A 53,164-nucleotide genomic window follows, 5' to 3' on the forward strand; every position below is an offset into this window, starting at 1 on the left:
ACTTCGGGATGATCCGCACGTCGCGCGGATGACCGCCCTTGAACCCGCAGTCGCGATTGCCCGGCGGAGGCGGCTGCCACGGTTCGACCGGCGTAATCCGCGGCCCGTGCTTCTGCGGCAGCGGGTTGTTGCAGTGGTCTGCGCGCGCCAGTGCCGGGCTCAGTGTCTCGTCGGACAGGGCGAGCAGCGCCGCGCTCGCGTCGGTCAGGTGCGCGGCGATCACGTGGATCACCTCGTCGTCGTACTCGACCCGGCCGCGCACCTCCATCAGCCGCGAGCCCATCACCACCTTCCGCTGCTTCTCCTTGAGGTCGGGCCAGACCACCAGATTGATCACCCCGGTCTCGTCCTCAAGGGTGATGAAGCACACCCCCTTGGCCGAACCCGGCTGCTGGCGGATCAGCACCACGCCCGCGACCTGGACCATCGAGCGGAACTTGCGGCTGCGCAGGTCGCAGGCGCGGACGAACCCGCGTTCGGCCAGCGACGGGCGCAGGAACGCCATCGGATGGGCCTTCAGCGAGAGCCGCTGGGTCTGGTAGTCGGCCACCACCTCCTCGGACAGGGCCATCACCGGAAGCGCGGTTTTCCGCCGTTCCTCGCCTTCATCGCGTGACGTCATGGCCGCAAACAGCGGCAGGTCGGCGCCAGCGATCAGGCTGCGCGCATCCCACAGCGCCTGCCGCCGGGCGAGGCCAAGCGAGCCGAACGCGTCCGCCGCCGCGAGCCGCTCGACCACTGCGGGGGAAAGACCGGCGCGGCGCTTGAGATCGGCGAGATCGGCAAACGCCCCGCCCTCGCTGCGCGCCGCGACGATGCGCGCGGCGAGGTGCTCGGCAAGCCCATCGACCTGGCGCAGGCCCAGGCGCAGGGCGTGATCCTCCCCCAACGGGGGAGGGGGACCATGCGAAGCATGGTGGAGGGGCACGCGCGGTGAACGGAAGTTCGCTGAGAGACTTGGGTTCACGGACAGTGCCCCTCCACCACCCTGCGGGTGGTCCCCCTCCCCTTGCAGGGGAGGATCTGCCTCCAGCGTACAATCCCAGTCGCTGTGGTTCACATCCACCGCCAGCACCCGCACCCCGTGTTCGGCAGCATCGCGGACGATCTGGGCCGGGGCATAGAACCCCATCGGCTGCGAATTGAGCAGCGCGCAGGCGAACGCTGCGGGATAGTGGCACTTCAGCCAGCTCGAGACATAGACGAGGTGGGCGAAGCTCGCCGCGTGGCTTTCGGGAAAGCCGTATTCGCCGAAGCCGCGGATCTGGTTGAAGCAGCGCTGGGCGAAGTCCCGGTCATAGCCGCGCCCGACCATGCGCTCGACCATCATGTCCTGCAGTTCGTCGACCATCCCCCGGCTGCGGAACGTCGCCATCGCCTTGCGCAGGCGGTTGGCCTCGAGGCTGGAGAACCTGGCCGCATCGAGCGCGATCTTCATCGCCTGTTCCTGGAAGATCGGCACCCCCAGCGTCCGCCCGAGAATCGAGGAGAGTTCGTCCGGCGGCCCGTGCTCAGGCCCCGGCGCGGGAATAGCGACCTTCTCCTCGCCGCGGCGGCGCTTGAGATAGGGATGGACCATGTCGCCCTGGATCGGGCCCGGCCGAACGATCGCCACCTGGATGACGAGATCGTAGAATTCGCGCGGGCGCAGGCGCGGCAGCATGTTCATCTGGGCCCGGCTCTCGACCTGGAACACGCCGAGCGAATCACCTTTGCGGAGCATCGCGTAAACCTCTGGGTCCTCGCGCGGGACGGTTGCCAGCGTCAGCGATCTTTGATGATGGTTTTCAAGCAGATCGAGGCATTTCCTGATGCAGGTCAGCATGCCCAGCGCGAGCACGTCGACCTTGAGGATGCCAAGCGCGTCGATGTCGTCCTTGTCCCACTCGATGAAGCTGCGCTCGGGCATCGCCCCGTTGCCGATCGGCACGGTTTCCGTGAGCGGCCCCTGGGTCAGGATGAAGCCGCCGACGTGCTGCGACAGATGCCTCGGCATTCCGATCATCTGCTCGGTCAACTTCAGAACCCGTCTGAGGTGTGGGTCGGATGTGTCCATCCCGGTTTCGGCAACATGCGCCTCGCCGATCTCGCGCCCCCACCCGCCCCATACGGTGCGGGCAAGCGCGCTGGTGACGTCCTCCGACAGGCCCATCGCCTTGCCGACCTCGCGGATCGCCATGCGCGGGCGGTAATGGATCACCGTGGCGCAGAGGCCCGCGCGCTGGCGGCCATAGCGGCGGTAGATGTACTGGATGACCTCCTCGCGCCGCTCGTGCTCGAAATCGACGTCGATGTCCGGCGGCTCCTTGCGCTCCTCGGAGATGAAGCGGTCGAACAGCAGGGCATGCTTGGCCGGATCGACCGCAGTAATGCCGAGGCAATAGCAGACTGCCGAATTGGCCGCCGATCCGCGCCCTTGGCACAGGATCGGGGGATCCTGGTTCCGTGCAAAATCAACGATATCCTTGATGGTCAGGAAGTAGGTTGCGAGGTTCAGCTTGCCGATCAGCGCCAGTTCCCGGGCGAGCGTGTCGCGCACCGTTTCGGGCAGGCCCGCGGGATAGCGTCCCTCCGCTCCCTCCCAGGTCAGCTGCTCCAGCCAGTCCTGCGGCTCGAGCCCCTCGGGGCAGATTTCCTCGGGATATTCGTAGCGCAGTTCGTCGAGGCTGAAACGGCAGGCGTCGGCCACCGCGCGGGCGGCGGCAATGGCGTGGGGCCAGCGTTCGAACAGGCGGACCATCTGGTCCGGGGACTTGAGATGCCGCTCTGCATTGGGCGCGAGCAACAGCCCGGCCCGGTCGATCGTGGTCTTGTGGCGGATCGCCGTCATCACGTCTTGCAGCGGGCGGCGCTCGGGCACATGGTAGAGCACGTCGTTGGTCGCCAGCAGGCCCAGCCCATGCTCCCGCGCCATGGCGTCGAGCCGCTCGATCCGGGCGATGTCGTCGCCGCTGTGGAGATAGCTCGCAGCGAGATGGCGCAGCGTCGGCAGGCGGCGGACGAGATGGGGGAGGATGGCGGGGAACGGGGCGGTGAGCGGATTCCCCTCCCGCTCCGCCGCGTCCCCGCGCAGGCGGGGACCTCCTGCCGCATGCGGTCCGCCCGATGGAGGGAGGCCCCCGCCTGCGCGGGGGCGCAGCGGGACGACGTTGCTTTCCACTCCGATTGTAAACTCGCCGTCCAGCTCTGCCGGGGGAAGCAGGACCAGTTGCACCCCCTCGGCATGGTCCGCGAGCAGCGCGAGGTCGATCTCGCACACCCCCTTGGCCTGCCATTCGCCATCCAGCGTCGCCATCCGCCCCGCCGAGATCAGCGCGCAGAGCCGGCCATAAGCCGCGCGGTCGGTGGGATAGGCGAGGAAAGCCAGGCCTTCGACCGTCTCGATCCGGCAACCGATCACCGGGCGCAGACGCAGCGTCGTCGCCTCGGTATGGAGCCGGACCACCCCGGCGAGCGAATTGACGTCGGCAATCCCCAACGCGTCATAGCCCAGCGCGCGCGCGGTCAGGACGAGGTCGACCGCGTCCGACGCGCCGCGCAGGAACGAGAAGCAGCTGGCGAGCCCCAGCTCGACGAACGGCGCACGCTCGGGCGGTGCGACGTCGTCCGGATCGAGCTGCAGTGTCCGCTTGTCGGGGGTCAGCGGGCCTTCGGGCACTCCGGGTGCCCCTAGGTGCCGTTCAAGACCGCCAACCGCGCTGCCACGGCGGCAAGGTCGGCGGCGAAGCGGGCTTCCTCGGTGGCGCGGCCACCGTCCTCAAGACGCAGGAGGTAACTGGGGTGCGTGGTGATCCACAGCTCGGCCTCGCCCAGCGCGTGGGCACGGCCGCGCTCCTTCTGGACCGAGACGGTCTTGCCCAGCACCCCGCGCGCCGCGCTGGCGCCGAGCGCGAGGACCAAGCGCGGGCGGACGAGACCCTGCTCGCCTTCCAGCCACCACCGGCAAGTGTCGATTTCCTTCGCGGTGGGCGACTGGTGAAGCCGCCGCTTGCCGCGCTGCACGAACTTGAAGTGCTTGACCGCGTTGGAAACATATGACGTCGCGGCGTCAATTCCGGCCTGTTCGAGATGGCTGCGCAGGAGCCGCCCGGCGGGGCCGACGAAGGGTTGTCCCTGCTGCTCCTCGACGTCGCCGGGCTGCTCGCCGACGATCATCAGGTCGGCCTGCTTCGGCCCTTCGCCCCTGACGGCCCTGGTGCCGTTGCAGCCGATCGGACAACGCCGGCATGCCTGGATCGCCTCGCCGATGGCCTCCAGCGAGGCCGGTCGCTCGCCCATGTCCAGCGTTCCCGCATCGACCATCGCCGCCTCGCGCGCCTGCGCCCCGGCGATCAGCTCGGGAATGAGCGCCGCCTCGGGCATGTTCTTCCAGTACTTGCGGGGCATCTCCTTGAGCATCGCCCCGACCTTCAAACGCGCGGGATTGAAGATCGACGCGTAGTAGCGCCGCCAGAGATCCTCCGCGACGTCTCCACCAGGGGCATCCTCGCGGCTTGCCGGAGGACCTTCATGCAGTTTCTCAAGATCCCAGTGGAGCGATCCGCGCGGGGTGAGGATCGACCAGCGCATGGTGGTGAAGCGATTGACGAAGAATGCGGCGTTGGCGCGCAGGATATGGTGCTCGGGCTCGAACCAGGCGACGTAGTGCTCCGCCCCCGTCTCGTCCTCGACGCAGCGGAAACGCACGAAGGCGCGCATCTTGTGGATGTCGCGGCGCACGGTGCGGGCGAGTTCGCTCAGGCGGCGAACGTCGCGGTCGGCCGCGTCGTCCATCAGCCGGGGATTGCCCTGAAGCCGCCAGAGCAGGCGATAGAGTAGGGAAAACCGTGTCGGATCAATATGCAGGATGGCACTTTGTGCGAGCTGCATGAACATGCGCGGGGCACGCGGCTGCGGGGCGTCGGCGCGCGGGACGGGCAGGCGCCGCTCGCCGTGCGCAAACAGGTCGCCGCCGGCCTCACCGGGAACGTCCCAGGCCACGCGGTCGGGCGGCACGTCGGCCTGGATCAGGCGGCGGGCATTGGCGCGCCAGCCCTCGAAATCGTCGGGCGCGGCCAGGGTGACGAGGCAGGCATGGGCCAGGCGCATGTCGCGAAACGGCTTCATGCCGCAAACAGCTCCAGTTGCTCGGACTTCTTCGGCGCCACCAGCGCCCGCAGGTCGGCCCGGTCGGTGAGCAGCACCGGTCGCCAGTCCGCCGCGACGATGAACGGGCGGATCTTGGCGATGGATACCGTCAGCCGTCCCAAGTCCTCGAGCCGCAGCCGCCGCTGCCGCCGCGCCCGGATCACCGCATCGACCGCACGTACTCCCAGCCCCGGCACCCGCAGCAGCATCTCGCGCGGGGCGCGATTGACGTCGACCGGGAAGCGCTCGCGGAAGCGCAGCGCCCAGGCGAGCTTGGGATCGATGTCGAGCGGCAGCATGCCCGAAGGATCGGCCGCCTGCTGGACCTCCTCGGTGCCGTAGCCATAGAACCGCATCAACCAGTCCGACTGGTAGAGCCGGTGCTCCCGGATCAGCGGCGGCCGCTTGAGCGGCAGGACCGCGCTGGCGTCGGGGATCGGGCTGAACGCCGAATAATAGACGCGGCGCAACCCGAAGCGGCCGTAAAGCGTGCTCGCCTTGCCAACGATATCGACGTCGCTCGCCGCATCGGCGCCGACGATCATCTGGGTCGACTGGCCGGCCGGCGCGAACCTCGGAGCCGACCTGAACTTGCGGCGGGCGTCCTTGCTTTCGACGATCTCGGCCTTGATCCGCTTCATCGCGCCCTCGATCACCGGCGCGGACTTGTCGGGCGCAAGGCGGGTCAGGCCGGCTTCGGTCGGCAGCTCGACGTTGATCGAGACGCGATCGGCGTAGAGCCCGGCGCGGGCGACCAGATCGGCATCGGCTTCGGGAATCGTCTTGAGGTGGATGTAACCGCGAAAGTCGTGCTCTTCCCGCAGGATACGGGCGACTTCTATCAGCTGCTCCATGGTATGGGTGGAGCTCTTGGCGATGCCGGAAGAGAGGAACAGCCCCTCGATGTAGTTGCGCCGGTAGAACGCCAGGGTCAGGTCGACCACCTCCTGCGGCGTGAACCGGGCGCGGGCGACGTTCGAGCTCTTGCGGTTGATGCAATAGTGGCAGTCGAACACGCAGTGATTTGTCAGCAGGATCTTGAGCAGCGAGATGCAGCGCCCGTCCGGCGCATAGGCGTGGCAGATGCCCATCCCCTCGGTCGAGCCGATGCCCTTGCCACCCTTGCTGTTGCGCTTGGCCGTCCCCGACGAGGCGCACGAGGCATCGTACTTGGCGGCGTCGGCCAGGATGGCGAGTCGGTCCATGAGCGGGGGTTGAGGCATACGTTCTATATATGTTCTTTTCCAACACTATACCAGCACCATGCAGTGTCTTTGTGGCAGGACGTGCGGAACGGGTTGGCGGGCCGCGGGGTTGACCCAGTGGACGGGAGCAAACGGAGCAATTCATGCACATGATCGAAGCCCGCGACGGTACCCATCTCTACGCGAAGTCCTGGGGCGATGGGCCGCCGGTCATTCTCATCCACGGCTGGCCCCTGTCCGCGGACTCGTGGGACCCGGTAATGAACGCGCTGGCCGATGCGGGCTTTCGCGCCATCGCCTATGACCGGCGCGGCTTCGGACGGTCGCAGCAACCCTCGGGCGGTTATAATTACGACACGTTCGCCGACGATCTGGCTGACGTCATGGCGGCCCATAATGCGACGCAAGACGTTGCGCTGGTTGGCTTTTCCATGGGCGGCGGGGAGATCGCCCGATATCTTTCGCGTCATGGCGGACAGGGAGTTTCGCGGGTCGCGCTGGTCTCTTCGGTCGTGCCCTACATGCTCAAGACCGAGGACAACCCGAACGGCGTGCCGCAGGAAACCTTCGACCAGATGACCGAAGGCATGCTTCAGGACCGGGCCAAGTTCTTCACCTCCTTCTTCAAGGACTTCTACGGCGTGGGCTGGGTGACGCAGCCGGTGAGCGACGAGATGCTGGACCTGTCGTGGGCCACCGCGATGCAGGCGGGGCTGCGGCCTACGCTGCAGGCGGCCAAGGCGTTCGCCACCACGGACTTCAGACCGGATCTGAAGAGCTTCACCGTGCCGACGCTGCTGATCCACGGCACGTCGGACAAGACCGTGCCGATCGACGCGACCGCGCGCGAGGTGGTGAAATCGGTGCCGCACGCCCAGCTCATCGAATACGACGGCGAGGCACACGGCGTGTTCGCGACGCAGACCCAGCGGCTGATCGACGACCTGCTCGGCTTTCTTCAGGGCCGCGCGCCGGAAGACCGGCAGGAAGTCATCGACGCGCTGACCGCCGAGGCCGTGGTGGCACCGCCGCTGCTGTAATCACGCGCAGAGCCCCTGGATGAACCATTCAGGGGCTCCCCCGCGCCCGTCCCCGGCGAGGCCGTGGCGATAGATCCAGTAGCGCCGCCCTTCCCCATCCTCGATCCGGTAATAATCGCGCAGCCGCACGGTAGAGCGTTCGCGCCACCATTCGGGCGCAATCCGCTCCGGCCCCTCGGCCCGGGCGATCTCGTGGACCCGGCCGCGCCAGCGGAAGCGGCGGGGGAGCCCGTCCGGGGTGGCGTAGAGAACCGCGATCAGCTCGGGTTTATCGAGCATCTTCAGCGGCCTGGAATGAAAAGCCAATTCCCCTTGTGAAACCGGTAGCGGTGACATCGGCGGTTGCCAGCGCTGGGCACGCTCGGGAATGTGGCTGGCGTGTGGGACCGGACGGCGCACCGCCTTCTCGCCAAGACGCACGCTCAGCCGGTCGATGCAGGCGGCGAGGCTGGTGCCGTGACCTTCGGCGGCTGCCTCGAAATCCCCCTGCGACAGGCTGAGCGGCTCTGTCCACCCGGCGCGCAGGCGGACAAGCTCGATCCCGAACCCGGCATCGATGTCGTCGAGCCGGGCGGCGAACAAGCGGACGATGTGCGCAGGATCGCGCGAGGGCGCGGAGAGTTCGAGGCGGCGAACGAGCACCTCGCCGTCGACTTTCCACATCCCCAGTTCGAGCCGGCGCGCGCCCTGCCCCGCGCCTTCCAGGGCGCGCGCCATGTCGGCGGCAAGGTCGTCCACCACCTTGTCGAGCAGGCTGCGGTGGCGGATCGGCTCCATCAGCCGGCGCTGGACCAGCGGGGCGGGCACCTCCATCACCGGCAGCAGCGGTTCGGGCACGAGACCGAGCAGCTGGTCCATCCGGATGAGCGGATTGGCCGCGGCCGAACGGCGGTTGCGGAAGCGGCGGACGAGCGCGGTCCGTTCGACGCCATGAAGTTCGCCGAGCCGCTTCAGCCCGAGCCGCCTGAGCAGGAGCAGGACGTCGTCGTCGAGCCGCAGCGCCGCGACCGGCAGTCCGGCGAGGCGGTGGGCGGCATCTTCCTCGGCGCCAAGGATCGCGCCCGGCGGGCCGTGATGAGCGAGCGCCCAGGCCGCGCCGGCGGTTGGTGCGATGGCCAGGCGGACGGCAAGACGGCGACGGGCAAAGGCCTGCGCGGCGTCGGCCAGCAGCGCCGCTTCCCCGCCGAACAGGTGGGCGACTCCGGTGACGTCGACGATCAGCCCGTCGGGCGGGTCGAGCGCGCTCCAAGGCCCCCACCGCTGCGCCCACAGCGCTAGGCTTTCGAGAAAGGCGAGGTCGCCGGCGGGATCGGACGGGCGCACCACCAGCGCGGGACACAGGGTCCGCGCATCGGCGAGGCGCATCCCCCCTTGCGCCCCGGCAGCCTGGGCGGCGCGGTTGGCGGCATCGATCCGGGGTCCGTGCGCGGTTTCGGTGACGAGCACCAGCGGCTCCGCATCCGCCCCCTCGCCGTCCGCGCAGCCTTCAGCCAGCCGCCAGCGGTCGAGTGCCAGCCGGGCGCACCAGATCGCGAGGATGCGGCGGGGCGGCAGGGGGGCGGACAGCAGGGACTTCGGCGGTGAGGACGAGCCCGTCATCGCGCAGGATCCATTCTCCGGGTTGATATGTGTGGGCGCGGAACAGGCCGGCGGCCCAGCCGGGATGACCGGGCGCCTGCGGGTTCCAGCGCGGTGGGCGAGAGGGCGCAGCACGGACGTCCCAGCGCATTCGCGCGGACCCCAGATCGTGCCTGGCATCAAGCCGGACCAGCCACAGCGGCACCCCGTGCTTCTCCGCCGCGAGGCTCAAGCGGCGCGAGGCGGTGAAATCGAGCGCCCGGGGATTGCCCGCGATCTCCCCGATGACGAAGGCAAGGTCGCGGCAGCGCAGCCCTTCCTCCAGCGCGAACAGCGCGTCCTCCGGCTTGTCGGCGGCGACGTGGACCAGGCGGTGACGCAACGACAGCGGCAGGCCCGGGCGATAGGGCCGCCCGGACAGGCGCAGCGCCGCCTTGTCCTGCACCCACAGCCAGGCGCGCTCATCCGGCGTGTCGGCTGCGGGATCGGGCGCAGCGGCGCGGATCGCATCGAGCGCGAGTGAAAGCGCCAGACCCGCCCCGCTCGCCTCTCCGGCAGAGGCGAAGATTTCACCGTGCCGGCAATCCATGACCAGCCCGGGACGCCAGCGGGTGGCCCGCACCGAACCCGCCAGTCCGCGCTGCAGCCCATCGGGCAAACCTTGCGGCGCGCCCGGTGACAGGGGTGCCGCGGTATCGGGTGAAGTTGGCTCATTCATGACGACTCGACTCAGATGTTCTTATTATGTTCCATGATCCGTTCCTGTCGAGAGGGAACCGCGAGCTATCCACTGCCGTTCAACCGCCGAACGGGAAAACGAAAGGCACACCAATGAAATACGACCAGGGCGATCCGAAGGAACTGAAGCAGAAGTTCTGGAAGGCGATCGAAGATTCCCGCTACGTCATGCTCCAGCTCGATGCCGATCCGGATTCGGCCGCGCCGATGACCGCGCAGCTCGACAAGGACGCCAACCACGCGATCTGGTTCTTCACGTCGAAGGACAACCGCTTTGCCGCCAAGGGCGCGGCCACCGCAACCTTCATCTCCAAGGGCCAGGATGTCTTTGCCCGCTTTGCCGGCAACCTCGTCGAGGAAACCAGCCGCGAGCGGCTCGACAAGCAGTGGAACAACTTCGTCGAAGCCTGGTTTCCCGGCGGCAAGGACGACCCCAACCTGCTGATGCTGCGCATGGACCTAGGCGACGCCTCGATCTGGTCGGGCGAGACCGGCGTGCTGAACACGGTAAAGATGGCGCTGGGCATGGACGTGACCGACACGATCAAGGGCGGGTTCGCCGAAACCACGCTCTGATCCAGACCCTCTGGACAAAAGAAAGGGCCGCTTGCCGGATTGGCGAGCGGCCCTTTTCAGTGCTCAGGAACTTATCAGGCGTCCTGGCCGCCCGGGGTGTGAGCACCCGGCAGCGGCGGAACCGGCTGCGGCGGGATACCGGCATCGTCCTCGTGAACATCGATGATGCCGCGGCCGACGTGGCTGTGCTTCCTGCTGTAGAGGAAATACACGATCAGGCCCAGGACGGCCCAGCCTGCGAACAGTCCCAGCGTGTACCACGACAGGCTGAAGAACAGGTAGAGACAGCCCAGCACCGCGATCGGCGCAACGATCGTCACCGCCGGAGTGCGGAAAGGCCGGACCCGGTTGGCGTCGGTCTTGCGCAGGATCAGCACCGCGATCGCCACCATGGCGAAGGCGAACAGCGTGCCCGAGTTCGAAATGTCGGCCAGCGCCCCCACCGGGAACAACGCCGCGAACAGGGCCACGAACACGCCGGTGATGATCGTCACCACGTAAGGCGTGTTGTAGCGCGGGTGGACCTTGCTGAGCGCCTCCGGAAGCAGGCCGTCGCGGCTCATCACGAAGAAGATGCGGGTCTGCCCGAACATCATCATCAGCACGACCGACGGCAGGGCCAGGCCGGCCGCGAGGCCGATCAGGTTGCCGATCTGCCGCCAGCCGATCTCGCGCATGGTCCAGGCCAGCGCTTCCTTCGAACAGACCACCGCCTGGTTCTGGATCGAGGTGCAGGCCGCGACGAGTTCCGTGCTACCCGGCGCGATACCCTTGCCGGCCGCGTCCATGAGCGGCTGACCGCCGACGGACCCGATCACCCCGGCAGCGACGAGGATATAGAACACGGTGCAGATCGCGAGGCTGCCGATCAGGCCGATCGGCATGTTTCGCTGCGGATTCTTGGTCTCTTCCGCCGCCGTCGAAACCGCATCGAAACCGACATAGGCGAAGAAGATGGAAGCCGCCGCCGCGGAGATGCCGCCGAAGCCGAGAGGGGCGAAAGGCTCGAAATTCTCCGACCTCATGACCGGAAGGGCCAGGATCACGAACACCGTCAGCGCCGTGATCTTCACCATCACAAGGATCGCGTTGATGAAGGCGCTTTCCTTGGTGCCGATCACGAGCAGCCAGGTGACCAGCAGGGCGATGATCGCCGCGGGGAGGTTGATATAGCCTCCGGTCGCCATGGCAGTGTTGATCGCCTCCGTGCGCTCTGCGCCGAACATGACCTGGATGTGCGCGATCAGGGCTTCCGCGTTGACCACGCCGGACGGCATGGAAACGCCCAGGTATTCCCTGAGCAAACCGACGAAATATCCGGACCAGCCCACCGATACGGCGCCGGCGGCAACGGCATATTCCAGCACCAGCGCCCAGCCGACCATCCACGCCAGCAGCTCGCCCATCACGGCATAGCTGTAGGTGTAGGCCGAACCGGAAACGGGGACCATGGAAGCCATTTCGGCGTAGCACAGGGCTGCCACCGCGCAGACGAACCCGGCGATGATGAAGCTGATCATCATCCCCGGCCCTGCCTTCTGGGCAGCTTCCGCCGTCAGTACGAAGATGCCGGTGCCGATGATCGCACCGACCCCCAACATCGTCAGCTGGAACGCACCGAGCGATCGATGCAGCGATTTCTTTTCCGCTGTCGCCAGAATGGCATCAAGCGGTTTGACGCGACCAAACATTCAATTCTCCCGCCTGCCCGGACGCTCACCTTCCCCATGAGGTTTCGCCCGTAACCAGTGATCGCACGAAGCTAGCGGCGCGAACGGGCGTGGCAAGGGCTTTTTCCCCAATCTTGCTGGCTTCTTGCGCACACGGTGCGAGCGGCTAGAACGGCGCGCATGTCCACGACCTTCCAGCTCGACACCGCGACCAGCCGCGCCAATCCCACGCCAGCGCCGATGAAGCGCCTGACCGTACCCGGCATCCGCCGGCGCAAGCAGGACGGGGTTACGGCCGAGCCGATCGTGATGCTCACCGCCTACACCGCTCGCCAGGCGCAGTTGCTCGACGCGCACTGCGACCTGTTGCTGGTCGGGGATTCGCTGGGCCAGGTGATCTATGGCCTGCCCTCGAGCGTCCCGGTCACGCTCGACATGATGGCCGCCCACGGCGCCGCGGTCGTGCGCGGCAGCTATCACAGCGTGGTGATCGTCGACATGCCGTTCGGCAGCTATGAAGCTTCGCCCCAGCAGGCGTTCGAAAGCGCCTCCCGCCTCCTCAAGGAAACCGGCTGCGCGGGCGTGAAACTCGAAGGGGGCGAGGCGATGGCGGAGACTGTCGCGTTCCTGACCAAGCGCGGGATTCCCGTGATGGGCCACGTCGGCCTCACCCCGCAGGCGGTCAACGTGCTCGGTGGCTACAACGCCCGCGGGCGGAGCGAGGCAGAGGCCGCCAAGATCGTCGGGGATGCCCGGGCCCTCGCCGATGCCGGCGCGTTCGCCATCGTCATCGAGGGCGTGGTCGAACCGATCGCGGTTCAGATCACCAGGGCGGTCCCCTGCCCCACCATCGGCATCGGTGCTTCGGCGCAATGCGACGGACAGGTGCTGGTGACTGAAGACATGCTCGGCATGTTCGAGCGCGTCCCCCGCTTCGTGAAGATCTACGACCGGATTTCCGAGGTCATTTCCGGCGCGGCGGCGAAATATGCGGAAGAAGTGCGCTCGCGCGCCTTCCCGGGGATTGAGCAGACGTATCAGCCGAAGTAGCGGGAGCCGGAACGCGCCTGCCGCGTTTGCGCGGGAACGCCTTCGCCAACAGGGACCACCAGCTTGCTTCGTTTCTACAAGGGCTCGATCCTCTTCACTCTCGTCTGCCTTGCGCTGGCGGTCGCCTATGGCTGGTTCCAGACCGGAACCGTGGCCGGCACCGCCTCGCTGGTGTGGATCGTGTTCGTCCTCTCGATCCTCGAGGTATCGCTGAGTTTCGACAACGCGGTGGTCAACGCCGCGGTTCTGCAGGACATGGACGAGGTCTGGCAGAAGCGCTTCCTGACCTGGGGCATGGTCATCGCGGTGTTCGGGATGCGGATCGTGTTCCCGCTGGCGATCGTCGCGATTGCCGCGGGCCTTGGCCCGGTCGAAGCGGTCAGGCTTTCGCTGAACAACCCCGCTGAATACGAGGAAATCGTCTCCAGCGCCCACGTCGGCATCGCGGGCTTCGGCGGCGCATTCCTCGCGATGGTCGGACTGTCGTTTTTCTTCGACGGCGACAAGGAAATCCACTGGATCGACTGGATCGAGGAGAAGCTCAGCCTCGTCTCCAACATCAAGGCGGCGGAGATCGGCTTCCTGCTGCTCGGGCTCTACCTCATCTCGCTGCTTCTCACGCCTGAGGAAGCGCTGACCTTCATGGTCGCTGGCACGCTCGGGATCGTCGCGTTCATCGCGGTCGAGGCCATCAGCACGATCCTCGAGATGCGTGACGAGGCCCAGAAGGCGGCAGGCGTTGTCGTGCGTTCGGGCCTTGGCGGGTTCCTTTACCTCAACGTGCTCGACGCCTCGTTCAGCTTCGACGGGGTGATCGGCGCATTTGCGCTCTCGAACAACATGGTGATCATTGCGCTGGGCCTGTCGATCGGCGCGATGTTCGTGCGCTCCATGACGATCATGCTGGTCCAGAAGGGCACGCTGGCAGAGTACCGCTATCTCGAGCACGGTGCATTCTGGGCGATCATCGCCCTTGGCGCGATCATGCTGCTCTCGGCGAAGTTCCACATTCCTGAGACCGTCACCGGCCTGATCGGCGCGGTGATGATCGGGCTGTCGCTGTGGTGGTCGATCCGCCACAAGCGCAAGTATCCCGATGCCGAGATCGACGAGGCCGTCCGCGCCGACTGAAGGGCGGCGCAGACGACCTGCGCCGGCTTCAGTCCATCGACGAACCTGCCAGCGTCGGCATTCCCGCCGGCGTCCCGCTGAAACGCGGCGCGGGCGCGGGCATGACCATCCCGTCGATCTCCACGAAGGTGCCGCGCTCGACATTATGCGGATGCTTTGGCGCTTCGGTCAGGCTCAGCACCGGCGCGAAGCAGATGTCGGTCCCGTCCATGATGGCGCACCACTCGTCGCGGGTCTTCGTCTTGAACAGCGCGGTCAGCCGCTCCTTGAGCGCGGGCCACTGGCCGGCGTCCATCTGCTTCTGGAAGTCCGCATCGCCCTCCAGCCCGGTTGCCTTCATCAGCAATGCATAGAACTGCGGCTCGATCGAGCCGAGCGAGATGAACTTGCCGTCGCTGGTCTCGTAGGTATCATAGAAGTGCGCACCGGTGTCGAGCATGTTGACCCCACGCTCGTCCTTCCACTGGCCGTTGCCGAAGAAGGTGTACGTCATCGCCGAAAGGATCGCCGCGCCGTCGACCATCGCGCAGTCGACGACCTGGCCCTTGCCGGTGCGCTGGGCTGAGAGGATCGCGGCCAGCACGCCGAACGCCATCATCATCCCACCGCCGCCAAAATCACCGACCGCGTTTACCGGTGGAACCGGCTTCGACCCGGCGTTGCCGTAGGTGTGGAGCGCGCCCGACAGCGCGATGTAGTTGATGTCGTGCCCGGCCAGCGGGGCCATCGGACCGTCCTGACCCCAGCCGGTCATGCGCCCGAACACCAGCTTCGGGTTGTCGGCAAGGAGAACGTCGGGACCAAGGCCCAGACGCTCCATCACGCCGGGGCGAAAACCCTCGATGATCGCGTCGGCCTGCTTCACCATGTCGCGGATCCGGGCGATCGACGCCGGGTCCTTCATGTCCAGCGCGACGCGGGTGCGGTTGCGGTTGAGAATGTCGCGGTTGGCATTGTCGCCGAAGCGGCCCGACAATCCCGGACGTTCGATGCGGATGACCTTTGCGCCGTGGTCGGCCAGCATCATGCAGGCAAACGGTCCCGGTCCGATGCCGGCAAACTCGAGTACGGTGATTCCTTCCAGTGCGCCGGCCATTCGTCCAATCCTTCCCGATTTAATCGCGCGATTGAATTTCTTCCTAGCCTTGCGGCCGCGCGCGTGTCGAGACGGAAATCAGCGGCTGGCGGACGCGGACAATAGGCGCTTGGCCAGCAGGCTCTGGGGATGCTGGTTGAGGAATGCCGTGGCCAGCTTGTCAGCCATGGCGGGGTCACCGGACATCCGCAGGCCGGTCGCGAGCCGCTGGAGCAGCGGTGCCGTCAGCCGGATCCGTGCCGCCTCGCGCCAGTCCTTCACCGCGCCTGCGGGATCGCCCAGGATGATCCGCACGTCGCCGACGAGCATGTGGGCGTCCGCTGCGCCAGGGTTGGCGTTGCGCAGTTGGACGGCCAGCGCCAGCGCGTCCGCCCCTCGCCCGGCAGCAAGCAGCGCGCGGACATAGGGCACCACGGTCGCCGCCTTGCCCGGATCGTCTGCCTGCCGCAGCGCGAGGACGCCGAGCGGTGCGCCGGGCGGTATCACCGCAAACGGCTGTGCCTCGCCCCGCGCGATCCGCGCGCGGAACAGCGCCGCGTCCCGCCCCCGCTTCACCCGCTCCAGCGAATGCGCGACGATGCTCATCAGGTAGGTCGAGGCGCCTGGCCGGTCCGCTGCCATCAGGAACCGTTGCAGGACCTGCTGGTCGTCGCCCGACTGCGCCAACGCCCGCGCGAGCAGTTCCCCGGCCTCGCGATTGTCGGGCTGAAGCCGCAAGAGCCGGTCGAAATGCTCGACCGCGAGATTGAGATTGCCGGCCCGGTATTCGAGAACGCCGTTGAGCAGGATCGCCGCCGGCATGTCACGGAGGCGGTCGCCGGTCTTGAGCATGATCGACCGCGCCAGCGCGGTCTGCCCAGCCCGCGCCGCGAGCACCGCCTGGAGGTAGAGCGCGCGAGGATTGCCCGGATCAACCTGCGCGAGCTTGCGGCAGACGACCAGCATGTCTCGGTAGTTGCCGATATCGCCCAGCGTTGCGGCGTACTCGCCCAGCACCGACTTGTCCGTCGGAGCCTGTTCCAGCGCGGCCTCGAACCATGGAAGCGAGGCAACGAGTCCGTACTGCTCGCGCACCAGCATGCCCTTGAGTTCGAGCGCACGGACGTTCCTGGGCCCCAGCGCCACGGCCTGGCTGGCCGCAGCGACCGCCTGCACCTGCTCGCCGCCGGTGTAGCGAAGGCGCGCAATGTCCACCCACAGCAGCGGATCACGCGGGGTCCGCCTGAGCGCCTGGTCGAACGCCTGTCCGGCCGCGCCGAGGTTCCCTTGCGCCAGTTCCAGCCGCCCCCGCGCCCGCCAGCCGCGCCCCTCCGTGCCGGGGGCAAAGTTGCCGCCGAGCCACTTGCGCGCCTCGCCCAGGTTGCCTTCGAGCATGAGCGCCTCGCCCATCGCGGCGCGCAGCGTGTCGGGCGGGGTTCCGCCCTTCACCGCCTCGCGGATCGCGACTTCGGCCGCGACACCATCGCCGCGCACGATAGCCTTGTCGGCCACCACCGCCGCCGGCTGCGCAGCGCCAAGCAGCAGCCCGGCGCACGCGGCCAGCAGCAGCCTAGGCGTGAAGGTCGTACTGCTTGAGCAGGTCATAAAGCGTCGGCCGGCTGATCCCGAGCAGCCGCGCGGTGCTGGAAATGTTGCCCTCGCTTCGCGCCAGCGCGTGGCGGATCACCTTGCGGTCGGTCATCTCGCGCGCGCTCTTGAGATTGAGCGGGTTCTCCACCTCCTCGTCGGGCGAGAGCAGGTCGAGGTCCTCGGCGCTGACCAGCTTTCCGTCGGCCATGATCACCGCGCGCTTGACCCGGTTTTCCAGCTCGCGGACGTTGCCGGGCCAGTTCCACGCGTCGATCGCCGCGAGCGCGTCGGGCGCGAAGCCCTTGACCTGGGGGTTCATCTCGCGGGCGAAACGGGCGAGGAAGGCTTTGGCGAGCAGGGTCGCATCGCCGGGCCGCTCGGCCAGGCTGGGGATGCGGATGACGATCTCGGCCAGGCGGTAGAACAAGTCCTCGCGGAACCGGCCGTCGGCGATCATCGCCTCGAGGTTCTGGTGTGTCGCACAGACGATGCGGGTGTCGACCGAGATCGACTTGCGCCCGCCGATCCGCTCGATCGTCCGCTCCTGGAGGAAGCGCAGCAACTTGACCTGGAGCTGGAGCGGGATGTCACCGACCTCGTCGAGGAACAGGGTGCCGCCGCTAGCCTGCTCGATCTTGCCCTCGGTCGTCTTGACGGCCCCGGTGAACGCCCCCTTTTCGTGCCCGAACAGCTCGCTCTCTAGCAGGTTTTCAGGGATCGCCGCGCAGTTGATCGCGACGAACTGGCCATTCCGCCGCGTCGACGAATCGTGGACTCCGCGGGCGAGCAGTTCCTTGCCTGTGCCGCTCGCGCCGAGCAGCATGACCGACACGCCGGTGTTGGCGACGCGCTCGATGGTCCGTGCCACCCGGACCATTTCGGGCGCGGCCGTGATCAACCCACCGAGCACGCGGTTTCCGGTGTCGCTTTTTTCGGCGAGCAACCGATTTTCCTGCTCGAGCGTGCGCAAGTGCAAGGCGCGGCGGACGATCAGGCCCAGCGCGTCGATGTCGACCGGCTTCTGGTAGAAGTCGTAAGCTCCTCGCGCGATCGCCTGGAGCGCGCTTTCCCGCGCGCCGTGGCCGCTGGCCACGACGACCTTCGTGTCGGGCTTCAGTGCCATGATCTCGTCGAGCACGGCAAAGCCTTCGGTCGTGCCGTCCGGATCGGGCGGCAGGCCGAGGTCGAGCGTGACCACGTCCGGTTCTTCCGAACGGAGCAGCGCCAGCGCGCTTGCGCGGTCTCCGGCCAGCAGGACCTCGAAATCCTCATAGGCCCACTTGAGCTGCGCCTGCAGGCCCGGATCGTCTTCGACGATCAGGAGCTTGGGGAGTTGCATGGACTTCGCTTCGGCCATCACGCCACCTTCTGGTCGGTCATTTCGTTGAACTTTTCGAGCAGCGGCGCCGCCGCGGCGAGCGGCAGGCGGACGAGGAAGCGGCTGCCCAGCCCCTCGCGGCTCTCGACGTGGAGTTGGCCGTTCATCGCCCGCACCAGCTCGCGCGCCTCGAACGCGCCGATCCCGAACCCGCCGGGTTTCGACGAGACGAACGGCTTGAACAGGCGATTGCGGACGAAGTCGGCGCTCATTCCGCAGCCGGTGTCGATAACCTCGATCTCGCCGTGGAGCCCATCGGCGCTGATCCGGAGCATCACCGGCATCGACGGCGGACTGGCGTCGATCGCATTCTGGACGAGGTGGATCAGCACCTGCTCAAGCGCTTCGGCGTTGCCGACGAGCTGGCCGCAATGGGCGTCCGCAAGATATACCGGATGGCGGTCGGGGCCGGCGAACTGGCTAACCACCTGCTGCGCCACGATGACCGGATCGAATTCGCCCTTTCGCTCGGCCGGACTTGCACCATAGCGCGACAGGCGCGCGATCAGGGCGTTGAGCTTGTCGGCCGCGTTGCGCAGGGTCACCAGCATGTCGGCGCGGAATGCCGGGTTGTCGGCATGACGCTCGGCGTTGCGCGAGAGCAGGCTGAGCTGGCTGGCGAGGTTCTTGATATCGTGCATCACGAAGGCGATGCGGCGGTTGAACTCGTCGAACCGGCTGGCGTCGAGCAGCGCTTCCTGCCCGGCATTCTCCGCCAGATAGCTGGCCAGCTGCTGGCCTACGACCTTGAGCAGGTCGAAGTCCTCCCAGTCGAGCTTGCGCGGCACTGGCGGGCGAGCCAGCACGACCACCCCGACAAGCCGGTCGTAGTGGAGCAGCGGGACCAGCGCCCAGGCCTGCTCCTCGGCGAGCAGCCATTCGGGAACGATCGCCCCCTCCCCGCGATGATCGATCCCGGCGCGGACTTCGTCGAGATCGACGATGAAGCCGCCGCGCTCGAGGAAGGTGATGGCGGCGGTCGAAAGGGCATCGGCCGGCACTTCGACCGTGCGCCACTGCCAGCGCGCGACCAGCGTCATGTGTCCGCGCTCGGACTGGCCAAGCAGCAGGCCGGCGGGGCTATCGGTGATATCGGCGGTCGCCTGCACCACGCGCTCGTGTAGCGGCAACGCGCTTTCGCCGCCGCGGCCGATGGTCTGGGTGAAGCGCAGCCACTCGGCCCGATAATCGTACCGGTGCTGGAAGAAATGCTTGGCGATGGTGACCTTGAGCCACGCGCGCAGCCGGCCCGACGGCAGGATCGCCAGGCACACCACGGTGGAGAGCAACGCGAAGCCCAGCTGGGTCAGCTGCGCAGCGCCGCCGCCGAGCCAGGTCAGCGATTGCGCCGCGCTGACCATCACGATCAGATAAGCGCCGATCACCAGCAGCGACAGCGACTGGAACGCCACGGCCCGCGACGGCGAGAACCGCAGCTCCGACCGCCCGCGCGCCGCGCCGATCGCCAGCAGCGCCACGAACGCGATCGCCACGCACCCGCGCAGCGCCGCCAGCTCGAGCGGGATGCGATCGCCGAGGTAGGCGATGGTATAAAGGTTCAGTTCGTACCCGAACAGCAGCGTGAAGGCCGCGCAGGTCCAGCGGATCGCCATGCGCTCCGCATTGCTCGTGCCGACATAGAGGTTGTGGACCAGCACCAGCGCCCCGGTCACCACCAGCAGCCGCAGCATGGCCGAGAAGTGGAAGATCAGCCCCACCGCCTGCGGCACGTCCTCGAACCGCGCCAGCGCAATCAGGATCGCCGGCTGGAGCATTTCGACGAAGGCCAGGGCCGCCAGGACCGGCAGGATCGGGCGCATGCTGGCATGGCGGCCGTCGCGCGCAAACATCCGGTAGATCAGCCAGAGCAAAGCGAGATTGCGCCCGGTTTCGGCGAGCTGGAGAAGGATGTCCTCGGCCGGCAGGCCGATCGCCAGGATGCTCCACACCGCCGAGATTCCGAGCATGCCGACCATCGCCCCGCGCTGCGGCTGCTCGCGGCGCTTGGCGGTCCACACGGCCAGCAGGACGCACGCGAACGCGGCGATCAGGTGGGTCCACTGGCCAAGGCCGACCCAGCCCAGCGGCGAGCCCGGCATCTCAGCGCGCTCCTTCCGACCACAGCACCACCCTCAGGGTCTGCAGCAGGATCAGCAGGTCGAGAAACGGGGTGTAGTTCTTGGCGTAGTAGAGGTCGTATTCCAGCTTCTGGCGGGAATCGTCGATTGATGCGCCATAGGGATAGTTGATCTGCGCCCAGCCGGTGATGCCCGGCTTCACCATGTGACGCTCGGCGTAATACGGAAGCTGTTCCTCGAGACCTGCGACGAACTCGGGCCGCTCCGGGCGCGGGCCGACGAAGCTCATGTGGCCCTTGAGCACGCTCCACGCCTGCGGCAGTTCGTCGATCCGCACCTTGCGAATGAAGCGGCCGATGCGGGTGACGCGGGGGTCGTCCTTCTGCGCCCACTGCGCCCCGCCCGCCTCGGCGTCGGTGCGCATCGAGCGCAGCTTGATCAGGTCGAAGTTCTCGCCGTAGAGCCCGACGCGGGTCTGGCGGAAGAACGCCGGTCCGCGGCTGTCGAGCTTCACCAGCAGTGCAAACAGCGCGATGACCGGGAACGTCAGCAGCAGCAGAAGCAGGCTGGCGCAGATGTCGAAGATCCGCTTCGAAGCGCTCGACAGCGCGCGTCCCGATGAAAAGCCGTCGGAGAAGATCAGCCAGCTGGGGTTGACGGTATCGAGGTCGACCCGGCCGGTCTCGCGCTCGACGAAGGTCGAGAAGTCGTTGACGTGAACGCCCGCGGTCTTCATCCGCAGGAGGTCCTTGAGCGGCAGTGCGTTGCGCCGCTCCTCGAGCGCGAGCACCACCTCGCTGACGCCGAGGTTCTCGACAAAGCGCTGGAGGTTATGGATCGCCGAGCGGTTGATCGCCTCCTCGACGATGTGGGGACCCTCGCTCATGCCGATATAGCCGACGATGGCGAAGCCGGCCTCCGGGCGGTCTCCCAGCTTGCGCAGCCGCTCTGCCCGCGCGCCCGCGCCCAGCACCAGCACACGGCGGCGGAACGCGGCGGTGCCCAGAAGCCCGCCGAGGAAAAGCCGGTTGGCGAACAGCAGCCCCAGCGAAATGAACATCGCGTAGAACAGGTTCGAGCGCCACAGCGTCTTGCCCGGCAGCAGGAAGTAGACCACCGACAGCGCGATGATCCCCAGGCTCACTGCGACCAGCAGGCGGGCGGCGGCATAGCGCATCGAGCGCAGCGCGTCGGAGCCATAGACCCCCACCGCGACCATCGCCGTCTGCACAAGCACGGCAAAGACCAGCAGAGGCCCCCACCGTTCTGAGACCGGGAGCACGTCCATGCCGATCTGCTGGGCACGCACGATCCAGCCGAGCTCGCCGGCGAGGACCAGCAGCCCGAAATCGACGATGCCGAGAAGCAGCACCGCGTGCGGGACATAGTGCTTGAACAGGCGGATCATCGCAGGGACCGGTACTCGTACGGTGGTGGCCGTCCGGTCTAGGCGAAGGAGGTAAAGCGTCGGTAAAGATTACAGCGCCGTACGGAATTCCGACGCATCAATTCCAAGGGTTTTCAGGACTTGTCGCCGGCGATCGGGCGGTCCCTGTCGGAAAGACTTACAGGCAGGCGGGATAGGAGCGCCCGCCCGGCGAGCGCCCCTACCGTATCAGTTGTCGCCGACCTTCTTGGCGGCATCCTTCGCTGCGTCGCCCACGTCCTGCGCCGCGTTGCCGACGTCCTTGGCGGCTTCGGCGATGGCGTTGTCCTTGGCCGACTGACTGTTCGACATTCCGCTCAGGAAATAGACACCCACCAGCAGCGCGACGATCAGGACGACCGCGATGACCCAGCCGGATCCCCCGCCGCGGCGGCCGTCGTCGACGACCGTGGTGTGCGTGTGGGTGTTGCCTTCCGGCGTATGGATTTCGGTGATGCGTTCCTCGGTCATGGAGTTCCCCTTCGATATCTGTGCTTGTCGGCAAAAATGAACGTCTCGCCGATCCGTTCCGGATGAGGTTTTTGCGCAGCATTGCGGACTGGCGCGCGGTGGCGATCCCTGCCAAAGTCGGACCATGCGGCAGAAGGAACTGCGGATAGCGCTGGTCTGCTATGGCGGCATCAGTCTTGCCGTCTACATGCACGGCGTGACGAAGGAGCTGTGGTACGCCACCCGGGCCAGCCGCGGACACCACGACCGCTCCGAATTTCCCGGAGGCGTCGAGGGGGTTTACCGCGGCCTGCTCCAGACCATTGCCAGCGAGCGTGCGCTGGGTTTGCGCATCCTTCCCGACATCATCGCGGGGGCAAGCGCGGGCGGGATCAACGGGGTGTTCCTGGGCCAGGCCATCGCCACTGGCCAAAGCCTCGAGCCGCTGACCAGGCTCTGGCTCGAGAAGGCCGACGTTGACGTCCTGCTCGATCCCGATGCCCAGCCGTGGAGCCGCTTCGCCAAGTTCTGGGCCCAGCCGATCGCGTGGTTCGTGCTGTCGCGGCCGGGGAACGTGGTCTCGCAGACAGTGGCGAAGGAGACCCGCGCCGAAGTCCGGCGCAAGGTCTCCCGCTTCATCCGCGCCCGCTGGTTCGCCCCGCCCTTCTCGGGCATCGGCTTCAGCCGGATGATCGACGACGCGCTCGCGACGATGGCGGCGCACCAGCAGGGCGGGCCCCTGCTGCCTGACGGCCACCCACTCGACCTTTCGGTCACCGCGACGGACTTCAACGGCCACCTCGAGGAATTGCGGCTCAACTCCCCGCCGGTGGTGCAGGAGAGCGAGCACCGCCTGTCGATCTCCTTCCGCCGGACCGGTGATGACCGCGAGCTGGCGCCGCGCCCCGAGCTGGTCATGGCGGCGCGCTCGACCGCGAGCTTCCCCGGCGCGTTTCCCCCGCTGATGCTGGGCGAGATCGACCGGCTGGTGCAGGAGCGCAGCCTGCCGTGGCCGGGCCGCGCCGCGTTCCTCAAGCGCATCATGCCAAGCCGGTGGCAGCGCGGCGAAGTCGATGCGGCCGCGCTGGTCGACGGTTCGGTGCTGGTCAACGCCCCGTTCGCCCATGCCATCGGCGTGCTGCGCGACCGGCCATCGCAGCGCGAGGTAGACCGCCGCTTCGTCTATATCGACCCTCGGCCCGACAAGATCGCGCTGATCCCGAAGGATGGCAAGACGGTCGGGTTCTTCACCGCGATCTTCGGTTCGCTCTCGTCCATTCCGCGAGAGCAGCCGATCCGAGACAACCTCGAGGCGCTGGAGAACCAGTCGCGCGAACGGGCGCGGCTGCGCGGGATCGTCGAAGCGCTGCGGCCCGAGATCGACGAAGCGGTCGAAAAGCTGTTCGGCCGGACCTTCTTCTTCGATCGGCCGACCGCCCCGCGGCTGACCTCGTGGCGCGCGAAGGCGCAGCAGGCCTCGGCCGAACAGGCGGGGTTCGCCTTCCACTCCTATGCCCAGGTCAAGCTTGGCGGCATCGTCCGCGACCTCGCCCGGCTGGTGGTCGAGGCGGCCGAGGACGGGATGCAGCAGGACGCGGTCGAGGCGGCCCTGTGGCGGCACCTCGCCGCGCAAGGACTGGACCGCCTGGCCTCGCTCCGCGGCGGGGCGACCGAACAGGCGATCGCGTTCTTCCGCATTCACGACATCGGCTTCCGCATTCGCCGCCTGAAGCTGCTCGCCCGGCGGCTGGCGCACGACTGGGACGACCTCGAAGACATCGCGCCCACAGCGCGCGAGGCCGCGCGCGATGCGGTGTTCCGGGCGCAGGCGCTGTACCAGGGCCGCGAGGGCGTGGCCGGGCTTGGCGCGGGGTTCGCCGACACTGCGCGGGTAGTGCTGAACGATCCCGGCGCGGTGCTCGCCGCCATCGGCAGCCGGCGCGCCCTCACCACCATCGACCTCCAGGTCGATGCCATGCTGGTCAACGCGCTTGCCGGGATGGACCGTCCGCTGCGGCGGCGGGTGCTCTACGCCTACCTTGGCTTTCCGTTCTACGATGTCGCCACCCTGCCCCTGCTCCAAGGCGAGGGCCTGAACGAGTTCGACCCGGTGAAAGTCGACCGCATCTCGCCCGACGATGCGCCCTCGATCCGGCCGGGGGGCACTTATGCCTGCCTGCGCGGGGTCGAATTCTTCAACTTCGGCGCCTTCTTCAGCCGCGCCTACCGCGAGAACGACTACCTGTGGGGCCGCCTCCACGGCGCCGAGCGGACCATCGACCTGATCGTCTCGACGGTGGAGAAACCGCTCGATCCGCTGACTGTGCGGCGGTTCAAGCGCGATGCGTTCTTCGCCATCCTCGACGAGGAACAGGGCCGGCTGGTGGCCGAGGCCGGGCTGGTCGACCGGGTCCGCGCCGAGGTCGAGGCGGCGTTCGCGGATTGCGCGGCCGCGGCGAATTAGGGTTACACAGGGTTACACCATGTCACCCTGTGTTCTTCTTGTTTTCTAACGATTTGGCCGACCGGTAACAGGTTACACGCAGGCGCGAGAAGCAGGCTGCGCGCATGCCGTCGGGGCTAGTTTACGAGTTCAAGGAGCGTCCCGCGAACTTGGCGAGGCCGCGCCGTGTAGGACAGCGGAATCTGTTGGCTCCCGTGCCGAGACACCAATCTCGACGCCGACCGTCCTGAGCCCGGCGAAGGACAGTCCTTCATCGTCATGCCGCAGGGGACGCGCGCAAGAACAAGAACAGTGCTTCGACAAGCTCAGTACGGACGGGAATGGGGCAAGTGCACCGCCGTCCCGGGCTTGACCCGGGACCGCTGACGAGCTGGGCACCGCACTGCCATCGGTCCCGGAGCAGGCACGGGACGTTGCTACTCCGTCAGGTCGCTCCACGCTTCCTTGAGGCGCTCGAAGAAGCCTTTCGACTGCGGGCACTCCTCGCCGGTTTCGGTGCCCTGGAATTCGCGGAGCAATTCCTTCTGGCGGGCCGAGAGCTTGGTCGGGGTTTCCACCGCGATCTCGACAACGAGGTCGCCATGGCCGCGCCCTTGCAGCACCGGCATCCCCGCCCCCCGCTTGCGGAGCTGCTTGCCGGACTGGATGCCGGCCGGGATCTCGATCGTGTGGACCTTGCCGTCGAGGCCGGGGATCTCGATCTCGCCGCCCAGCGCCGCGGTGGTGAAGCTGATCGGCGCGCGGGTCGCCAATGTCGTGCCCTCGCGCTCGAACACGCGGTGGCGGCGGACGTGGATGAAGATGTAGAGATCGCCCGGAGGCGCGCCGAACGGCCCTGCCTCGCCCTTGCCAGCCAGACGGATGCGGGTGCCGGTATCGACACCGGGGGGAATGGTGACGTCGAGCTTCTGTTCGGCATCGACCCGGCCCTCGCCGCCACACGAGCGACAGGGCCTTTCGATCACCTCGCCGCGGCCGTGGCATGACGGACAGGTCCGCTCGACCATGAAGAAGCCCTGCTGGGCGCGAACCTTGCCCTGCCCGTGGCAGAGGTTGCAGCGCCGCGTGCCGGTGCCCGGCTGCGCACCCGAACCGCCACAGGGCTCGCAAGCCTGCGAGACCTCGACCGCGATCTCCGCCTGCTTGCCGTGGAACGCCTCTTCGAGGCCGATCTCCATGTCATAGCGCAGGTCCGCGCCGCGCCGCGCCTGCTGGCGGCCGCCGCCACCGAATGCGCTGCCGAAGATGGTTTCAAAGATATCGCCGAAGTCGCCGCCAAAGCCGCCTTCGGCTCCGCCGAACCCGCCGGGTCCGCCCTGCTGGAAGGCCGCGTGGCCGTAGCGGTCATAGGCGGCACGCTTCTGCGGATCGGAGAGGCAGGCATAGGCCTCGTTGATCTGCTTGAACTTGGCTTCGGACTCCTGGCACCCGGGGTTCTTGTCCGGGTGAAATTTCATCGCGAGCTTGCGGTACGCGGACTTGAGCGTCCGGTCGTCCGCGGTGCGCTCGACTTCGAGCAGTTCGTAATAGTCGACTTCGACCGACATGGCTTACCCCCGGGCCCGCACCCGCTGGAAACAGACCGCCGCCCGCGCGGCAAAGCACGGGCGGCGGCGGCGTTTCATTAGCTGATCAGGCCTTGTTGTCGTCGACTTCCGAGAACTCGGCGTCGACAACGTCGTCATCCGCCTTCGGAGCATCGGCGCCCGGCGACGAAGCCGCGGCCTGCTCCTTCTCGTAGATCGCCTGGCCCATCTTCATCGCCTTCTCGGTGAGCGCCTGGGTCTTGGCGGTCATGTCGTCGGCGTTGCCGCTTTCGATTGCGGCCTTGGTCTCGGCGATCGCCGCCTCGATCTCTTCCTTCAGCGAGGCGTCGATCTTGTCGGCGTTCTCTTCAAGCTGGCGCTCGGTCGCGTGGACAAGGCTGTCGGCGTTGTTGCGCGCTTCGGCGCTTTCACGACGCTTCTTGTCCTCCTCGGCGAACTTCTCCGCGTCCTTGACCATCTGGTCGATGTCGGCATCGGACAGACCGCCCGAAGCCTGAATGCGGATCTGCTGTTCCTTGCCGGTGCCCTTGTCCTTGGCCGAGACGTTGACGATGCCGTTGGCGTCGATGTCGAACGTCACCTCGATCTGGGGCACGCCGCGCCGCGCCGGCGGGATGCCGACGAGGTCGAACTGGCCGAGCAGCTTGTTGTCCTGCGCCATCTCGCGCTCGCCCTGGAAGACCCGGATCGTCACCGCCTGCTGGTTGTCCTCGGCAGTCGAATAGACCTGGCTCTTCTTGGTCGGGATCGTGGTGTTGCGGTCGATCATCTTGGTCATGATCCCGCCCAGCGTCTCGATCCCCAGCGACAGCGGGGTGACGTCGAGCAGCAGCACGTCCTTGACGTCGCCCTGCAGCACGCCGGCCTGGATCGCCGCGCCCATGGCGACGACTTCGTCCGGGTTCACGCCGGTGTGCGGATCCTTGCCGAAGAACTCCTTCACCACTTCGCGGACCCGCGGCATGCGGGTCATGCCGCCGACGAGCACGACGTCGTCGACCTGCGAGGCCGAGATGCCGGCATCGGCCAGCGCCTTGCGGCACGGCTCGAGCGTACGCTTGATCAGGTCACCGACCAGCTTTTCGAGGTCGGCGCGGGTCACCGTCTCCACGAGGTGGAGCGGGGTCGTCGCGCCGCCTTCCATGCGGGCGGTGATGAACGGCAGGTTGATCTCGGTCGTCTGCGCGCTCGACAGTTCGATCTTGGCTTTTTCGGCGGCTTCCTTGAGCCGCTGCAGGGCCAGCTTGTCGGTACGGAGATCCATGTTCTCCTTCGACTTGAACTTGTCCGCGAGGTACTCGACGATCGCGGTGTCGAAGTCCTCGCCGCCGAGGAACGTGTCGCCGTTGGTGGCCTTCACCTCGAACACGCCGTCGCCGATCTCGAGGATCGAGACGTCGAAGGTGCCGCCGCCAAGGTCGTAGACCGCGATGGTCTTGCCGTCTTCCTTGTCGAGGCCATAGGCGAGCGCGGCCGCGGTCGGCTCGTTGATGATGCGCAGCACTTCAAGCCCGGCGATCTGGCCGGCGTCCTTGGTCGCCTGGCGCTGGGCGTCGTTGAAGTAAGCCGGCACGGTGATCACCGCCTGGGTGACGGTCTCGCCCAGATAGCTCTCGGCGGTTTCCTTCATCTTCTGCAGGGTGAACGCCGAGATCTGCGAGGGGCTGTAATCCTGCCCGCCGGCCTGGACCCACGCGTCGCCGTTCTTGCCCTTGACGATGTGATAGGGAACGAGCGCGGTGTCCTTCTGGGTCACCGGGTCGTCGAAGCGGCGGCCGATCAGGCGCTTCACCGCGAAAATCGTGTTGTCGCCGTTGGTAACGGCCTGGCGCTTGGCAGGCTGCCCGATCAGGCGCTCGCCATCCTTGGTGAAGGCGACGATCGACGGAGTGGTCCGCGCGCCTTCCGAATTTTCGATGACCTTGGGCTTGCCCCCGTCCATCACGGCCACGCAGCTGTTGGTGGTGCCGAGGTCGATACCGATCACTTTTGCCATGATAACCCCATTTTCCTTCCGATTGAGACACCGCACCGTGGCCTCTCCCCGAATGGGCGAGGTGGCCGTCTGCGGCTCTGACGGGGGCGATATAGGTTCGGTTTCGCTTGGCACAAGGGCCGCTCCCCCCTACCTGACCCGGGACGGAACAACAGGAGTTTTGGCCGATGCGGATGATGGCGATCGCGGTGATGGGTGCGGGCGCGCTGGCACTGGGCGCGTGCGGTGAAAAAGGTTCGGCTCCCGCAGGGGATGCGACCTCGGCCGCTGCCGACGAGACGCCCGAAAATGCCCCCGGCATCGCCCTCACCGACGCGGTGGTGAAGCTGCCGATGGCCTCGGGCCGCCCGGGCTCGGCCTATTTCACGCTCAGCCAGGGCAGCGGCGCGCCGCGCAAGATCGCCGGGGTTTTCGTGGAGGGCGCCGGCCGGGCCGAGATGCACGAGAGCAAGATGGAGAACGGCGTTGCCACGATGGCCCCCGTCAAGGACGTGCCGATCGAGCCGGGCAAGTCGGTGTCGTTCAAGCCGGGCGGGCTCCACGTGATGCTTTACGATTTCGGCACCGGCCTCACCCCCGGCGGCGAGACCGAGCTGACGATCACCCTGGACAACGGGGACAAGATCACCGCCAAGGCGAAAGTCGAAGGCGCGATGGCGGGCGAGACGGACCACCACATGTGAGCAGCGATGCGGCTCACGCCTGCCCGCCCGGCGGGGAGCGCCCCCTCACCGACGGCGAGAAGGCGCTGGCCCGCTCGATGTTCGGGGATGCGGTGCGGCTCGGCGAGGTCCGCGTCCGGCGGCGCAAGTGGTTTCCTTTCCAGCCGAAAGCAGTGGTCATGGCCCCGATGGGGCACATCCATTTCCACCCGCAGGCGCCGCACTACAGCGACGACATGGCGGCGGCTGGGCTATCGCTGCAGGCCCTGTTCCTGCACGAGATGACCCATGTCTGGCAGGCCCAGCGCAAGGGGCGCTGGTACCTGCCGCTGATGCGCCACCCGTTCTGCCCGTATCACTACGCGGTTCGGCCCGGCTGGCGGCTTGAGCGCTACGGCATCGAGCAACAGGCCGAGATCGTCCGCCATGCTTTTCTGGCACGGCGTGGGGCAACCGTTCCCGGAAGCCCCAGCGCGGCGGTACTGGAGAGCATCCTGCCGTTCTGACTCTCCGCCCCCGCTTCGTCATTGCGAGGAGCGTGGCGGCGGAGCAGTCCGGAGCGATTTCAGGCTAGCCCTGGATTGCCGCGGCCCGCGGCCTCGCAATGACGATCGTGTGGCGTGATTTAGCAGCGCACTTCGTACTCGTAGCCATACCGGTCGCGCTCATAGCAGCGGCCGTCCTTCTTGATCAGCGTACCCGCGACGGCGCCCGCCGCAGCGCCGATCGCCGCACCCTTGGCGACATCGCCTTCGGTAATCGCGCCGACCGCCGCGCCGCCTGCGGCACCTACCAGTGCGCCTTCTCCGGCATAATTGGTCGAGCAGGCGGATAGCGCCAGGGCGGATGCCGCAATCGCCGGCAAGATGATGAATTTGCGCATTTTCTGTCTCCAGTATCCCTTCCCTGAAGATACGAAGCGAGGCGCGCCGGGTTCCGCCTTTCCCCGGCGTTTGCGGCGAAGCGATTGAGCCGGTCAGGCCAAACTGGTATCAGTTGCAACCACCGGGCGGCCGAACCCGCGCCCGGACCCTGAGAGAGACACCTGATGGAGCTTTCCCGATACGGCATGACGCCGGAACGCGGCTTTCTGTCGCATTTCGAACTCGACGAGATCGCCCTCCCCGCTGAACTGGCTGCCACCGAAGAAGCGGCGAGCATGCTCTCGCGCCTGATCACCAGCGGCCGCGTGCGCCACTGGCTTGCCGACCTGCCCGACCCGCACCTCGAGGACTGGGCGCAAGAGGCGCCGGAAGAACAGGTCCGCGCCGCGATGGTCCGCTACAGTTTCCTCGTCCAGGCATACGTCTGGGGCCAGAAGGCTCCGCCTGCCTCGCTTCCCGCGAACCTCGCCCGCCCGATCGTGGCGCTGGCGGACCGGCTCGGTCAGGCACCGCTGCTGCCATACTCGGCCTATGTCCTCGATAACTGGGCGCGGATCGACAAGGCCGGACCGATCGCCCTCGACAATATCCGCATGGTCCAGAACTTCCAGGGCGGACAGGACGAGGACTGGTTCGTATTGGTCCACGTCGCGATCGAGGCGGAGGCAGCCGAGATCCTCGACGCCGCGGTGCAGCTGGTCGATGCCGCCGCCGCGCACGATGCGCGAAGCTGCGAGCGACTGCTCACCGGCATGCACGCGGCGTGGGACAACATCTACGCCGCCTTCGCCCGGATGCCCGAGCGGTGCGATCCCTACATCTACTTCCACCGCGTCCGCCCGTTCATCCACGGCTGGGCGAACAACCCGGCGCTGGACGGCGGGCTCGTTTATGACGGCGTGGAGAAGTTCGGCGGCAAGCCGCAGGCGCTGCGCGGCCAGACCGGCTCGCAAAGCTCGATCGTCCCCGCCATGGACGCGCTGTTCGGCGTGCGCCACTCCGACGACCCGCTCAGGCAGTTCCTCGACGAACTGCACCACTACCGCCCGGTGCCCCACCGCCGCTTCATCGAGGACCTTGCCGCGCAGTCCACCCTGCGCACGTTCGTCACTGCCGAGGGCGACAGCGCGCTGAAGCAGGCGTTCAACGCGAACCTCGACCAGGTCACCCGCTTCCGCACCCGCCACCTCGAATACGCGGCGAGCTACATCAACAAGCAGGCCTCGGCCGAAGCGGGCAACGATCCGGACGTCGGCACGGGCGGCACACCGTTCATGAAGTACCTGAAGAAGCACCGGGACGAGAACGCGGCGCAGCTGGTGTGACCTGGATCCCGATGTGGACCACTTCATGCCGTTCGCCACCAAAGGCATTGCAGGATGCACGTTTATGGCCAAATGATGAGGCCAATGGATCCTGATTCAGTCCTTCCCGAAGATGCTGCCAGAATTGCCGTCCTTCGCAGGATGGCCATTCTGGATTCTGCGCGCGAGGCCGCATTCGACGAAGTGGCCGAATTGGCCTCGCGCATTTGCGAGACGCCGGTTTCCCTGGTCAGCCTGGTCGATACGGACCGCCAATGGTTCAAGGCAGAGATTGGGCTGGGTCTGTCGGAGACTTCCCGCGATGTCTCGATCTGCAGCCAGGCGATCAGGGAGGGCGACTTCCTTGAGCTACCTGATACGCTCGCTGATGAGAGAACCAGCAGCAATCCGTTGTATATCGGCGACAACGGCCTGCGCTTCTATGCGGGAGCGGTGTTGCGGACCTCGGACGACATTGCGATCGGCACCCTGTGCGTGCTCGATCGCAAACCTCGCGAGCTGACCGAGATACAGCGCGACACGCTCCGCGTCCTGGCGCGGCAAGTCGTTACCCAGCTCGAACTGCGCGAAACGATCAAGCGCGAGAAGACCCTGCGGCAGGAAATCGACCACCGGGTCAAGAACTCGCTCCAGTCGGTCGGTTCGTTCGTCGCTCTCGAGCGTCGGTGCGCCCGGGACGAGGCGGCCGCCGATGTGCTCGCCAGTGTGCAGCAGCAGATCCAGACAGTCGCAATGCTCCACGAACATATCGGTGTCGGAACCGGCGAAGGCGAGATCGGGCTTGCCGACTACCTCGGGCGCGTAATGCGACTGTTCGGCAAGGCCTCTGGATCAGGCCTGGCGATCGACGGAACGTTCGACGACCTTCGCGTCAACGCGAAGGTCGCCGGCACGCTGGCGATGATCGTCAACGAGCTGGCGGCAAATGCCGTGAAGCATTCCTTTGGCGATCTTTGCGGATCGGTCGAGTTCACCGGCGAGCTCCGCGGCGAGCGGGCCTATCGCTTGACCTGCATGTCGACAGGGTCGCGCAACGGGGTGACCCGCGATGCGGCAAGCAGACGGATCGGGCTGGGCCTTTCGATCATCAAGGCCTCGGTCCAGCAGCTCGGCGGGACCTTTGAAACCGATGCATCGAACGACCACTACCGCACGGTGATCGAAGCGCACCTCTGAACGGCCATGCGGCCTGTGCAGATCCGAGGTTCATTTCTCCATTTTAGCCGCCGGTGGGATTCAGGGGGTGCCTGTCCTTAGTTACCCCGCGCTTGACCCGGGGTCCCGCCTGACTTTGAGCCCAAGCTGAAACCGGATGGAGCGGGACCCCGGATCAGGTTCGGTGTGACGGGGGAGAATTGGGAAAGATAGGGTCTTCCTTTGCCTGCGTGCAAACCCGCGCTTCTCGCAGGATCTTCCCGAGCGGTTGGAGAATCTCTCCGTCGGGCGCATAGGTCCACAGCGGAGAATCCGGTCCGGGGTCGAAGTCATTCAACCCGATCAATGCCAGCTTGGCGACCGGATCTTTGTCCAGCCTGTCGAAAACCTCATCATAGTGGCGGGGCAGAAAATTCAGCCCATTGGCCATGATCGTTGAGTCATCGACCGGCGCACCATCCGAGATCAAGACGAGAATTCGAGCTGTCGCCGGCTGACTGTTCAGTTCCCGCCAAGCCCATTCAAGTGCCTCGCCATCGATGTTTTCGAAGTGACAGCGGGCATCGCACATCGCTCGCCAGTCCTCGTCCGCAAGTGGCTCGCCAAAGTCCTTGATTCGGAGGTGCAGGAGGGAGCAGAGACGGCCAGGGAACGCCGGTCGACCGGCTGCAAACCACGCTTGTCGCGCTGGTCCGCCATGCCAGCCCAATGTGGTGTAACCCATCACCGCCAGATCTGCGCCGGCACGTTTGAACTGCAACGCCGCCCGCTTGATTTCGCCCGCGATCGTCGGGCTTTGATCCACTGTCGAACCAGACCGATCAAGGAGAAGGCACACGGCAAGGTCGCCGCCATAGGCTTCGAGAGCGCGATCCAGCTCATTTGCCGCGGGTGAATTGCGGGACTGGTTTAGCGTTTGCTCGGCCAGCGAAATTCGCTCGTCCAAAGCCACGAGTTTCGTCGTATTAGGAAGCCCCCAACGAGCACCTGCAGACTTGACACAAAGCAAGGCGTCCCTTGCCCTGACTTCGCGATCCCAGTCCCTGCTGAACACGGCGTACGGCCTGTCTGAAGGATAGTCCGGAGGTTCCTTCGCGACCGGGGATCTGGACGGCTCGGGGTGGATTTGCGCCGGAGCGCCGTTGCTCACGAATGCCCAGAACAGCAGGCAGAAAAATCCGAGAGCGGCGAGGATGCCAAGCAACGCACCCGCGCCGCCCATGAACTCACTCCCCCTTCTTCGCCACCGCCACCATCGCCGGACGCAGCAGCCGGTCCTTGATCATGTAGCCTGCCTGCAGCTCCTGCACGATCGTGCCGGGTTCGGCGTCGTTGGTGGGAACTTCGAGCATCGCCTGGTGCTGGTTGGGGTCGAGGGGGAGGCCCTTGGCGGCGATGCGGCTGATGCCGTGGAGGCCGAAGACCTTGTCGATCTCGCGGCTGGTCGCCTCGATCCCGGCGACGAGGCTCTTGAGCCGGTCGTCCTCGCGCAGGTCGGCAGGGATCGCGTCGAGCGCGCGGGCGAGGTTGTCGGCAACCGAAAGGATGTCGCGGGCAAAGCCGGTCGCGGCATAGGAGCGGGCATCGGCGATGTCCTTTTCAAGCCGGCGGCGTACGTTCTGGGTTTCGGCCTTGGCGTAAAGCACGTCCTGCCTGGCCGCTTCGAGCTGTTCGCGCAGCGCGGCGGCTTCGTCCCCGCCGTCCCCCTTTTCGGTCAGTTCTTCGGGCACGCCCTTGAGTTCGGCTTCCACAGCTTCGTCGTGCTGGCGCGTGTCGTCGTTCATCATTTCCGCGAAAATCCGTCCTGTCCGATGAGTTTGCTCAGTGATTGAGCGGTGAAATCCACCATGGGGACCACCCGCGCATAATTCAACCGCGTCGGGCCGATTACCCCCACCACGCCGACCACCCGCCCCTCCGCATCGCGCCACGGCGAGGCGATGACCGAAGAGCCCGAAAGCGAGAACAGCCGGTTCTCGCTGCCGATGAAGATCCGCGTCGCCTGCGCCTCGCGCGCGGCGTCGAGCACCCCGGCGATCGCCTCGGCCTCTTCCAGCTCGTCGAGCAGCTGGCGGACGCGCTCGACGTCGTGGAGCGCCGAATCGTCGAGCAGGTTGGCCTGTCCGCGCACGATCAGGACCGGTCGCTGCGCCGCGTCGGTCGTCCACACGGCGAGGCCGCGCTCCACAAGGTCGCGGCTGATCGAATCGAGCGCGGTGCGTCCGCCGGCGATTTCTTCCCGCACCATCGCCGCGGCCTCGCCCAGCGTGCGCCCGGCAAGGCGGCTGGTGAGATAATTGCCCGCCTGCTCGAGCGCGGAGGCCGGCACGCCGGGCGGCAGGTCGAGCACGCGGTTCTCCACCGCGCCGTCCTCCGCCACCAGCACCGCCAGCGCCCGCGCCTGTCCCAGCGGCACGAAGCTGACCTGCGCCAGCCGGTGCTCGGCCCGGGGAACCATGACCACGCCCGCGCCGGCCGACATTTCCGAAAGCGCCGCGCTCGCCGCCGCGAGCGCCGCCTCGATCGTCCCGCCGCGCGCCAGCCCATGCTCGATCTGGGCCCGCTCGGCCGCGGAAGGCTCGGCCACCTGCATGATCCCGTCGACGAACAGCCGCAGCCCGACATCGGTCGGCAACCGCCCCGCGCTGGTGTGCGGCGAGGCGAGCAGCCCGGCGTCCTGCAATTCCTGCAGCACCGAACGGATCGAGGCCGACGACAGCTGGATCGCCCCGCCGCTGGCGAGCGTCTTCGAGCCCACCGGCAGCCCGCTCGCCAGATAGCCCTCGACCACCAGCCGGAAAATCTCCCGGGCGCGATTGGACAGTTCGGAGAGGGGCGGCGTGGGCATGTCAATTAATCGGCATGTAAAACGTTTCGCCCGAATGGCTCCCAGCACCAGTCCGCTTTACTGCATTTGCAAAAGCGCTTCCGATACGTGCTGTGGCTTCCTGCGTTGCTAGTGATGCACAGCTTAGATCAATCACACTTGTCCAAGCCTGACCATTGTCCGAGGTTGCTTCGAGCATGAATTCACCGCCATCCGAGGCCCGTCCATAACACCTCACTTTCGGTCCTGCAGTTTCACGAAATGTTTGAGAGTCGAGACGGTTGTATGTGGCTAGCGAAGCTAGCTTCCGTAGAATGTCCCGCGCAACGCGGGGATCTTGAACTGATCGCACGACTGACCAGTCGCCAATCATAGGCTTTGTCTCGTCAGACAGTGCGATGCGGCCAGATTTTTCAATCTCCAACTGCCTCGATCGCTCCCCCCATCCGGCGTTGGTATACACGACCTTGATCTCGATGATATTGGCTGGATCGTCGACAAATCGCCAGGGATCGCATGACGAACGCTCAGCATTACTCCGATCAGATTGCAGCCAATGACTTTGCCCTGCGGGATCCATCGCGCACTCACCGGCATTCCAGCGGCCAAACGCGAGCATTCCCAATGACAGGCCCACGACCGCGCAGACCGCGATAGGTGGGCTAATGTGAGCGAAGGGGGGCAGCCCGCTAATTTTTTCCTCCCACATGCTCGACCGCAAACGGCTTCGCCTCGATCCGGCCCTGCTTCTCGATCACCTCGGACGCGCGGCCCAGCGCGTCGTAGACCTTGCCGGTGCCCTCGCCCGTGCAGCCGAAGTCGAAGGCGAGCTTCCTTTCCGCCGCCGGGTAGGTCCAGGTGATCGCGCCATAGGGCATGTCGGTGATGGTGCGCTCGCACGGCAGGCCCTTGCGCGCCGCGTCCTGGGCGATCTCGGTCGCAGCGATGAAGGGAACGCCGGCCTCCTCGGGCAGGGTGAAGCGGTACTTCTCGATGTCGTAGGTGCGGAAGTCGCCCTTGTCGACGATCCGCCAGAGCTCGCCCGAACCGTCCTCGCGGACCTGCCAGTAGGCCAGCGGCTTGCCCCAGGTGTTGAGTGCGAAGGTGATCGTCTCCTGCGGGGCATGCGCCGGGGCTGCGGTCTCCGCCGGAGGGGTTTGCGCCGCGCAGCCGGCGAGCAGGACAGCCCCGGCCGCGGAAGCGAGGCGGAAAACGGACTGGCGTTTGTGCATCATGCGTCGATCTAAGCGCTTGCAATGCGTCATCATAGCCCGCTCGTCCTGGCCCTGTCGAAGGACAGTCCTTTTCTTTGCACGCGATAAAGCTAAGAGCGGCCCTTCGACAAGCTCGGGGCGGACGGTTCCGGGCGGGATTTCACGGAGTTTACCATGCGACCTTCCGGCCGCGCGCCCGACGAGATGCGCGCCATCACCATCGTGACCGGCTTCACCAAGCATGCCGAGGGCTCGGTCCTGATCGGGTTCGGCGACACCAAGGTGCTGGTCACCGCCAGCGTCGAGGAGCGCGTGCCGCCGTTCATGCGCGGCAAGGGCGAAGGCTGGGTGACGGCGGAATACTCGATGCTCCCGCGCGCCACCCACACCCGCGGCAGCCGAGAAGCCGCGAAGGGCAAGCAGAGCGGGCGCACGCAGGAAATCCAGCGACTGATCGGGCGTAGCTTGCGCGCCGTGACCGACTTCAAGAAGCTCGGCGAACGGCAGATCACGCTCGACTGCGACGTGCTCCAGGCCGACGGCGGCACCCGCACCGCAGCCATCTCGGGCGCGTGGGTCGCGCTGCGGCTCGCGGTGCAGAAGCTGATGGACGCGGGCGCGATCCAGCAGGACCCGCTGACCGAGAAGGTCGCGGCGATCTCGTGCGGGATCGTGAACGGCACCCCGGTGCTCGACCTCGACTACATCGAGGACAGCTCGGCCGATGCCGACGCCAATTTCGTGCTGATCGAGGGCGGCAAGATCGCCGAGGTCCAGGCGACCGCCGAAGGCGCGACCTATGACGAGGAGGGCCTGCTTCGCCTGCTGCGGCTTGCGCGGATGGGCACGGCGCAGATCTTCGAGGCGCAGGACCGCGCGGTTCGGGGGTGAGTTCCGCCACGATCGTCATTGCGAGCGACCGCAGGTCGCGCGGCAATCCGGGGCTTGCGCAAACCGCGCTGGATTGCTTCGCTACGCTCGCAATGACGACGTGAGGTTCGAGTTGATGGACAAGTCCGCATGACCCGCCGCCTCGGCCCCGGCAATCTCGTCATCGCCACGCACAACGCGGGCAAGCTCCGGGAAATCCAGGCGCTGCTCGAGCCGTACGGGCTGAACTGCCTGTCGGCCGGCGCGCTGGGCCTGCCAGAGCCGGCGGAGACCGGCACGACCTTTGTCGAAAACGCGCTGATCAAGGCGCGGGCGGCGGCGGAGGCTTCGCAGCTCCCGGCGCTCGCCGACGATTCGGGCCTGTGCGTCGCCGCGCTGAACGGCGCCCCCGGGGTCTATACCGCCGACTGGGCCGAGGCCGACCGCTTCGAGGGCGGGCCGGGCCGCGACTGGTACATGGCGATGGGCAAGGTCGAGGGAAAGCTCGCCGAGAAGGGCCGGGAGACGGACCGCTCATGCTGGTTCGCCTGCGTCCTCGCCATCGCCTGGCCGGACGGCGAGTATGCCGTCTACGAAGGCCGCGCCAACGGCACGCTGACCTGGCCCCCGCGCGGGACGATGGGCTTCGGCTATGACCCGGTGTTCGTGCCGGTGGGCGATACCCGCACGTTTGCGGAGCTCGATCCGGCGGAAAAGCACGCAATCAGCCACCGCGCCGATGCGTTCGCCAAACTGGTGGCGGAGCAGTTCGGCTGAAGCTCATACCAACCCGTCCGTCCTGAGCCTGTCGAAGGACCGCTCTTCGTTTTCAGACCGTCGCGCCCCAGGAAGGGCTGTGCTTCGGCAGGCTCAGCACGGACGGTTCTTGGGGACTGGTTGCGCGCTCAGGGCACCGAAACGCCGACCCAGTTGCCCGAGGGCCAGTACCGGCAGACGAGGAAGTCGAACTCGCTGCCCCGGGTCATCGCGCAGCCGACTTCCTCGGTCCCGGCCCAGATCAGCTGGGTGTAATGCCCGACGTCGGACCATTGGCCGGTGGTCGAATTGTCCGGGAACTTCCCCGGGCGGAAGTACTGCCGCTCGTCGACGAATGCGCCCGCCAGGTCGCGCGGCGCGAAATAGCCGGCGGCGCCGATCGAGAGGTTCTCCCCTTCCCCGCGGCGCACGTCCTGGCTGGCGTGCTCCATCACCCCGCGCCGGGCGAGCGCGGTCGACCACTGCGCGGCATCGGCGGCGAGCTTTTCGCTCCAGCGCAGCGGGGCGATGCCCAGGCGGTGGCGCTCGGCATTGTGGACTTCGAGCAACTGCTCCGCGAACGAATTGCGCGCGCCGGGTTCGTCGGCCGCGACCGGCAGCGCGCACAGCGCCGCCAGCGCAGCCGCAACAGCCAGTCCGATCCGACCCGTCCCCATGGCGATCCAGCTTGACTTTCAGGGGTTAACATCGACCTAAGGCGCGATGGCGCTCGCCCTCTATATCCACTGGCCGTTCTGCCTCGCCAAGTGTCCGTACTGCGACTTCAACAGTCATGTCCGGGCGGGCATCGACGTGGACGAATGGTCCCGCGCCTTGGTCGCCGACATGCGCCACGAGCGTGCCGCGACCGGGCCGGGCGCGCTGACCTCGATCTTCTTCGGCGGCGGCACGCCCTCGCTGATGCCGCCCGCGCTGGTCGCGGCCCTGCTCTCCGAAGCGGAGCGCCTGTGGGGCTTCGCCGAGGGGATCGAGATTACGTTGGAGGCGAACCCCAGTTCGGTCGAGGCGGCCAATTTCGCCGCTCTGGCGGTCGCCGGAATCAACCGCGTGTCGCTCGGTGTGCAGGCACTCGACGACGAAACGCTGCGCTTCCTCGGGCGGCTGCACGACGCGAGCGAAGCCCTGGCGGCGCTCGACGTGGCGCAGCGGCAGTTCGGGCGGGTCAGCTTCGACCTGATCTATGCCCGCCCCGGCCAGAGCGCGGCGCAGTGGGAGGCCGAACTGCGCCGCGCGCTGTCGTTCGGGACCGGCCACCTTTCGCTGTACCAGCTGACGATCGAGCCGGGCACGCGTTTTGCCACCATGGTCCGCGAGCGGCAGTTCGCGCCGCTGGACGAAGACGCCTGCGCCGAGCTTTTCGACCTGACCCGCGAGATCACCGCCGTCGCCGGGCTTCCCGCCTACGAGACCAGCAACCACGCCCGCCCCGGCGAGGAAAGCCGCCACAACCTCACCTACTGGCGCTATCACGATTACGCCGGGATCGGCCCTGGCGCACATGGCCGGCGCGGCGGGACCGCGACCGTGCGGCACCGCAAGCCTGAGAAATTCCTCAAGGCGGTGGCCGAACAGGGCGACGGCATCTCCGAAATGCGTCCACTGGGTCAGCGCGAGCAGGCGGCGGAAGCGGTGCTGATGGGCCTTCGTCTTGCGGAAGGCGTCGACCCTGCGGCCCTCGCCCGGCGCTTCGGGCTCGCCGAACGGGACCTGATCCGGCCCGACAAGCGCGCGTTCTATGCTCGCCAGGGGCTCCTGAACGACACCGGGGAGCGCCTGATCGTCACCGACCGCGGCGCACCGCTGCTCGAAGGGCTGCTGGCGGAGCTCGTCCCCGCCGAGCTGGTAGCGTGACGAAAGCGGACTTCCTCGAAGCCTGGCGCGATCACCTCGCGCTGTCCCGCCGCCGCAGCCCGCACACCGTCCGCGCCTATCTCGCCACCGCCGCGCGGCTGCTCGATTCGGTCGCGGCGACGAGCTGGAGCGCGCTCGCCCGGATCGACGCGGCGACGCTGCGCGCCCACCTCGCCAGCCGCCGCGCCGACGGCATCGGCAACGTCTCCGCCGCGCGCGAACTCTCGGCACTGAAGGCTTTCGTCGCGTTCGCCCGCGAGCAGGCCGGCGAGCCCGAGGCTTCCGCGCCCCGCCTGCGCGGACCCCGCATCAAGAAGGGCCTGCCCCGCCCGGTCACGCCGGACGAAGCCATCCACCTCGCCGCCACGGTCGCCGAAGACGCGGCCGAGGAATGGATCGGCGCACGCGACCGGGCAGTGCTGCTGCTGCTCTATGGCGCGGGCCTGCGCATTGCCGAGGCGCTGTCGCTGCCGGCCTCGTCCCTGCCGCTGGGGGATTCGCTGGTCATCACCGGCAAGGGCGGACGTCAGCGCGTCGTCGCGATCCTCCCGCTGGTCCGCGAGGCCGTCGCCGATTACGCGGCGAAGTGCCCGTGGATCCTGGCCAGGGACCAGCCGCTGTTTCGCGGGGCCAAGGGCGGACCGCTGTCGCAGGGGCTGGTGCAGAAGGCGATGGCGCGGGCACGGATTGCGCTGGGCCTGCCCGCGACGGCGACTCCGCACGCGCTGCGCCACTCGTTCGCGACGCACCTGCTGGGCGCGGGCGCGGACTTGCGCTCGCTGCAGGAGCTGCTCGGGCACGCCAGCCTGTCGTCGACGCAGATCTACACCAAGGTCGATGCGGCGGTGCTGCTGGATGTGTACCGGAATGCGCATCCGCGGGAGCGGGGTTGAGTTTTTGAACAGGCCCACCCCTAACCGCTGTTCGCCAAGGCGAACGCCTTCGGCTCCCCGCATGCGGGAGGGGGTCGGGGGAGTGTGGGCCTGCAGCCGCTACCGCACCGCCGCCCTCGGCAGCCGCAACTTGACCAGCAACCCTCCCAGGTCCTCGCTCTCGTCGAGGTCCACCGCGCCGCCATAGATCTCTGCCACGTCGCGAACAATCGCAAGGCCCAGGCCGGTGCCGGGCTTGCCGGTATCAAGCCGCGCGCCGCGGTCGAAGATGCGTTCGCGGGCGTCTTCGGGGATGCCCATGCCGTCGTCTTCGACCCAGATCTCGCAGAAGCGCTCGTTGGCGGCGTTGGCATCGACCGTGACGAACACGCTGCCGCCGCCGTACTTGGCCGCGTTCTCGATCAGGTTGCCGAGGATCTCGTCGAGGTCCTGCCGTTCGATGTTGACCTGGGCCTCGCGGTTGCCGTCCATGTCGAACCGGACTTGCGGGTACAGCCGGGTGACCGCGCGCTCCACCGCTTCGGCGCTTTCCCACACGACGGCGCGCGACAGGCCGGTGGCGCGGCGGCCGACGGCGCGGGCGCGGGCAAGGTGGTGGTCGACCTGGCGGCGCATGACCGCAGCCTCGCGGATCACCGTGTCGGACAGGTCCGGCGCCTTGGCGGTGGCGGCGTTCATCACCACAGTGAGCGGCGTCTTCAGCGCATGAGCGAGGTTGCCGGCGTGAGTCCGCGCCTCTTCAGCCTGGCGTTCGGAGTGTTCGAGCAGGCCGTTGAGCTCCTCGACCAGCGGCTGGACCTCGAGCGGCAGCGGCTCGGTCACCCGGTTGCCCTCGCCCTCGCGCATCGCGGCAATGGCCCGGCGGACGCGCCGCAGCGGGCCGAGGCCGTAATAGGTCTGCAGGGTCGCCATCAGGAACAGGCCGGCACCCAGCACGACGAACGACCAGATCAGGATCGAGCGGATCCGCCGGATCTGCGCGTTGAGCTCGCTGCGGCTGGCAGCCACCGCGAAACCCCACTGGGTGTCGCTGCCCGGCAGGATGATCGAGCGTTCCATGATCCGCAGCGGCTCGCCGTCGAACTGGCTGCTGTCGTAGGCGTGCGGCTCGGCGTCGAAGTGGTCGGTCGATATCTTGAGGCTACGGTCCCACAGTGAGCGCGAGGGGAAATCCTCGTGCCCCTTGCCGCTGATCTGCCAGTACAGGCCGCTGTTCGGCTCGAGGAAGCGCTGGTCGCCCAACGGGCGGTTGAAGAAGACCTCCCCGTCCGGCCCGATCTCGGCCGAGGCGACCATCGCGGTCAGCATGTAGTCGAGCTGGTCGTCGAAATTCCGGGTAACGAGGCCGGTCAGCGTCCGGTCGAGCGCGAGCCCGCCGCCCAGCAGAAGCACCGCGATCCAGCCGAACGCGATCAGCATCATCCGGCGCGATAGCGAGCCGGTGTGGGGCTTTACGCGCGCGGTTGCTTCGGCTTCTTCTTCACCGTTCGTCCTGAGCTTGTCGAAGGACAGCACTTTACTGGACCTCGCCAAAGAAGAGCGGCCCTTCGACAAGCTCAGGGCGGACGGGTAGGTGAATCGTCAGCCGCGCCCGCCCATCGCCGGGTCGTCGAGGCTGTAGCCGAGGCCGCGGATCGTGGTGATCACGTCGGCGCCCAGCTTCTTGCGGATACGGGTGACGAAGACCTCGATCGTGTTGGAATCGCGGTCGAAGTCCTGGTCGTAGATATGCTCGATCAGCTCGGTGCGGCTCACGACCTTGCCCTTGTGGTGGAGCAGGTACGACAGCAGCTTGTATTCCTGCGCGGTCAGCTTGACCGGCTCACCCTTGAGCGTGACGCGGCCCGAGCGGGTGTCCAGCCGGACGTCGCCGGCGATCAGCTCGCTCGACGAATTGCCCGAGGCGCGGCGGATCAGCGCGCGCAGGCGGGCGATCAGCTCTTCGGTCTGGAACGGCTTGGCGAGATAGTCGTCGGCCCCGGCGTCGAGCCCGGCGACCTTGTCGGACCAGCTGTCACGCGCGGTCAGGACCAGCACCGGGAACTTGCGGCCTTCCTTGCGCCACATGCCGAGCACGGTCAGCCCGTCGATCTCGGGCAGGCCGAGATCGAGGATCACCGCGTCGTAGTCTTCGGTCGAGCCAAGGAAGTGGCCGTCCTCGCCGTCGGTGGAAAGATCCACCGCATAGCCGGTCTGTTCGAGCGTGGACTTGAGCTGCTTGCCGAGGGTCGGTTCGTCCTCGACGATCAGGATGCGCATTCGGCCTGTCCCCTGCTGGGCGCGGGATTTCGCGCCAATCGTTGCGAATGCTAGATGGTCGCTCGGCCCGCAGTGGTCAAGCAAGGCGCCGACTTCAGCGGGATTCGCCGAGGATGCGCCCGGTGCGGGCATCGACATCGACGAACACCACGCGGCCGTTCTGGATGAACTTGAGCCGGTACGCCATCGCCGCCGGATCATATTCCGGGCCGAGGTAGGTCATCCCCCGCATCCGGGGCAGGACCTGCGCCTCGATCGAGTCCAGGCTGCGGACATTGCCCGCGCGCATCTCGCGGCGGACTGAGCCCTGCTCGCCCTGCCGCTGGTCGGCATGGGCGGCGACGGGCATCGCCAGGAGCGAGATCGCAAGAAGGGAGACGAGGCGGCGCATGATGGTGCAATGCCTAGATTACAGGCATTGAACAAGGAGTGAATGCGGGTTCCGGCCATCGTTCAGGAACCCGCATCCGTCATTCGGCGATTACTTCACCATCTCGTACTTCACGGTGATCTGCACCATCGTGCCGACCTGGCCCGGCTCGATCGGGGTCTTGGCGACCGCCGAGATCGGCATCGGCGCAACATCGCGCAAGTACGGGATCGGACCGCCGCCGAACAGGCTCTCGTTGACCTCGAGCAGCCGGACCGAGCTGTAGCCGGCCATCTTCGCATAGTCGGTCGCCTGGGCCTGCGCCTTGGCGAAGGCGCGCTTGCGGGCGTCGGCCCGCTGGGCGGTGTCGTCCTCGATGGTGAAGGCCGGGCCGGAGATGTCGTTGGCCCCGGCAGCCACCATCGCGTCGAGAACGTCGCCGGTCTTCTCGACCTTGCGCAGGACTACCGTCACGCGGTTGCCGGCGTCATAGCCCATGAAGGTCGGCGGGGTGTTGTCGTTGTTGTAGCGCCACTGCGGGTTGAGGTTGATGCCGGTGGTCTGGATGTCCTTTGCGGCGATGCCCTGCTTCTTGAGCGCGGCGATGACCTTGTCCATCGCTGCCGCGTTCAGGCGCATGGCCTCGACCGCGGTCGCGGCGCGGGTGGTCACGCCACCGCTGATGGTGGCGACATCGGGCGCGCTCTGCACGGTCTGGGCGGCGCTGATCTCCACCACCGGACCCTGCGACTGGATCTGGATCTCGGCCGCCGCGGCGGGCAGCGAGAGGGCAAGGAGCGGGAGGGCGAACAATGACTTGGCAAACATGGATGAGGTCCTTTTCGGGCCGTTGCAGGATGAGGCGTTCCTCGGCTGCGACCGATGACGCACGGCTGAACCGGTTGGTTCCCGTAAGTTAAGACGGAGCCGGAGGCGCGGAGCCTTGGCGGGCTGGACCTTCCCCGCCCCCTCCGCTAGGCGCGCGGGCATGGCAGCAGCACCGATCCTCAGCTGGGAAGGCCTCGGCCTTGTCCAGGGCACCGGCTGGTTGTTCCGCGACCTCGACCTCCACATCGGGCCGCGCGACCGGCTGGCGCTTATCGGCCGCAACGGCGCGGGCAAGACCACGCTGCTCAAGCTGATCTCGGGCCAGGTCGAGGCGGACAAGGGCACGCGCTCGGTCCAACCGGGGACAAAGATCGTCACGCTGGAGCAGGACCCGTTCTTCACCGGGTTCGACACGCTGATGGACTTCGCGCTTTCCGGCAAGGACGCCCCGCCCCGGCACGAGGTGGAATCGATCGCCGGCCAGCTCGGCATCGACATGAGCCGCAACGCGGAGAGCGCCAGCGGCGGCGAGCGGCGGCGCGCGGCCCTGGCCCGGGCGCTGGCGATGGACCCCGACCTGCTGCTGCTCGACGAGCCGACCAACCACCTCGATCTCGCGGCGATCGACTGGCTGGAGAGCTGGCTCCAGCGCTATAACGGCGCCTTCGTGGTGATCAGCCACGACCGCACCTTCCTCGAGCGGCTGACCCGCGCGACGCTGTGGCTGGATCGCGGCGCGCTGCGCCGCAAGGAGATCGGCTTCGGCGGGTACGAGGCGTGGATGGAGCAGGTCTATGCCGAAGAGGCCCGCGCCGCCGACAAGCTTGACGCCAAGCTGAAGATCGAGGCGCACTGGCTGGAACGCGGCGTCACCGCCCGGCGCAAGCGCAACCAGGGGCGGCTGGAAAAGCTGTGGGAGATGCGGGCGCAGCGGGCGGCGATGCTCAGCCCCCAGGGCGCGGCCAAGCTGGCGATCGCGACCGACGACGCCAAGTCCAAGGCGGTGATCGTCGCGGACAAGGTTACGAAGCGTTTCGGCGAGCGAACCATCATCCGCGACTTCTCGCTGCGGATCACCCGCGGCGACCGGATCGGCCTCGTCGGCGCGAACGGGGCGGGCAAGACCACCCTGCTCAAGATCCTGACCGGCGAGATAGAGCCCGACGAAGGCACGATCACGCTCGCGAAGACCCTGCAGGGCACGGTGATCGACCAGCAGCGCAGCCTGATGGCCCCGGACAAGCGGGTGCGCGACGTGTTGGCCGAGGGCGGCGACTGGGTCGACGTGCGCGGGGTGCGAAAGCACGTGCAGGGCTATCTCAAGGATTTCCTGTTCGATCCCGGGCTGGTCGATGCCCGCGTCGGCACGCTCTCCGGCGGCGAGCGCTCGCGCCTGCTGCTGGCCCGCGAATTCGCCCGCAAATCCAACCTGCTGGTGCTCGACGAGCCGACCAACGACCTCGATCTTGAAACACTCGACCTCTTGCAGGAAGTGATCGCCGATTACGACGGCACCGTCCTGATCGTCAGCCACGACCGAGACTTCCTCGACCGCACGGTCACCGTGACGCTGGGCCTGGACGGGTCCGGCAAGGTCGACATCGTCGCCGGGGGTTATGCGGACTGGGAGAAACAGCGAAAGGCGCGGCTGGCAGGCAAGCCCAAGTCTCCCCTCCCGCAAGCGGGAGGGGCCGGGGGTGGGCCCGCTCCTGACAACAAGCCCACCCCCCCGCCCCCTCCCGCGAGCGGGAAGGCGAGAGTGAAGCTCTCCTACAAGGACCAGCGCGACTACGATCTGCTCCCGGCGCGGATCGACGAACTGGAAGCCGCGATCGCCAGCGACGAGGCGGCGATGGCCGACCCCGACCTCTACACCCGCGACCCCAAGCGCTTCGCCGCCCTGATGGCGACGCTCGAAAAACACCGCGCCGAAAAGGACGCGGCGGAGGAACGCTGGCTGGAACTGGCGGAGATGGTGGAGGGTTAAAGCGGCTCGATCAGTCGAAGTTGCTCAATACGCCGGAGAAGCACACCGCAACCGCGACCATGTGCAGCGCAAGGACAGCCATGAGGGTCCCAAAGCGCCCGCTGCGATAGGCCGCGCCCGTCAGATAGCCGTAGAGCGGAAACTGGATCACGCCGCTTATCAGGGTCAGGACACCCATCGCGCCATTGAAGCTCAGCAACATCGGAATGGGAAACAGGGCGCGAGCAATGGCATAGTCGCCATGCCCCGCGCCGCTTGATGCAATGGCGAGCAGCAAGGCGGGGATGGTCAGGACGGCGCCCGCGACGAAGCCGAGAATGGCTGACTTTCGCTCCATGCCCTCTGCTGTTCGCATCACCAGTTCCTGCTCAGGGCGTGCTCGCGTCTACGGCATATCGCCCGGCGCCGTACCGGTTGTCACCCGCGTCTCCGGGCATGAGGATGACCGCGAACAAAACCAGCATACAAGCGATCTGAAGCAGCACCCAGGCCCAACCGATCGCGTAGGTCGGAGCGTGTTCGAGTGGTCCGGTGGCCAGTTCCCAATTCCGGTGAAACTTGAGGGCAACAGGTGGGAGCAACGCCAGCGCCCACACGGCAGAACGGCCGTGATCGTGGCAGCGCCGGCCGACTAGGGCCGGGAGCGGGGCATAGACGAGCAAGGCGAACATCTCCCTACTCGGCCACGAAAGCAGTGAACGGGGCAGGATCATGTCCACAAGGATGAGGAGAATGGCCGAGGCAATCCAGTAATCCAGGACGTCCCGGCGCGAGGACCTTCCGGAAAAATCGAAAGTACCGGTCAGGGTCCGTGCGATGGATTGCAGGTAGCTGGACAACAATGCTCCCTCGCGACGATCGTTTCGCAGGCGAAGAAGCACCTACCCGATCCGGTAAAACTCCGCCACCCGGTCGAGCGCGAGGCCCAGCACGAGCTTGCCGCTGCGAACCGGCCAGGCGAGCGCCTTTTCCGCGACCGGCAGGCTTTCGCCGGCGCAGACCACGCGCCACAGGATGTCGGACAGCCCCCGCCCCGCCGCGCCGACTGCGCCGTCGAAGCGGGACTTCGCGGCCATCTGGCGTTCGGTTGCGTTGAGGCCTTGGTCGGGGCCGCCTTTCACTCGCACCGGGTCCCAGCGCATGGTCGTGCCGGGACTGAGCTGGGCTCGCTCCCAGTCCAGGCGGAGGCGTTCACCGGCCTCGAACTGGCGGTCGGAAAGATGGCCGCGCGCGTGGAGCCAGGTCAGGGGCGATTCGGCGAGGTTGACCGTTACGCTCCGCCCGCGTCGCGGTGCGGCACCCCGGCGGCGCGGGCCTTCGGGGGTGAGTTCGCGTTCGACGAGAATGCGGTTCATGTGCGGTCTCCCTTGTCCGGCTGGCGACTCGGCACTTGCCCCAACGACACTTTTGTAGGAAAGCAGAAAAACCATATCGGTTAAGGGGACGCCCTGATGATAAACCGCATCCGCGACATCCGCCGCCAGAAGAACCTCACCCTCGCCGACGTCGCCGCGCGCTGCTCGCCGCCAACCACCGCTCAGACGATCGGGCGGCTCGAGACCGGGATGCGCAACCTCTCGCTGGTGTGGATGAACCGCATCGGCGCGGCGCTCGGGGTCGATCCGCAGCTGCTGGTCGCGCCGGAAGAGCGCCCGACACCGCGGCTCGTCGCCACCCTCGGGGCAAGCGGGGCGGAAGCGCTGGCCAAGCCGATGGACGCGGTGCTGCCAACCGAGCTGGCCGGCGAAGCACGGCTGATGGCCATGGCCGTCGACACGAGCGCAGGCGAGTACCGCGCCGGCGACCAGGTCTGGCTGCGCGAGATCGGGCCGGAGGACTTCGCCCGCGCGCTCAACCGCGACGTCCTCGCGCCCCGCCGCACCGGGCGCTTCGCCTTCGGGCGGATGATCGACCATGGCGACGGCCGAATCCTGCTGCTCCCGCCCGGGTCCGGCGGGCGGCAGGTGGTGGTCGATCACCCGGCGTGGCTTGGCGTCGCGGAAATGCTGGTGCGCCGCCTGTGACGCGGCCCGTCCGGGTCCTCAGCATCGCGACGCTGTTTCCCAACCCGAGCCGACCGGGCTTCGGCCGCTTCGTGGAGCGTCAAGCCGATGCCGTGGCGGCGCGAGGCGACGTGGAGCTCGTGGTGGTGAACCCGATCCCGATCGTGCCCGGCCCCCTCGCCCCGCTGTTCCACAACGCGGCGGAGCTGGCGGTGCCGGAGAGGGAGACGCGAGTCGGTTACCCGCTCCATCACCCGCGCTACCCGCGCATTCCCCGCCTGGGCCCGCGCCTCAATGCGTGGCTGATCGCCCGCGCAGTGCTGCCGCTCGCCCGCCGCCTCCATGCCGAAAAGCCGTTCGACGTGGTCGACGCGCAGTTCTTCTTCCCCGACGGCCCGGCCGCTGCGCGTGTTGCGGACGCCCTCGGGCTGCCGCTGACGATCAAGGCGCGTGGGTCCGATATCCACCATTGGGGAGAGGTGTCGCATGCTCGCCGCGCAATGCTGGATGCGGCTGACAAGGCGAGCGCACTGCTCTCGGTGTCCGCCGCGCTGGCGGAGGACATGGCGGCGCTCGGCATGGCGCGCGAGAAAATCGCCGTGCATTATACCGGGCTCGACCACGCGCTTTTCCGCACTCGCGACCGGACGGAGGCGCGACAACAGGTGGCTTCGTGGGCGCCGAACGGGGTACCCGCCGAGGGTCGCCTGCTCGTGTCGGTCGGGAACCTGATTCCGCTCAAGGGGCACGCGCTGGTGATCGAGGCGCTGGCCAGCCTTCCCGATACGCACCTGCTGATCTGCGGCAACGGTCCGGAGGCGCAGAACCTGCGCGAGCAAGCCTCGGCACGGGGAGTCGCCGAGCGCGTCCACATCGGCAGCTACGGCCCGCAGGACCTCGCCGTGGTCCTCGCCGCCGCCGACGCGATGGTCCTGCCGTCGGAGAACGAGGGCCTCGCCAATGCGTGGATCGAGGCGCTCGCCTGCGGGACCCCGCTGGTCATCACCGACGTCGGCGGCGCGCGCGAGGTGGTGACCTCATCTGCCGCCGGACGCATCGTCGCGCGTACGCCGGAAGCCATCGCCACCGGCGTCCGAGAGCTTTTCGCCGATCCGCCGCTACAGAAAGAAACCGCCGCGCACGCCGCCCGGTTCAGCTGGGAGGCCAATGCCGCCCAACTGGCCGAAACGTGGCGGCGCGTCGCCGGCCTTCAGGGCTGAGCGCCGCCGCCTTCGCGCGCCAGGCGCTCCTGCCGGTCCATCGCGCTTTCGGTCGGCACGAAGCTCTTCGGCGTGACCTTCAACCAGATCAGGATCGGCGCGGCCATGTAGACCGAGGAATAGGTGCCGACGAAGATGCCGAGCGTGATCGCCGCGGTGAAGCCGAAGATCACGTCCGGCCCCAGTGCGAGCAGCGCCACCAGCGTGATCAGCATCGACAGCGAGGTCATCATCGTCCGCGCCAGCGTCTCGTTGACCGAAAGGTCGAGCAGCTCCGGCATCGGCATCTTGCGGAACTTCTTCAGGTTCTCGCGGATGCGGTCGTAGACCACGATGGTGTCGTTAAGCGAATAGCCGATCAGCGTCAGCAGCGCCGCGACGATGTTGAGGTCGAACTCCATCTGGGTCAGCGCGAACATCCCGATGGTCAGCGACACGTCGTGGACGAGGCTGAACAGCGCGCCCACGCCGAACTGCCATTCGAAGCGGAACCAGATGTAGAGCGAGATCGCCAAGGCCGCGAGGCCGAGCGCCTGGAACGCGGTCCAGCCCAGCTCGCCCGAGACCTTGCCGGAAACCGAATCGACACCGTCGATCCGCGCATCGGCGTGGTTCTGCTTGATGTCGGCGGTGATCTTGCGGGCCATCGCGTCGGACAGCGCGGGATCGTGGTCCGAGCCTTCCGGCAGCTTCATCCGGATCGAGACCTGGTTCTTCTGGCCATAGGTCTGGATGATCGGATCGCCATAGCCGAGCCTGGCGACTTCGCTGCGAAGCTGGGCAACCGGGGCTTCCGCGCTGCGTTCGAACGTCGCGCGGATCATCTGGCCGCCGACGAAGTCGACGCCGAAGTTGAGACCCTTGGTCAGCACCAGCCCCCACGACGCGGCGACGAGGATGCCGCTCACGATGAAGAACGGCAGCCGCCACTTGAGGAAGTGGATGTTGGTATCGTCGGGGACGAGCTTGAGGAGTTTCATGGCCCTGCCCTCAGATGTTGATTTCGGACGGGCGGGTGCGGCGCAGCCACTGCGCGACCCACATCCGGGTGAGTGTCACGGCAGTGAACACCGAAGTGACGATGCCGATGACGAGGACGACTGCGAAGCCCTTGATCGGGCCCGAGCCGAAGATGAACATCAGCGCCGCGGCGATGACGTTGGTGATGTTCGCGTCGAAGATCGCGCGGCTGGCTTCCTTGTAGCCCATCTCGACCGCCTGGACGACGCGCCGCCCGCGTTTTCGCTCTTCGCGGATGCGTTCGTTGATCAGGACGTTGGCGTCGACCGCCGCGCCGATGGTCAGCACGAAACCGGCGATGCCGGGCAAGGTCAGCGTCGTATTCACGATCGCCATGATGCCGAGGATCATCATCACGTTGAGCACCAGCGCAACGCAGGCATAGACGCCGAAGCGGCCGTAGGTGACGATGATGAAGGTCATCAGCGCCGCAGTGCCGACGAGCATCGCGATCATGCCCTTGCGGATCGAATCCGCGCCGAGGTCCGGCCCGACGGTGCGCTCTTCGACGACCTTGAGATCGACCGGCAGCGCGCCCGAGCGCAGCGAAATCGCGAGCTGGTTGGCGCTTTCGGTGGTGAAGCTGCCCGAAATAACCGCCACGCCGCCGAGGATCGGCTCGTTGATATTCGGGGCCGACAGGACCTTGCCGTCGAGGATGATCGCGAACGGCTTGTTGACGTTCTCGGTCGTCAGCTTGGCGAACTTGGCCCCGCCATCGTTGTTGAAGGTGATCTGGACGACCGGTTCGTTCGTCTGCTGGGCGTTCGTCTGCTGGGCGTTGGTCAGCTGGTCGCCGCGGATCCCGCCGAGCCGCTTGACCGCTATGCCCGGCGACCCCGACGCGGCAGGATCGGCATAAGGCACGAACTCGCTGCCCGCCGGGACCTGGCCCTTGGCGAGGTCGGACGGGAGCACGGTGGTATCGACCAACTTGAACTCGAGCTTGGCGGTCTGGCCAAGCAGGCTCTTGAGCGCTTCGGGATCCTGCAGGCCGGGGACCTGGACGACGATCCTGTTCGCGCCGGAACGAATGATCGTCGGCTCGCGGGTGCCCAAGGCGTCGATGCGCTTGCGCACGACCTCGACCGCGGTTTCCATCGCGTTCTTTACCGCAACGTCGATGCCCGCCTTGGTCGGGGTGAGGACGAAGCGGTTGCCGTCGACGACCTGGATGTCCCAGTCGCGCTGGCCGGTCATGCCCGCGCCAGTGGTCAGCGGCAGGATCAGCTCGCGCACCGCGTCGACCTGGCTCGGGTCCTCGACCACGAAGCTCAGCGCCCCGTTCTGGTTCGAGATGTCGCCGATGCGGATGTTCTTGTCGGACGCCTTGACCTTGCCGCGGACCGATTCCTCCATGCCCTCGATCCGCTGCGCACCGACCTGGCTGGGGTCGGCTTCGAGCAGGATGTGGCTGCCGCCGGCAAGGTCGAGACCGAGGTTGACCTTCGGGGACACCGCCTCGACCGGCCAGCGCAGGCCCATGGTCGAGGTGATCGAGGGAAGCGCGGCGAAGGCGGCGACGAGTGTCACCAGCCAGTAGAACGTCACCTTCCAGCGCGGAAAATCGAGCATCGCGTGAAAACTCTTTCCGTTGCCGTCAGTCGTTGGCCGGGGCCGTGGAGGTCGGCGAGAGGATGTCGCCGATCGTGGCGCGCACCGCCTTGACCTTCACGTTGGGACCGAGTTCGAGATCGACGTAATGCTCATCGACCTTGATTACCTTGCCGACGAGGCCGCCGGCGGTGACCACCTGATCGCCCTTCTTCAGCCCCTCGATCTTCTTCTTGTGCTCCTTCTGCTGGCGCATCTGCGGGCGCAGAATGAGGAGCCAGAAGATCACCGCCATGCCGATCAGCGGCAGGAAGGTGAGGAACGCGGGCGGCTCGCTCGCCGCGGGAGCGGCCTGGAGGAGCATCGAAAGGCTGGAAATTCCGGTCATGATCGGCTGCAAGACTCTCATCGTGCCGGGGCCTCGCCATTACGCGACACCCCGGTAGGTCCAAGCGGCGGGCGACTAGCACCCAAACGGGAACAAGGCAAACGCACGCGGCGTTTTGTCCGGCGAGCAGATGGGGGCCATGGCCGCGCTTGCCAAGTGCAGACGCGCTGCCTATAGGCCCCGCCAGCCAAGCCGAGCGCGTTCGTCGCCTCGGCCGGCCCGGTCGGGACGTAGCGCAGCCTGGTAGCGCATCACACTGGGGGTGTGGGGGTCGGAGGTTCGAATCCTCTCGTCCCGACCAACAAATCACTCACTTAGCTGAGAGATTCCACCTCCTCCGGGAGGCTCTCTGGTTCCTGTGGTGCACTGGTGGTGCAGATTTTCGGAACAGGATGCATCCGCTTGGGACGGATCGCAGCGCGAGATTCGCTGCTTTTGGTTTAGCTCGGCTCTGGAACGGACCAAACTTCGGCCTCAGGTTCCAGGTTGCGCAGGCTTAGGGATCTGCGGGCGTCGCGACCCGAAGAGTTGCAGAGCAGTGGGGCGGAGCGGTTCTATTGTCGATCGGACGACGGAGCTGCACTTGGGTTCGCTGATTGGACTATACCATTCAGTAAAAACGAGGTTCTATCTCTGGCTTCAATAACGTCTCTTGGGACGTGCAGAGACCCATTCGCTGATGTCGCTCGCGGTCCAGCGGATTCGCCCTGCACCGAAGTCGATAGGCGAGGGGAAATTCCCGCTTTGCACTCGGCGCCAGATCGTTGTGCGGCTTCGAATGCCAGTGAGTTTCATGACCTCGTTGCAGGTCAGCAGTTCAGGGACGGACATTGATCGCCTCATGGCAAGAGGTTGCTGCTGACCTAGTGTCGCTCTCCGATTGTCAATCGGCGTGCAAACGGGACCCCCTATCGGCGCGCAAAAGGGACCCCCTTTCACGATGGCGCAAGGTTGATCG

At 67.0% G+C, this 53,164-nt stretch carries 48 protein-coding genes and 1 tRNA gene (1 of these 49 running past the window's edge); 17 read left to right on the forward strand and 32 right to left on the reverse strand.

All coding sequences use genetic code 11. The annotated features are described in order from the left end of the window. The 3 genes in view from AC3WLD_RS08195 to AC3WLD_RS08205 are tightly spaced (at most 11 nt apart) and all read right to left on the reverse strand, a layout consistent with a single transcriptional unit that may run on beyond the window. Nucleotides 1-3,658: the 5' portion of an error-prone DNA polymerase gene (locus AC3WLD_RS08195; RefSeq protein ID WP_492556454.1), read on the reverse strand. The gene continues 17 nt to the left of window position 1, outside the view; the window shows 3,658 of its 3,675 coding nt (coding positions 1-3,658); it begins with the start codon at nt 3,656-3,658; its stop codon lies beyond the left edge, outside the window. 11 nt (nt 3,659-3,669) lie between these two features. Next, the gene (locus AC3WLD_RS08200) at nt 3,670-5,106 is read right to left on the reverse strand and encodes a UdgX family uracil-DNA binding protein (RefSeq protein WP_492556455.1); all 1,437 of its coding nucleotides are present in this window, start codon (nt 5,104-5,106) and stop codon (nt 3,670-3,672) included. Continuing rightward, nucleotides 5,103-6,332, reverse strand: a complete 1,230-nt coding sequence (locus AC3WLD_RS08205) for a putative DNA modification/repair radical SAM protein (RefSeq protein ID WP_492556456.1) — start codon at nt 6,330-6,332, stop codon at nt 5,103-5,105. The genes AC3WLD_RS08200 and AC3WLD_RS08205 overlap by 4 nt, the downstream gene beginning before the upstream one ends. A gap of 143 nt (nt 6,333-6,475) precedes the next feature. Between AC3WLD_RS08205 and AC3WLD_RS08210 the strand changes: the two genes are divergently transcribed. Next, complete coding sequence (locus AC3WLD_RS08210; RefSeq protein ID WP_492556457.1) at nt 6,476-7,372, forward strand: alpha/beta fold hydrolase; 897 nt, start codon at nt 6,476-6,478, stop codon at nt 7,370-7,372. Here AC3WLD_RS08210 and AC3WLD_RS08215 read toward each other — a convergent pair whose 3' ends face one another. Together AC3WLD_RS08215 and AC3WLD_RS08220 are read right to left on the reverse strand one after the other, a co-directional pair. Next, nucleotides 7,373-8,971, reverse strand: a complete 1,599-nt coding sequence (locus AC3WLD_RS08215) for a DUF6504 family protein (RefSeq protein WP_492556458.1) — start codon at nt 8,969-8,971, stop codon at nt 7,373-7,375. It abuts the gene before it with no gap. Continuing rightward, on the reverse strand, nt 8,859-9,539 hold the full coding sequence (locus AC3WLD_RS08220) for a hypothetical protein (RefSeq protein WP_492556502.1): 681 nt from the start codon (nt 9,537-9,539) through the stop codon (nt 8,859-8,861). The genes AC3WLD_RS08215 and AC3WLD_RS08220 overlap by 113 nt, the downstream gene beginning before the upstream one ends. A gap of 242 nt (nt 9,540-9,781) precedes the next feature. Here AC3WLD_RS08220 and AC3WLD_RS08225 point away from each other — a divergent pair, with 242 nt between their 5' ends. Next, nucleotides 9,782-10,264 (forward strand): pyridoxamine 5'-phosphate oxidase family protein, encoded by a 483-nt coding sequence (locus tag AC3WLD_RS08225; protein ID WP_492556459.1) that lies wholly within the window; start codon nt 9,782-9,784, stop codon nt 10,262-10,264. Between the two features lie 74 nt (nt 10,265-10,338). On the opposite strand, the gene AC3WLD_RS08230 is transcribed toward AC3WLD_RS08225, so the two are convergent. Further along, nucleotides 10,339-11,955: an amino acid permease gene (locus tag AC3WLD_RS08230; RefSeq protein WP_492556460.1), complete on the reverse strand. Its 1,617-nt coding sequence runs from the start codon at nt 11,953-11,955 to the stop codon at nt 10,339-10,341. Between the two features lie 159 nt (nt 11,956-12,114). Between AC3WLD_RS08230 and panB the strand changes: the two genes are divergently transcribed. Further along, nucleotides 12,115-12,984, forward strand: a complete 870-nt coding sequence (gene panB / locus AC3WLD_RS08235) for a 3-methyl-2-oxobutanoate hydroxymethyltransferase (RefSeq protein WP_492556461.1) — start codon at nt 12,115-12,117, stop codon at nt 12,982-12,984. Nucleotides 12,985-13,047: 63 nt separating this feature from the next. Beyond that, nucleotides 13,048-14,115: a DUF475 domain-containing protein gene (locus AC3WLD_RS08240; RefSeq protein ID WP_492556462.1), complete on the forward strand. Its 1,068-nt coding sequence runs from the start codon at nt 13,048-13,050 to the stop codon at nt 14,113-14,115. A gap of 28 nt (nt 14,116-14,143) precedes the next feature. Here AC3WLD_RS08240 and AC3WLD_RS08245 read toward each other — a convergent pair whose 3' ends face one another. The 6 genes from AC3WLD_RS08245 to AC3WLD_RS08270 all read right to left on the reverse strand — a co-directional run bounded on the left by AC3WLD_RS08245 (nt 14,144) and on the right by AC3WLD_RS08270 (nt 22,133). After that, a complete protein-coding gene (locus AC3WLD_RS08245; RefSeq protein ID WP_492556463.1) occupies nt 14,144-15,211 on the reverse strand; it encodes a CaiB/BaiF CoA transferase family protein in 1,068 nt (355 codons plus the stop codon). A 78-nt stretch (nt 15,212-15,289) separates the two neighbouring features. Then, entirely contained in the window at nt 15,290-16,795 is a 1,506-nt protein-coding gene (locus tag AC3WLD_RS08250; protein WP_492556464.1) for a tetratricopeptide repeat protein, read from the reverse strand. Then, nucleotides 16,761-18,137, reverse strand: coding sequence for a PEP-CTERM-box response regulator transcription factor (prsR, locus tag AC3WLD_RS08255; protein WP_492556465.1), 1,377 nt, complete (start codon nt 18,135-18,137; stop codon nt 16,761-16,763). The genes AC3WLD_RS08250 and prsR overlap by 35 nt, the downstream gene beginning before the upstream one ends. Continuing rightward, entirely contained in the window at nt 18,137-20,257 is a 2,121-nt protein-coding gene (gene prsK / locus AC3WLD_RS08260; protein ID WP_492556466.1) for an XrtA/PEP-CTERM system histidine kinase PrsK, read from the reverse strand. The genes prsR and prsK overlap by 1 nt, the downstream gene beginning before the upstream one ends. Before the next feature lies 1 nt (nt 20,258). Beyond that, nucleotides 20,259-21,644 (reverse strand): TIGR03013 family XrtA/PEP-CTERM system glycosyltransferase, encoded by a 1,386-nt coding sequence (locus AC3WLD_RS08265; RefSeq protein ID WP_492556467.1) that lies wholly within the window; start codon nt 21,642-21,644, stop codon nt 20,259-20,261. A gap of 207 nt (nt 21,645-21,851) precedes the next feature. Beyond that, nucleotides 21,852-22,133 (reverse strand): hypothetical protein, encoded by a 282-nt coding sequence (locus AC3WLD_RS08270; RefSeq protein ID WP_492556468.1) that lies wholly within the window; start codon nt 22,131-22,133, stop codon nt 21,852-21,854. A gap of 124 nt (nt 22,134-22,257) precedes the next feature. On the opposite strand from AC3WLD_RS08270, the gene AC3WLD_RS08275 reads away from it, so the two are divergent. Beyond that, nucleotides 22,258-24,576 carry a patatin-like protein gene (locus AC3WLD_RS08275; RefSeq protein WP_492556469.1) on the forward strand — a complete coding sequence of 773 codons (2,319 nt, stop codon included), beginning with the start codon at nt 22,258-22,260 and terminating at the stop codon, nt 24,574-24,576. 416 nt (nt 24,577-24,992) lie between these two features. Here the strand turns inward: AC3WLD_RS08275 and dnaJ are convergent, their stop codons facing one another. Together dnaJ and dnaK are read right to left on the reverse strand one after the other, a co-directional pair. Then, complete coding sequence (gene dnaJ, locus AC3WLD_RS08280) at nt 24,993-26,123, reverse strand: molecular chaperone DnaJ (protein ID WP_492556470.1); 1,131 nt, start codon at nt 26,121-26,123, stop codon at nt 24,993-24,995. Between the two features lie 85 nt (nt 26,124-26,208). Next, nucleotides 26,209-28,119 carry a molecular chaperone DnaK gene (gene dnaK, locus AC3WLD_RS08285; protein ID WP_492556471.1) on the reverse strand — a complete coding sequence of 637 codons (1,911 nt, stop codon included), beginning with the start codon at nt 28,117-28,119 and terminating at the stop codon, nt 26,209-26,211. 167 nt (nt 28,120-28,286) lie between these two features. On the opposite strand from dnaK, the gene AC3WLD_RS08290 reads away from it, so the two are divergent. Both AC3WLD_RS08290 and AC3WLD_RS08295 read left to right on the forward strand, forming a co-directional pair. Further along, a complete protein-coding gene (locus AC3WLD_RS08290; RefSeq protein ID WP_492556472.1) occupies nt 28,287-28,802 on the forward strand; it encodes a copper chaperone PCu(A)C in 516 nt (171 codons plus the stop codon). Between the two features lie 77 nt (nt 28,803-28,879). Continuing rightward, nucleotides 28,880-29,287 carry a vgr related protein gene (locus AC3WLD_RS08295; RefSeq protein WP_492556503.1) on the forward strand — a complete coding sequence of 136 codons (408 nt, stop codon included), beginning with the start codon at nt 28,880-28,882 and terminating at the stop codon, nt 29,285-29,287. Between the two features lie 119 nt (nt 29,288-29,406). On the opposite strand, the gene AC3WLD_RS08300 is transcribed toward AC3WLD_RS08295, so the two are convergent. Beyond that, entirely contained in the window at nt 29,407-29,664 is a 258-nt protein-coding gene (locus AC3WLD_RS08300; RefSeq protein WP_492556473.1) for a YMGG-like glycine zipper-containing protein, read from the reverse strand. Nucleotides 29,665-29,829: 165 nt separating this feature from the next. On the opposite strand from AC3WLD_RS08300, the gene AC3WLD_RS08305 reads away from it, so the two are divergent. After that, complete coding sequence (locus tag AC3WLD_RS08305; RefSeq protein ID WP_492556474.1) at nt 29,830-30,990, forward strand: PrnB family protein; 1,161 nt, start codon at nt 29,830-29,832, stop codon at nt 30,988-30,990. A 141-nt stretch (nt 30,991-31,131) separates the two neighbouring features. Continuing rightward, nucleotides 31,132-32,166, forward strand: coding sequence for a sensor histidine kinase (locus tag AC3WLD_RS08310; RefSeq protein ID WP_492556475.1), 1,035 nt, complete (start codon nt 31,132-31,134; stop codon nt 32,164-32,166). 154 nt (nt 32,167-32,320) lie between these two features. Here the strand turns inward: AC3WLD_RS08310 and AC3WLD_RS08315 are convergent, their stop codons facing one another. From AC3WLD_RS08315 to AC3WLD_RS08335, 5 genes are read right to left on the reverse strand one after another with little or no spacing between them, the layout of a single operon-like run. Next, entirely contained in the window at nt 32,321-33,367 is a 1,047-nt protein-coding gene (locus AC3WLD_RS08315) for a cobaltochelatase CobT-related protein (RefSeq protein WP_492556476.1), read from the reverse strand. 4 nt (nt 33,368-33,371) lie between these two features. Beyond that, the gene (locus AC3WLD_RS08320) at nt 33,372-33,932 is read right to left on the reverse strand and encodes a nucleotide exchange factor GrpE (protein ID WP_492556477.1); all 561 of its coding nucleotides are present in this window, start codon (nt 33,930-33,932) and stop codon (nt 33,372-33,374) included. Continuing rightward, nucleotides 33,929-34,993, reverse strand: coding sequence for a heat-inducible transcriptional repressor HrcA (hrcA, locus tag AC3WLD_RS08325; RefSeq protein ID WP_492556478.1), 1,065 nt, complete (start codon nt 34,991-34,993; stop codon nt 33,929-33,931). Before hrcA ends, AC3WLD_RS08320 begins: the two co-directional genes overlap by 4 nt. A gap of 1 nt (nt 34,994) precedes the next feature. Then, nucleotides 34,995-35,681, reverse strand: coding sequence for a hypothetical protein (locus AC3WLD_RS08330; protein ID WP_492556479.1), 687 nt, complete (start codon nt 35,679-35,681; stop codon nt 34,995-34,997). Then, nucleotides 35,662-36,207, reverse strand: a complete 546-nt coding sequence (locus tag AC3WLD_RS08335) for a hypothetical protein (protein WP_492556480.1) — start codon at nt 36,205-36,207, stop codon at nt 35,662-35,664. Before AC3WLD_RS08335 ends, AC3WLD_RS08330 begins: the two co-directional genes overlap by 20 nt. Nucleotides 36,208-36,360: 153 nt before the next feature. Between AC3WLD_RS08335 and rph the strand changes: the two genes are divergently transcribed. Next, the gene (gene rph / locus AC3WLD_RS08340; protein ID WP_492556481.1) at nt 36,361-37,077 is read left to right on the forward strand and encodes a ribonuclease PH; all 717 of its coding nucleotides are present in this window, start codon (nt 36,361-36,363) and stop codon (nt 37,075-37,077) included. A 129-nt stretch (nt 37,078-37,206) separates the two neighbouring features. Next, nucleotides 37,207-37,833 carry an RdgB/HAM1 family non-canonical purine NTP pyrophosphatase gene (gene rdgB, locus AC3WLD_RS08345; RefSeq protein WP_492556482.1) on the forward strand — a complete coding sequence of 209 codons (627 nt, stop codon included), beginning with the start codon at nt 37,207-37,209 and terminating at the stop codon, nt 37,831-37,833. 128 nt (nt 37,834-37,961) lie between these two features. Here the strand turns inward: rdgB and AC3WLD_RS08350 are convergent, their stop codons facing one another. After that, nucleotides 37,962-38,489, reverse strand: a complete 528-nt coding sequence (locus AC3WLD_RS08350) for a CAP domain-containing protein (RefSeq protein ID WP_492556483.1) — start codon at nt 38,487-38,489, stop codon at nt 37,962-37,964. Nucleotides 38,490-38,535: 46 nt separating this feature from the next. On the opposite strand from AC3WLD_RS08350, the gene hemW reads away from it, so the two are divergent. Then, nucleotides 38,536-39,684, forward strand: coding sequence for a radical SAM family heme chaperone HemW (hemW, locus tag AC3WLD_RS08355; protein ID WP_492556484.1), 1,149 nt, complete (start codon nt 38,536-38,538; stop codon nt 39,682-39,684). Next, nucleotides 39,681-40,577, forward strand: coding sequence for a tyrosine recombinase XerC (locus AC3WLD_RS08360; RefSeq protein ID WP_492556485.1), 897 nt, complete (start codon nt 39,681-39,683; stop codon nt 40,575-40,577). The genes hemW and AC3WLD_RS08360 overlap by 4 nt, the downstream gene beginning before the upstream one ends. A 99-nt stretch (nt 40,578-40,676) precedes the next feature. On the opposite strand, the gene AC3WLD_RS08365 is transcribed toward AC3WLD_RS08360, so the two are convergent. From AC3WLD_RS08365 to AC3WLD_RS08380, 4 genes are all read right to left on the reverse strand, one after another. Next, nucleotides 40,677-41,999, reverse strand: a complete 1,323-nt coding sequence (locus AC3WLD_RS08365; RefSeq protein ID WP_492556504.1) for a sensor histidine kinase — start codon at nt 41,997-41,999, stop codon at nt 40,677-40,679. Between the two features lie 159 nt (nt 42,000-42,158). After that, entirely contained in the window at nt 42,159-42,836 is a 678-nt protein-coding gene (locus tag AC3WLD_RS08370; protein WP_492556486.1) for a response regulator transcription factor, read from the reverse strand. A 94-nt stretch (nt 42,837-42,930) separates the two neighbouring features. Continuing rightward, nucleotides 42,931-43,227, reverse strand: coding sequence for a PepSY domain-containing protein (locus AC3WLD_RS08375; RefSeq protein ID WP_492556487.1), 297 nt, complete (start codon nt 43,225-43,227; stop codon nt 42,931-42,933). Nucleotides 43,228-43,317: 90 nt separating this feature from the next. Then, entirely contained in the window at nt 43,318-44,034 is a 717-nt protein-coding gene (locus AC3WLD_RS08380; protein WP_492556488.1) for an SIMPL domain-containing protein, read from the reverse strand. A 160-nt stretch (nt 44,035-44,194) separates the two neighbouring features. Between AC3WLD_RS08380 and AC3WLD_RS08385 the strand changes: the two genes are divergently transcribed. Next, nucleotides 44,195-46,021: an ABC-F family ATP-binding cassette domain-containing protein gene (locus AC3WLD_RS08385; RefSeq protein ID WP_492556489.1), complete on the forward strand. Its 1,827-nt coding sequence runs from the start codon at nt 44,195-44,197 to the stop codon at nt 46,019-46,021. A 10-nt stretch (nt 46,022-46,031) separates the two neighbouring features. Here the strand turns inward: AC3WLD_RS08385 and AC3WLD_RS08390 are convergent, their stop codons facing one another. From AC3WLD_RS08390 to AC3WLD_RS08400, 3 genes are read right to left on the reverse strand one after another with little or no spacing between them, the layout of a single operon-like run. After that, nucleotides 46,032-46,376, reverse strand: coding sequence for a hypothetical protein (locus tag AC3WLD_RS08390; RefSeq protein WP_492556490.1), 345 nt, complete (start codon nt 46,374-46,376; stop codon nt 46,032-46,034). Between the two features lie 13 nt (nt 46,377-46,389). After that, entirely contained in the window at nt 46,390-46,860 is a 471-nt protein-coding gene (locus AC3WLD_RS08395; protein WP_492556491.1) for a DUF805 domain-containing protein, read from the reverse strand. A 42-nt stretch (nt 46,861-46,902) separates the two neighbouring features. Beyond that, complete coding sequence (locus tag AC3WLD_RS08400) at nt 46,903-47,376, reverse strand: DUF6456 domain-containing protein (protein WP_492556492.1); 474 nt, start codon at nt 47,374-47,376, stop codon at nt 46,903-46,905. 96 nt (nt 47,377-47,472) lie between these two features. On the opposite strand from AC3WLD_RS08400, the gene AC3WLD_RS08405 reads away from it, so the two are divergent. Both AC3WLD_RS08405 and AC3WLD_RS08410 read left to right on the forward strand, forming a co-directional pair. Continuing rightward, nucleotides 47,473-48,045: a helix-turn-helix domain-containing protein gene (locus AC3WLD_RS08405; protein WP_492556493.1), complete on the forward strand. Its 573-nt coding sequence runs from the start codon at nt 47,473-47,475 to the stop codon at nt 48,043-48,045. Continuing rightward, the gene (locus tag AC3WLD_RS08410; RefSeq protein WP_492556494.1) at nt 48,042-49,244 is read left to right on the forward strand and encodes a glycosyltransferase; all 1,203 of its coding nucleotides are present in this window, start codon (nt 48,042-48,044) and stop codon (nt 49,242-49,244) included. Before AC3WLD_RS08405 ends, AC3WLD_RS08410 begins: the two co-directional genes overlap by 4 nt. Here AC3WLD_RS08410 and secF read toward each other — a convergent pair. The 3 genes from secF to yajC are packed head-to-tail and all read right to left on the reverse strand — an operon-like array spanning nt 49,235 to nt 52,206. Further along, nucleotides 49,235-50,224, reverse strand: coding sequence for a protein translocase subunit SecF (gene secF / locus AC3WLD_RS08415; RefSeq protein WP_492556495.1), 990 nt, complete (start codon nt 50,222-50,224; stop codon nt 49,235-49,237). The genes AC3WLD_RS08410 and secF overlap by 10 nt on opposite strands. Before the next feature lie 10 nt (nt 50,225-50,234). Beyond that, entirely contained in the window at nt 50,235-51,839 is a 1,605-nt protein-coding gene (gene secD / locus AC3WLD_RS08420) for a protein translocase subunit SecD (protein ID WP_492556496.1), read from the reverse strand. Between the two features lie 25 nt (nt 51,840-51,864). Next, complete coding sequence (yajC, locus tag AC3WLD_RS08425) at nt 51,865-52,206, reverse strand: preprotein translocase subunit YajC (RefSeq protein ID WP_492556497.1); 342 nt, start codon at nt 52,204-52,206, stop codon at nt 51,865-51,867. Between the two features lie 224 nt (nt 52,207-52,430). Here yajC and AC3WLD_RS08430 point away from each other — a divergent pair. Beyond that, nucleotides 52,431-52,507, forward strand: a tRNA-Pro gene (locus AC3WLD_RS08430). Nucleotides 52,508-52,845: 338 nt separating this feature from the next. On the opposite strand, the gene AC3WLD_RS08435 is transcribed toward AC3WLD_RS08430, so the two are convergent. Beyond that, the gene (locus tag AC3WLD_RS08435) at nt 52,846-53,049 is read right to left on the reverse strand and encodes a helix-turn-helix transcriptional regulator (protein WP_492556505.1); all 204 of its coding nucleotides are present in this window, start codon (nt 53,047-53,049) and stop codon (nt 52,846-52,848) included. Between the last annotated feature and the right edge of the window lie 115 nt (nt 53,050-53,164).

This window comes from Novosphingobium sp. FW305-C-111 (assembly GCF_058783565.1).

Bases quoted from the DNA above. Each gene is read 5' to 3' on its own strand.
- AC3WLD_RS08200 (WP_492556455.1), bottom strand. From the start codon at position 5,106: ATGAAGCCGTTTCGCGACATGCGCCTGGCCCATGCCTGCCTCGTCACC.
- AC3WLD_RS08205 (WP_492556456.1), bottom strand. From the start codon at position 6,332: ATGGACCGACTCGCCATCCTGGCCGACGCCGCCAAGTACGATGCCTCG.
- AC3WLD_RS08210 (WP_492556457.1), top strand. From the start codon at position 6,476: ATGCACATGATCGAAGCCCGCGACGGTACCCATCTCTACGCGAAGTCC.
- AC3WLD_RS08215 (WP_492556458.1), bottom strand. From the start codon at position 8,971: ATGACGGGCTCGTCCTCACCGCCGAAGTCCCTGCTGTCCGCCCCCCTG.
- AC3WLD_RS08220 (WP_492556502.1), bottom strand. From the start codon at position 9,539: ATGGATTGCCGGCACGGTGAAATCTTCGCCTCTGCCGGAGAGGCGAGC.
- AC3WLD_RS08225 (WP_492556459.1), top strand. From the start codon at position 9,782: ATGAAATACGACCAGGGCGATCCGAAGGAACTGAAGCAGAAGTTCTGG.
- AC3WLD_RS08230 (WP_492556460.1), bottom strand. From the start codon at position 11,955: ATGTTTGGTCGCGTCAAACCGCTTGATGCCATTCTGGCGACAGCGGAA.
- panB (WP_492556461.1), top strand. From the start codon at position 12,115: ATGTCCACGACCTTCCAGCTCGACACCGCGACCAGCCGCGCCAATCCC.
- AC3WLD_RS08245 (WP_492556463.1), bottom strand. From the start codon at position 15,211: ATGGCCGGCGCACTGGAAGGAATCACCGTACTCGAGTTTGCCGGCATC.
- AC3WLD_RS08250 (WP_492556464.1), bottom strand. From the start codon at position 16,795: ATGACCTGCTCAAGCAGTACGACCTTCACGCCTAGGCTGCTGCTGGCC.
- prsR (WP_492556465.1), bottom strand. From the start codon at position 18,137: ATGGCCGAAGCGAAGTCCATGCAACTCCCCAAGCTCCTGATCGTCGAA.
- prsK (WP_492556466.1), bottom strand. From the start codon at position 20,257: ATGCCGGGCTCGCCGCTGGGCTGGGTCGGCCTTGGCCAGTGGACCCAC.
- AC3WLD_RS08265 (WP_492556467.1), bottom strand. From the start codon at position 21,644: ATGATCCGCCTGTTCAAGCACTATGTCCCGCACGCGGTGCTGCTTCTC.
- AC3WLD_RS08270 (WP_492556468.1), bottom strand. From the start codon at position 22,133: ATGACCGAGGAACGCATCACCGAAATCCATACGCCGGAAGGCAACACC.
- AC3WLD_RS08275 (WP_492556469.1), top strand. From the start codon at position 22,258: ATGCGGCAGAAGGAACTGCGGATAGCGCTGGTCTGCTATGGCGGCATC.
- dnaJ (WP_492556470.1), bottom strand. From the start codon at position 26,123: ATGTCGGTCGAAGTCGACTATTACGAACTGCTCGAAGTCGAGCGCACC.
- dnaK (WP_492556471.1), bottom strand. From the start codon at position 28,119: ATGGCAAAAGTGATCGGTATCGACCTCGGCACCACCAACAGCTGCGTG.
- AC3WLD_RS08290 (WP_492556472.1), top strand. From the start codon at position 28,287: ATGCGGATGATGGCGATCGCGGTGATGGGTGCGGGCGCGCTGGCACTG.
- AC3WLD_RS08295 (WP_492556503.1), top strand. From the start codon at position 28,880: ATGTTCGGGGATGCGGTGCGGCTCGGCGAGGTCCGCGTCCGGCGGCGC.
- AC3WLD_RS08300 (WP_492556473.1), bottom strand. From the start codon at position 29,664: ATGCGCAAATTCATCATCTTGCCGGCGATTGCGGCATCCGCCCTGGCG.
- AC3WLD_RS08305 (WP_492556474.1), top strand. From the start codon at position 29,830: ATGGAGCTTTCCCGATACGGCATGACGCCGGAACGCGGCTTTCTGTCG.
- AC3WLD_RS08310 (WP_492556475.1), top strand. From the start codon at position 31,132: ATGGCCATTCTGGATTCTGCGCGCGAGGCCGCATTCGACGAAGTGGCC.
- AC3WLD_RS08315 (WP_492556476.1), bottom strand. From the start codon at position 33,367: ATGGGCGGCGCGGGTGCGTTGCTTGGCATCCTCGCCGCTCTCGGATTT.
- AC3WLD_RS08320 (WP_492556477.1), bottom strand. From the start codon at position 33,932: ATGATGAACGACGACACGCGCCAGCACGACGAAGCTGTGGAAGCCGAA.
- hrcA (WP_492556478.1), bottom strand. From the start codon at position 34,993: ATGCCCACGCCGCCCCTCTCCGAACTGTCCAATCGCGCCCGGGAGATT.
- AC3WLD_RS08330 (WP_492556479.1), bottom strand. From the start codon at position 35,681: ATGTGGGAGGAAAAAATTAGCGGGCTGCCCCCCTTCGCTCACATTAGC.
- AC3WLD_RS08335 (WP_492556480.1), bottom strand. From the start codon at position 36,207: ATGATGCACAAACGCCAGTCCGTTTTCCGCCTCGCTTCCGCGGCCGGG.
- rph (WP_492556481.1), top strand. From the start codon at position 36,361: ATGCGACCTTCCGGCCGCGCGCCCGACGAGATGCGCGCCATCACCATC.
- rdgB (WP_492556482.1), top strand. From the start codon at position 37,207: ATGACCCGCCGCCTCGGCCCCGGCAATCTCGTCATCGCCACGCACAAC.
- AC3WLD_RS08350 (WP_492556483.1), bottom strand. From the start codon at position 38,489: ATGGGGACGGGTCGGATCGGACTGGCTGTTGCGGCTGCGCTGGCGGCG.
- hemW (WP_492556484.1), top strand. From the start codon at position 38,536: ATGGCGCTCGCCCTCTATATCCACTGGCCGTTCTGCCTCGCCAAGTGT.
- AC3WLD_RS08365 (WP_492556504.1), bottom strand. From the start codon at position 41,999: ATGATGCTGATCGCGTTCGGCTGGATCGCGGTGCTTCTGCTGGGCGGC.
- AC3WLD_RS08370 (WP_492556486.1), bottom strand. From the start codon at position 42,836: ATGCGCATCCTGATCGTCGAGGACGAACCGACCCTCGGCAAGCAGCTC.
- AC3WLD_RS08375 (WP_492556487.1), bottom strand. From the start codon at position 43,227: ATGCGCCGCCTCGTCTCCCTTCTTGCGATCTCGCTCCTGGCGATGCCC.
- AC3WLD_RS08380 (WP_492556488.1), bottom strand. From the start codon at position 44,034: ATGTTTGCCAAGTCATTGTTCGCCCTCCCGCTCCTTGCCCTCTCGCTG.
- AC3WLD_RS08385 (WP_492556489.1), top strand. From the start codon at position 44,195: ATGGCAGCAGCACCGATCCTCAGCTGGGAAGGCCTCGGCCTTGTCCAG.
- AC3WLD_RS08390 (WP_492556490.1), bottom strand. From the start codon at position 46,376: ATGCGAACAGCAGAGGGCATGGAGCGAAAGTCAGCCATTCTCGGCTTC.
- AC3WLD_RS08400 (WP_492556492.1), bottom strand. From the start codon at position 47,376: ATGAACCGCATTCTCGTCGAACGCGAACTCACCCCCGAAGGCCCGCGC.
- AC3WLD_RS08405 (WP_492556493.1), top strand. From the start codon at position 47,473: ATGATAAACCGCATCCGCGACATCCGCCGCCAGAAGAACCTCACCCTC.
- secF (WP_492556495.1), bottom strand. From the start codon at position 50,224: ATGAAACTCCTCAAGCTCGTCCCCGACGATACCAACATCCACTTCCTC.
- secD (WP_492556496.1), bottom strand. From the start codon at position 51,839: ATGCTCGATTTTCCGCGCTGGAAGGTGACGTTCTACTGGCTGGTGACA.
- yajC (WP_492556497.1), bottom strand. From the start codon at position 52,206: ATGACCGGAATTTCCAGCCTTTCGATGCTCCTCCAGGCCGCTCCCGCG.
- AC3WLD_RS08435 (WP_492556505.1), bottom strand. From the start codon at position 53,049: ATGAGGCGATCAATGTCCGTCCCTGAACTGCTGACCTGCAACGAGGTC.